This is a genomic window from Dactylosporangium thailandense, from assembly GCF_059739745.1.
This window is the reverse complement of the sequence record NZ_AP029195.1, coordinates 10,913,716-10,970,137: the sequence shown is the minus strand read 5'-3', so window position 1 is coordinate 10,970,137 and position 56,422 is coordinate 10,913,716. Positions and strand designations below refer to the sequence as shown.

55 protein-coding genes, 1 tRNA gene, 1 other RNA gene and 2 pseudogenes (2 of these 59 running past the window's edge) are annotated in these 56,422 nt (G+C 71.3%); 23 read left to right on the top strand and 36 right to left on the bottom strand.

Going from position 1 to position 56,422, the window contains the following annotated elements:
- The 5 genes from AC6JBM_RS49135 to AC6JBM_RS49115 all read left to right on the top strand — a co-directional run.
- Window positions 1–2,045: the 3' portion of a LuxR C-terminal-related transcriptional regulator gene (locus AC6JBM_RS49135; protein ID WP_497980438.1), read on the top strand. The gene continues 580 nt to the left of window position 1, outside the view; 2,045 of the gene's 2,625 nt are visible here — the last part of the coding sequence; the start codon falls outside the window, past its left edge; its stop codon occupies window positions 2,043–2,045.
- Window positions 2,046–2,149: 104 nt separating this feature from the next.
- Window positions 2,150–3,448 carry a nicotinate phosphoribosyltransferase gene (locus AC6JBM_RS49130; protein ID WP_497980437.1) on the top strand — a complete coding sequence of 433 codons (1,299 nt, stop codon included), beginning with the start codon at window positions 2,150–2,152 and terminating at the stop codon, window positions 3,446–3,448.
- A complete protein-coding gene (locus AC6JBM_RS49125) occupies window positions 3,445–4,017 on the top strand; it encodes a nicotinamidase (protein ID WP_497980436.1) in 573 nt (190 codons plus the stop codon). Before AC6JBM_RS49130 ends, AC6JBM_RS49125 begins: the two co-directional genes overlap by 4 nt.
- Before the next feature lie 132 nt (window positions 4,018–4,149).
- Window positions 4,150–4,608, top strand: coding sequence for an STAS domain-containing protein (locus AC6JBM_RS49120; protein WP_497980435.1), 459 nt, complete (start codon window positions 4,150–4,152; stop codon window positions 4,606–4,608).
- Window positions 4,609–5,977: 1,369 nt separating this feature from the next.
- A complete protein-coding gene (locus tag AC6JBM_RS49115; RefSeq protein ID WP_350615968.1) occupies window positions 5,978–6,184 on the top strand; it encodes an RNA-binding S4 domain-containing protein in 207 nt (68 codons plus the stop codon).
- Window positions 6,185–7,209: 1,025 nt separating this feature from the next.
- Here AC6JBM_RS49115 and AC6JBM_RS49110 read toward each other — a convergent pair.
- From AC6JBM_RS49110 to AC6JBM_RS49095, 4 genes are read right to left on the bottom strand one after another with little or no spacing between them, the layout of a single operon-like run.
- Entirely contained in the window at window positions 7,210–7,917 is a 708-nt protein-coding gene (locus tag AC6JBM_RS49110; protein ID WP_497980434.1) for a carbohydrate-binding protein, read from the bottom strand.
- A 33-nt stretch (window positions 7,918–7,950) separates the two neighbouring features.
- Window positions 7,951–8,808: an NADP-dependent oxidoreductase gene (locus tag AC6JBM_RS49105; RefSeq protein WP_497980433.1), complete on the bottom strand. Its 858-nt coding sequence runs from the start codon at window positions 8,806–8,808 to the stop codon at window positions 7,951–7,953.
- On the bottom strand, window positions 8,805–9,434 hold the full coding sequence (locus AC6JBM_RS49100) for a transcriptional regulator (protein ID WP_497980432.1): 630 nt from the start codon (window positions 9,432–9,434) through the stop codon (window positions 8,805–8,807). The genes AC6JBM_RS49105 and AC6JBM_RS49100 overlap by 4 nt, the downstream gene beginning before the upstream one ends.
- 49 nt (window positions 9,435–9,483) lie before the next feature.
- Entirely contained in the window at window positions 9,484–10,482 is a 999-nt protein-coding gene (locus tag AC6JBM_RS49095; protein WP_350616064.1) for a LacI family DNA-binding transcriptional regulator, read from the bottom strand.
- Between the two features lie 252 nt (window positions 10,483–10,734).
- Between AC6JBM_RS49095 and AC6JBM_RS49090 the strand changes: the two genes are divergently transcribed.
- From AC6JBM_RS49090 to AC6JBM_RS49055, 8 genes and pseudogenes are all read left to right on the top strand, one after another.
- Window positions 10,735–11,034, top strand: coding sequence for a hypothetical protein (locus AC6JBM_RS49090; RefSeq protein ID WP_497980431.1), 300 nt, complete (start codon window positions 10,735–10,737; stop codon window positions 11,032–11,034).
- 118 nt (window positions 11,035–11,152) lie between these two features.
- Complete coding sequence (gene ctaD / locus AC6JBM_RS49085; protein ID WP_433610474.1) at window positions 11,153–12,886, top strand: aa3-type cytochrome oxidase subunit I; 1,734 nt, start codon at window positions 11,153–11,155, stop codon at window positions 12,884–12,886.
- Window positions 12,887–13,328: 442 nt separating this feature from the next.
- Window positions 13,329–13,847 (top strand): hypothetical protein, encoded by a 519-nt coding sequence (locus tag AC6JBM_RS49080; RefSeq protein ID WP_497980430.1) that lies wholly within the window; start codon window positions 13,329–13,331, stop codon window positions 13,845–13,847.
- A gap of 636 nt (window positions 13,848–14,483) precedes the next feature.
- A complete protein-coding gene (locus AC6JBM_RS49075) occupies window positions 14,484–15,296 on the top strand; it encodes a M20/M25/M40 family metallo-hydrolase (protein WP_497980429.1) in 813 nt (270 codons plus the stop codon).
- Between the two features lie 486 nt (window positions 15,297–15,782).
- A pseudogene (locus AC6JBM_RS49070) lies at window positions 15,783–16,386 on the top strand (response regulator transcription factor).
- Window positions 16,387–16,922: 536 nt separating this feature from the next.
- Window positions 16,923–17,585, top strand: a complete 663-nt coding sequence (locus AC6JBM_RS49065; protein ID WP_497980428.1) for a phosphotransferase — start codon at window positions 16,923–16,925, stop codon at window positions 17,583–17,585.
- Window positions 17,586–17,791: 206 nt separating this feature from the next.
- Window positions 17,792–18,010, top strand: a complete 219-nt coding sequence (locus AC6JBM_RS49060) for a hypothetical protein (RefSeq protein WP_497980427.1) — start codon at window positions 17,792–17,794, stop codon at window positions 18,008–18,010.
- Between the two features lie 186 nt (window positions 18,011–18,196).
- Entirely contained in the window at window positions 18,197–19,060 is an 864-nt protein-coding gene (locus AC6JBM_RS49055; protein WP_497980426.1) for a dioxygenase family protein, read from the top strand.
- A gap of 16 nt (window positions 19,061–19,076) precedes the next feature.
- Here AC6JBM_RS49055 and AC6JBM_RS49050 read toward each other — a convergent pair whose 3' ends face one another.
- Entirely contained in the window at window positions 19,077–19,730 is a 654-nt protein-coding gene (locus AC6JBM_RS49050; RefSeq protein ID WP_497980425.1) for an MOSC domain-containing protein, read from the bottom strand.
- Between the two features lie 101 nt (window positions 19,731–19,831).
- Window positions 19,832–22,039, bottom strand: coding sequence for a pectate lyase-like domain-containing protein (locus AC6JBM_RS49045; protein ID WP_497980424.1), 2,208 nt, complete (start codon window positions 22,037–22,039; stop codon window positions 19,832–19,834).
- 272 nt (window positions 22,040–22,311) lie between these two features.
- Between AC6JBM_RS49045 and AC6JBM_RS49040 the strand changes: the two genes are divergently transcribed.
- Window positions 22,312–22,962 carry a hypothetical protein gene (locus AC6JBM_RS49040; RefSeq protein ID WP_497980423.1) on the top strand — a complete coding sequence of 217 codons (651 nt, stop codon included), beginning with the start codon at window positions 22,312–22,314 and terminating at the stop codon, window positions 22,960–22,962.
- On the opposite strand, the gene AC6JBM_RS49035 is transcribed toward AC6JBM_RS49040, so the two are convergent.
- The 6 genes from AC6JBM_RS49035 to AC6JBM_RS49010 are packed head-to-tail and all read right to left on the bottom strand — an operon-like array spanning window position 22,946 to window position 25,849.
- Window positions 22,946–23,341, bottom strand: coding sequence for a DUF1801 domain-containing protein (locus AC6JBM_RS49035; RefSeq protein ID WP_497980422.1), 396 nt, complete (start codon window positions 23,339–23,341; stop codon window positions 22,946–22,948). The genes AC6JBM_RS49040 and AC6JBM_RS49035 overlap by 17 nt on opposite strands.
- A 54-nt stretch (window positions 23,342–23,395) precedes the next feature.
- Entirely contained in the window at window positions 23,396–23,869 is a 474-nt protein-coding gene (locus AC6JBM_RS49030; protein ID WP_497980421.1) for a lipoprotein, read from the bottom strand.
- Between the two features lie 34 nt (window positions 23,870–23,903).
- Entirely contained in the window at window positions 23,904–24,380 is a 477-nt protein-coding gene (locus AC6JBM_RS49025; protein WP_497980420.1) for a macro domain-containing protein, read from the bottom strand.
- 38 nt (window positions 24,381–24,418) lie between these two features.
- Entirely contained in the window at window positions 24,419–24,919 is a 501-nt protein-coding gene (locus AC6JBM_RS49020; protein WP_497980419.1) for a hypothetical protein, read from the bottom strand.
- A 22-nt stretch (window positions 24,920–24,941) separates the two neighbouring features.
- Entirely contained in the window at window positions 24,942–25,235 is a 294-nt protein-coding gene (locus AC6JBM_RS49015) for a metal-sensitive transcriptional regulator (protein WP_350615938.1), read from the bottom strand.
- 41 nt (window positions 25,236–25,276) lie between these two features.
- A complete protein-coding gene (locus tag AC6JBM_RS49010; RefSeq protein WP_497980418.1) occupies window positions 25,277–25,849 on the bottom strand; it encodes a thymidine kinase in 573 nt (190 codons plus the stop codon).
- Window positions 25,850–25,968: 119 nt separating this feature from the next.
- Here AC6JBM_RS49010 and AC6JBM_RS49005 point away from each other — a divergent pair, with 119 nt between their 5' ends.
- From AC6JBM_RS49005 to AC6JBM_RS48995, 3 genes are all read left to right on the top strand, one after another.
- Entirely contained in the window at window positions 25,969–26,244 is a 276-nt protein-coding gene (locus AC6JBM_RS49005) for a hypothetical protein (protein ID WP_497980417.1), read from the top strand.
- A 47-nt stretch (window positions 26,245–26,291) separates the two neighbouring features.
- Window positions 26,292–27,050 (top strand): hypothetical protein, encoded by a 759-nt coding sequence (locus tag AC6JBM_RS49000; protein WP_497980416.1) that lies wholly within the window; start codon window positions 26,292–26,294, stop codon window positions 27,048–27,050.
- Window positions 27,051–27,143: 93 nt separating this feature from the next.
- Window positions 27,144–27,917 (top strand): hypothetical protein, encoded by a 774-nt coding sequence (locus AC6JBM_RS48995; protein WP_497980415.1) that lies wholly within the window; start codon window positions 27,144–27,146, stop codon window positions 27,915–27,917.
- 240 nt (window positions 27,918–28,157) lie between these two features.
- On the opposite strand, the gene AC6JBM_RS48990 is transcribed toward AC6JBM_RS48995, so the two are convergent.
- Window positions 28,158–28,811, bottom strand: coding sequence for a hypothetical protein (locus AC6JBM_RS48990; protein ID WP_497980414.1), 654 nt, complete (start codon window positions 28,809–28,811; stop codon window positions 28,158–28,160).
- A gap of 732 nt (window positions 28,812–29,543) precedes the next feature.
- Here AC6JBM_RS48990 and AC6JBM_RS48985 point away from each other — a divergent pair.
- Complete coding sequence (locus AC6JBM_RS48985; RefSeq protein WP_497980413.1) at window positions 29,544–29,921, top strand: hypothetical protein; 378 nt, start codon at window positions 29,544–29,546, stop codon at window positions 29,919–29,921.
- Window positions 29,922–30,085: 164 nt separating this feature from the next.
- Here the strand turns inward: AC6JBM_RS48985 and AC6JBM_RS48980 are convergent.
- Together AC6JBM_RS48980 and AC6JBM_RS48975 are read right to left on the bottom strand one after the other, a co-directional pair.
- A tRNA-Ala gene (locus AC6JBM_RS48980) sits at window positions 30,086–30,158 on the bottom strand.
- A gap of 76 nt (window positions 30,159–30,234) precedes the next feature.
- Entirely contained in the window at window positions 30,235–30,789 is a 555-nt protein-coding gene (locus tag AC6JBM_RS48975) for a YqgE/AlgH family protein (protein ID WP_344619484.1), read from the bottom strand.
- A 220-nt stretch (window positions 30,790–31,009) separates the two neighbouring features.
- Between AC6JBM_RS48975 and AC6JBM_RS48970 the strand changes: the two genes are divergently transcribed.
- Complete coding sequence (locus tag AC6JBM_RS48970) at window positions 31,010–31,768, top strand: S-methyl-5'-thioadenosine phosphorylase (RefSeq protein WP_497986707.1); 759 nt, start codon at window positions 31,010–31,012, stop codon at window positions 31,766–31,768.
- Here AC6JBM_RS48970 and AC6JBM_RS48965 read toward each other — a convergent pair.
- From AC6JBM_RS48965 to AC6JBM_RS48950, 4 genes are read right to left on the bottom strand one after another with little or no spacing between them, the layout of a single operon-like run.
- Window positions 31,704–32,747, bottom strand: a complete 1,044-nt coding sequence (locus AC6JBM_RS48965; protein ID WP_350612132.1) for a sensor histidine kinase — start codon at window positions 32,745–32,747, stop codon at window positions 31,704–31,706. The two genes, AC6JBM_RS48970 and AC6JBM_RS48965, sit on opposite strands and share 65 nt — an antisense overlap.
- Window positions 32,740–33,420 (bottom strand): response regulator transcription factor, encoded by a 681-nt coding sequence (locus tag AC6JBM_RS48960; RefSeq protein ID WP_350612131.1) that lies wholly within the window; start codon window positions 33,418–33,420, stop codon window positions 32,740–32,742. Before AC6JBM_RS48960 ends, AC6JBM_RS48965 begins: the two co-directional genes overlap by 8 nt.
- A gap of 18 nt (window positions 33,421–33,438) precedes the next feature.
- On the bottom strand, window positions 33,439–33,831 hold the full coding sequence (locus AC6JBM_RS48955; RefSeq protein ID WP_350612130.1) for a hypothetical protein: 393 nt from the start codon (window positions 33,829–33,831) through the stop codon (window positions 33,439–33,441).
- 53 nt (window positions 33,832–33,884) lie between these two features.
- Window positions 33,885–34,334: a MarR family winged helix-turn-helix transcriptional regulator gene (locus tag AC6JBM_RS48950; RefSeq protein WP_497980412.1), complete on the bottom strand. Its 450-nt coding sequence runs from the start codon at window positions 34,332–34,334 to the stop codon at window positions 33,885–33,887.
- An 82-nt stretch (window positions 34,335–34,416) separates the two neighbouring features.
- On the opposite strand from AC6JBM_RS48950, the gene AC6JBM_RS48945 reads away from it, so the two are divergent.
- Window positions 34,417–36,048 carry an MFS transporter gene (locus AC6JBM_RS48945; RefSeq protein WP_497980411.1) on the top strand — a complete coding sequence of 544 codons (1,632 nt, stop codon included), beginning with the start codon at window positions 34,417–34,419 and terminating at the stop codon, window positions 36,046–36,048.
- Between the two features lie 116 nt (window positions 36,049–36,164).
- Here AC6JBM_RS48945 and AC6JBM_RS48940 read toward each other — a convergent pair whose 3' ends face one another.
- Both AC6JBM_RS48940 and AC6JBM_RS48935 read right to left on the bottom strand, forming a co-directional pair.
- The gene (locus AC6JBM_RS48940) at window positions 36,165–37,343 is read right to left on the bottom strand and encodes an NAD(P)/FAD-dependent oxidoreductase (protein WP_497980410.1); all 1,179 of its coding nucleotides are present in this window, start codon (window positions 37,341–37,343) and stop codon (window positions 36,165–36,167) included.
- Between the two features lie 93 nt (window positions 37,344–37,436).
- The gene (locus AC6JBM_RS48935; RefSeq protein ID WP_497980409.1) at window positions 37,437–38,381 is read right to left on the bottom strand and encodes an RNA polymerase sigma-70 factor; all 945 of its coding nucleotides are present in this window, start codon (window positions 38,379–38,381) and stop codon (window positions 37,437–37,439) included.
- 105 nt (window positions 38,382–38,486) lie between these two features.
- Here AC6JBM_RS48935 and AC6JBM_RS48930 point away from each other — a divergent pair, with 105 nt between their 5' ends.
- Entirely contained in the window at window positions 38,487–39,470 is a 984-nt protein-coding gene (locus AC6JBM_RS48930) for an aldo/keto reductase (protein ID WP_497980408.1), read from the top strand.
- A 191-nt stretch (window positions 39,471–39,661) separates the two neighbouring features.
- Window positions 39,662–40,189, top strand: coding sequence for a Uma2 family endonuclease (locus AC6JBM_RS48925; protein ID WP_497980407.1), 528 nt, complete (start codon window positions 39,662–39,664; stop codon window positions 40,187–40,189).
- A gap of 100 nt (window positions 40,190–40,289) precedes the next feature.
- Here AC6JBM_RS48925 and AC6JBM_RS48920 read toward each other — a convergent pair whose 3' ends face one another.
- The 14 genes and pseudogenes from AC6JBM_RS48920 to AC6JBM_RS48855 form a co-directional block, all read right to left on the bottom strand.
- The gene (locus AC6JBM_RS48920) at window positions 40,290–40,520 is read right to left on the bottom strand and encodes a hypothetical protein (RefSeq protein ID WP_497980406.1); all 231 of its coding nucleotides are present in this window, start codon (window positions 40,518–40,520) and stop codon (window positions 40,290–40,292) included.
- Between the two features lie 87 nt (window positions 40,521–40,607).
- The gene (locus AC6JBM_RS48915; protein WP_497980405.1) at window positions 40,608–41,201 is read right to left on the bottom strand and encodes a Uma2 family endonuclease; all 594 of its coding nucleotides are present in this window, start codon (window positions 41,199–41,201) and stop codon (window positions 40,608–40,610) included.
- Window positions 41,202–41,769: 568 nt separating this feature from the next.
- Window positions 41,770–42,318 carry a hypothetical protein gene (locus tag AC6JBM_RS48910; RefSeq protein ID WP_497980404.1) on the bottom strand — a complete coding sequence of 183 codons (549 nt, stop codon included), beginning with the start codon at window positions 42,316–42,318 and terminating at the stop codon, window positions 41,770–41,772.
- 121 nt (window positions 42,319–42,439) lie between these two features.
- Window positions 42,440–42,813: a transfer-messenger RNA gene (ssrA, locus tag AC6JBM_RS48905) on the bottom strand.
- Between the two features lie 71 nt (window positions 42,814–42,884).
- Window positions 42,885–43,232 carry a cellulose binding domain-containing protein gene (locus AC6JBM_RS48900; protein WP_497986768.1) on the bottom strand — a complete coding sequence of 116 codons (348 nt, stop codon included), beginning with the start codon at window positions 43,230–43,232 and terminating at the stop codon, window positions 42,885–42,887.
- Between the two features lie 709 nt (window positions 43,233–43,941).
- A pseudogene (locus AC6JBM_RS48895) lies at window positions 43,942–44,196 on the bottom strand (SRPBCC family protein); the annotation flags it as partial.
- Window positions 44,197–44,310: 114 nt separating this feature from the next.
- A complete protein-coding gene (gene smpB, locus AC6JBM_RS48890) occupies window positions 44,311–44,790 on the bottom strand; it encodes an SsrA-binding protein SmpB (RefSeq protein ID WP_433080360.1) in 480 nt (159 codons plus the stop codon).
- A gap of 317 nt (window positions 44,791–45,107) precedes the next feature.
- Complete coding sequence (locus tag AC6JBM_RS48885) at window positions 45,108–46,394, bottom strand: peptidoglycan DD-metalloendopeptidase family protein (protein WP_497980403.1); 1,287 nt, start codon at window positions 46,392–46,394, stop codon at window positions 45,108–45,110.
- 669 nt (window positions 46,395–47,063) lie between these two features.
- Window positions 47,064–47,939 (bottom strand): permease-like cell division protein FtsX, encoded by an 876-nt coding sequence (gene ftsX / locus AC6JBM_RS48880; RefSeq protein ID WP_350612115.1) that lies wholly within the window; start codon window positions 47,937–47,939, stop codon window positions 47,064–47,066.
- A 66-nt stretch (window positions 47,940–48,005) separates the two neighbouring features.
- On the bottom strand, window positions 48,006–48,686 hold the full coding sequence (ftsE, locus tag AC6JBM_RS48875) for a cell division ATP-binding protein FtsE (protein ID WP_190251422.1): 681 nt from the start codon (window positions 48,684–48,686) through the stop codon (window positions 48,006–48,008).
- A gap of 220 nt (window positions 48,687–48,906) precedes the next feature.
- Window positions 48,907–50,025: a peptide chain release factor 2 gene (prfB, locus tag AC6JBM_RS48870; RefSeq protein WP_497980402.1), complete on the bottom strand. Its 1,119-nt coding sequence runs from the start codon at window positions 50,023–50,025 to the stop codon at window positions 48,907–48,909.
- Between the two features lie 29 nt (window positions 50,026–50,054).
- Complete coding sequence (locus tag AC6JBM_RS48865; protein ID WP_497980401.1) at window positions 50,055–50,570, bottom strand: PadR family transcriptional regulator; 516 nt, start codon at window positions 50,568–50,570, stop codon at window positions 50,055–50,057.
- A 104-nt stretch (window positions 50,571–50,674) separates the two neighbouring features.
- Window positions 50,675–52,522, bottom strand: a complete 1,848-nt coding sequence (locus tag AC6JBM_RS48860; RefSeq protein ID WP_497980400.1) for a serine/threonine-protein kinase — start codon at window positions 52,520–52,522, stop codon at window positions 50,675–50,677.
- Window positions 52,523–52,613: 91 nt separating this feature from the next.
- Window positions 52,614–53,435: a tryptophan 2,3-dioxygenase gene (locus tag AC6JBM_RS48855; protein WP_497980399.1), complete on the bottom strand. Its 822-nt coding sequence runs from the start codon at window positions 53,433–53,435 to the stop codon at window positions 52,614–52,616.
- Window positions 53,436–53,461: 26 nt separating this feature from the next.
- Here AC6JBM_RS48855 and AC6JBM_RS48850 point away from each other — a divergent pair, with 26 nt between their 5' ends.
- Window positions 53,462–55,357: a hypothetical protein gene (locus tag AC6JBM_RS48850; RefSeq protein WP_497980398.1), complete on the top strand. Its 1,896-nt coding sequence runs from the start codon at window positions 53,462–53,464 to the stop codon at window positions 55,355–55,357.
- A gap of 441 nt (window positions 55,358–55,798) precedes the next feature.
- Here AC6JBM_RS48850 and pruA read toward each other — a convergent pair whose 3' ends face one another.
- Window positions 55,799–56,422, bottom strand: partial view of an L-glutamate gamma-semialdehyde dehydrogenase gene (gene pruA, locus AC6JBM_RS48845; protein ID WP_497980397.1) — the 3' portion only. The gene runs 996 nt beyond the window's last position; only the last 624 of its 1,620 coding nucleotides appear in the window; its start codon lies beyond the right edge, outside the window; it ends in the stop codon at window positions 55,799–55,801.

Genomic DNA, 56,422 nt, shown 5'->3' with positions numbered 1-56,422 from the left:
AGCTGTCCCAGGGCAACGCCCTGCTGCTGCGGGAGCTCGTGATCGCCGCGCACGCGGCCGGCGAGATCATCGAGAGCTACGGCATGCAGCGCTGGACCGGCAAGGTCGACCTGGCCCCGACGCTCACCGAGGTCGTCGACGCCCGCATCGGCAAGCTGACCCCGCAGGAGCGGGCGGTGCTGGAGCTGGTCGCGTTCGGCGAGCCCATCGGCCTGCCGCTGCTGGTCGAGGCGACCGACCTGGCCACCGTGGAGACCGCCGAGGAGCGGCAGCTGGTCCGGGTGGTCGTGGAGGATCGGCGCACGACGGTCCGGCTCGCCCATCCGCTGTACGGCGAGGTCGTCCGCCGCCGCTGCCCGGTGACCCGGTTCCGGCGCCTGCTCGCCGACCTCGCCACCCTGGTCGAGAACTCCGGGGCCCGCCGCCGCGACGACCTGCTGCGCGTGGCCGTCTGGCGGCTCGACTCCGACACCGCGCGGGACCCGGTGCTGCTGCTCAACGCGTGCCGGCTGGCGTTCGCGACGTACGACATGGCGCTCGCGATGCGCCTGGGCAAGGCGGCCGTGGCCGCGGGCGGCGGCTTCGACGCCGCGGAGACCCTGGCCACGATCCTGATGTTCGCCAACTGCCCGGACGAGGGCGCCCAGATCCTCGACCAGAACGAGAACCAGATCACCGGCGAGGCCCAGCGCAGCCGGTGGCTGGCGATCCGGAACATCACCTCCCAGTGGGGCCAGGGCGACTCCTCCACCGCCGACGAGATGGACCGCCAGGCCCACAAGCTCACCGACCTGCGTGAACGCTCCCTCGCGCTGTCGGTCGAGTCGACGATGCGGCTGCACCGGGGCGACTACGGCCAGGCGCTCACCCTGGCCCGCACCGTGCTCGACGGCCCCGCCTCCGCGCCCGGGCCGCGCGCGCTCGCCCGCAGCAACATGGGCCACCTGCAGGCCATGCGCGGCACCCCGGTGCAGACCGTCAAGGCCATGGCGCTGCTCGACGCGGACGCCGCCCAGCGGCGGGCCGAGGTGCCGTACATCCAGCTCGGCATCGAGCTCGCCCGCGGCACGGCGATGATCCTCGCCGCGGACCTGGCGGCCGTCGACGCGATCGTGGCCACCGAGTTCGCGGGCATGGCCGACGCCGGCAACTTCCTGCTCGGCTCCGGCTACCTGCAGATCGTCCGCTCCCAGGCGGCCCGCCTGCGCGGGCACCTCCAGGAGGCCGGGCGCGCCGCGAGCCAGGCCAGCGCCATGCTCGCCACCGGCCGGATCTTCGTGGCCCTCGCCCACGCCGAGCGCGCGCACGTGGCCGCCCTGCAGGGCGACGCGTCCGGGGCCGCCGCGGCGTTCGCGCTGGCCGAGGAGGCGCACTACCGCTCGATGGAGGTCCTGTACCCGTGGCTCGAGGAGGCCCGCGCCTGGGTCGCCGTGGCCGCGGGCGACGTGAGCACGGCCGCCGAGGTGCTGCGGCTGCTCGCCGCGCGCAACCGCAGCGACGGGTTCGCCGCGCACGAGATGTTCGCGCTGTACGACCTGGGCCGCCTCGGCTTCGCGCAGGAGGTCAACGAGCGCATCGGCGCCCTGGCGCAGACGGTGGAGGGCCGCCTCGCGCCCGCCATGGCCTGGCACGTGCGCGCGATGGCCGAGGAGGACGGCGGCGCGCTGCTCGCGGTGGCGGAGGAGCTCGCGGAGATGGAGCTGTACCTCTTCGCCGCCGAGGCCGCCGCGGGGGCCGTCACGCTGCTGCGCGGCATCCGCTCACCGCAGACGCCCCGCGCCGCGCAACGCCTCGCCGAGCTGCGCGTCGAGTGCCCGCAGGCGGTGACGCCGGCCCTGGTCGTGCCGCAACCGATGCTGACGGGGCGGGAGCGCCAGATCGCGCGCCTGGCCGCGGCCGGCGTGCCGTCGAAGGAGATCGCGGATCAGCTTTACCTTTCCTCCCGTACCGTCGACAACCACCTCATGCGCGTGTACGCGAAGCTCGGCGTGACCGGGCGGGCGGAGCTGGCGGCGGCGCTGCGCTCGCTGCCGCCGGAGGACTAGCGGCTCCCTTTCGCACCGGAGCGCCCGGCGGATGACCCGGGCGCTCCCGGTTGCCAGGTCAAGGAGTGATCGCCGTCCTATCACCCTTGGAATATGTTGTTCACGTGACGAGTAGCGCGTTCCTGACCGACCACTACGAACTGACGATGCTGTCCGCCGCGCTGCGGGACGGCACCGCCGACCGGCGCTGCGTGTTCGAGGTGTTCGCACGCCGGCTGCCGACCGGGCGCCGGTACGGCGTGGTCGCGGGCACCGGCCGCCTGCTCGACCTGATCGCCGACTTCCGCTTCGGGGACGAGGAGATCGAGTTCCTCGAGAGCCGGGGCATCGTGGACGAGACGACGGCCGGCTGGCTGTCGAAGTACCGATTCAGCGGAGACGTCGACGGCTACGCCGAGGGCGAACTGTTCTTCCCCGGCTCCCCCATCCTGACCGTGAGCGGCACGTTCGCCGAGTGCGTGGTGCTGGAGACGCTGATCCTGTCGGTGCTCAACCACGACAGCGCGATCGCGGCCGCCGCGGCGCGGATGGTCACCGCCGCGCGCGGGCGGGCCGTGATCGAGATGGGCTCGCGGCGCACGCAGGAGGAGGCGGCGGTCGCGGCGGCCCGGGCGGCGTACCTGGCGGGCTTCGCGTTCACGTCCAACCTCGAGGCGGGGCGGCGCTACGGCATCCCGACGACGGGCACGGCCGCGCACGCGTTCACGCTGCTGCACGACTCCGAGCAGGCCGCGTTCGCGTCCCAGGTCGCGGCGCTGGGCAAGCAGACGACGCTGCTCGTGGACACGTACGACATCGCGCAGGGCATCCGCAACGCGATCGCCGTCGCCGGCCCCGAGCTGCGCGCCGTGCGCATCGACTCCGGCGACCTGTCCGTGCTCGCGTCCGAGTCGCGGGCCCTGCTCGACTCGCTGGGCGCCACGGACACGCAGATCGTCGTGTCGGGCGATCTGGACGAGTATGCGATCGCGGCCCTGGCCGCCGAGCCCGTCGACGTGTACGGCGCGGGCACCGCCGTCGTCGTCGGCTCGGGCGCGCCGACCGCCGGGCTGGTCTACAAGCTCGTCGAGGTCGAGGGGCGCCCGGTCGTCAAGCGCTCCGAGAACAAGGGCACGGTGGGCGGGCGCAAGACGGCGGTACGGCGGCACAAACCGACGGGAACGGCGACCGAGGAGGTCGTCGTCTCGCTCGGCGAGCCGGAGCCACAGCCGCACGACCGCCTGCTCCAGCGGCCCCTGCTGCGCGCCGGCGATCCGGTCGCGGACCTGCCGACCCTGGCCGCCTCGCGCGAGCACCTGCGCCAGTGCCTCATCTCGATCCCGTGGGAAGGGCTCAAGCTCTCGGCCGGCGACCCCGCGGTCCCGGTCATCATGTCCGGCGGAATCTCAGGAGGCACCGCATGACGCGGGCGTTGATCGTGGTGGACGTGCAGAACGACTTCTGCGAGGGCGGCTCCCTCGCCGTGACCGGCGGCGCCGGGGTGGCCGCGGAGATCTCGGCGGCGCTCGCCGACGGCCCGTGGGACCACGTGGTGGCCACCCAGGACCACCACATCGACCCCGGCGCGCACTTCGCCGAACACCCGGACTTCGTGAGCACCTGGCCGGTGCACTGCGTCGTCGGCACCGGCGGCGTCGACTTCCACCCCTCCCTCGACACCGCCAAGATCGAGGCGGTCTTCGAGAAGGGCTCGTACGCGGCCGCGTACTCGGGTTTCGAGGGCTCGGCGGCCGGCCGCGGCCTGGCCGACTGGCTGCGCGAGCGCGCCGTGACCGAGGTCGACGTGGTGGGCATCGCCACCGACCACTGCGTCCGCGCGACGGCTCTCGATGCGGTGCGTGAGGGTTTTGTTACGACGGTGCTCCTGAACCTCACGGCCGGGGTAGCCCCCACGACCACGGAGTCTGCCCTGGTAGAGCTGCGTGCGGCCGGAGTGAACCTGGTCGGTGAACCGGTCGTGGCCGGGAGCTGACCGACCGGCGGATGGCACATGGCTGGACTTGCCGTGTAACAACCGACGTGTACCGTCATCCGGGCAAGCGGATCCCGCAGCACCGATGTGAGGACTTCTCACGTCACTACGTAAGGAGCCCCTACACGGAGCGTGGCGAAAACGGCTGGACTTCGCTACGCTTGCGGGACCTCAAAGGGTCGTCCATGGTGGACGGCTCAGCACCAGGAGGGTCACGTGAAGTTGTCGATCGAGACTCGTCCCTCAGATCAGCGAGAGTCAGTGCTGACCCTGAGTGGCGAAATCGACTATGAGACCGCTCAGGAGCTCCGCACAGCGGTGAGCTCAGTGCTCGACGGAAGCATCGACCTCCTTGTCATCGATCTCGCGGGGGTCACCTTCCTCGACTCCACCGGCATCGGCACCCTCGTCGTTGCCAAGCGCATCTGTCACAGCATGGGCGTCAAGCTCGACATTCGCCGACCGAACCCGTTCATCGCGCGCCTGTTCGCGGTGGTGGGCGTGAGCGACATCCTCGGCGTACCGATCCCGCCCGGCACCGTGTCCGGCCGCCTGCCCGCCCCGCGTGGCGGGGTAACCCAGCTGGCCTGACCGTTACGGAACGCAGTCTCTCCCCGGCCTAGGCCGACCCCTCTAAACGACGCATGCGGAGCGCCGTGCCCACTCACCCCGGGCGCGGCGCTCTCGTCGATTTGGGGTCACGCTCGGCAACAGGTCGTGTCGGCGCTTCTACGTAGGGTGACTTTTCCTCCCCGATTCACCCTCGCGGGTGATCACGCTCGATTTTTCATAAAACTGTCATGCGCGGCGGGCGGGGCTTCCGAGGGCAGATACGGTGAGCTACCGCGATGTCCGCCGTGGTGCGGACCGTAACTCCCGTGGCCTCACCGCCCGCGGGTGGTGAGGCTTCTTGCTGGCGCCGGGTCCTCGTTCACGCAACTCGCCCCGTCTCGGCCGCACCGCAAAGGCCCTGTCACTCCCCCCGCAGCCGGCCGCTCCCAGCCGCACCGTGAAGGCCCGACCGCCCGCACCCTCCCAGCCGCACCGCGAAGGCCCAACCACCCACACCCTCCCAGCGGCACGCAAAGGCCCCACCGCCCCCGCGCATCCGCCACCCTCCCAGCCGCACCGCAAAGGCCCAACCACCCGCACCCTCCCAGCGGCACGCAAAGGCCCCACCGCCCCCGCGCATCCGCACCGCAAAGGCCCCACCGCCCCCACGCAACCGCCCCCACGCAGCCGGCCGCTCCCAGCCGCACGGCGAAGGCCCTCACTGCCCGGACACAACCGCACCCTCCCAGCCACACGCAGAGGCCCTCGTTCGGTCAACTCGGCACCGCTCAGCCTCGACTCGCCGCTCCACCGCACCGCCATACGCTTCTTCACCGCAATCGGGCCACTCCGCAGGCTGCACGGCGCCGTCAGATCCGCCTGCACGCCACGCGCACGACTCACCGCCAGCCCGCCCGACACGAACCCCCACGCCGGACTCGGAGCAAACTGCGCGCCCCGCTCATCCGGACTGCACGCCACGCGCAACGCGGGCCACGCGCAACACGGGCCGCGCGCAACACGGGCCGCGCGCAACACGGGCCGCGCGGGCCACGAGCAACGCGATCCGCGCGGGCCGCGTGCCTCGAACCGCGCGCCGCACGACACGCGCGACAAGAACGACGCGACGCGTGCGGCACGGATCGCGCAATCGAACCGCCCGCCATGCGCGCCGCGCGCACGACCCGCCGCCGGCGCGCCCGCCGAGACGCGAGGGGCGTGGCGCGCAATCAAACTGCACGCCACGCGCACGACTCACCGCGGGCACGCCCCGGGGGACTCGCTGAGCGTGGGCGCGCAATCGAACCGCACGCCGCGCGCAACACGCCGAAACCGCGCGTGTCGCCTGTCGCGGCCAGGGAGGCCGACCATCTCGGGCGCCGGCGGAGCGGCGGATACGCTGCGCGATGTGAGAGACATCGAGATTCGCGGCGACATGATCCGCCTGGGTCAGTTCCTGAAGCTCGCCGACATCATGGAGTCCGGCGGCGAAAGCAAGGAGCTGATCCTCGACGGCGAGGTCAGCGTCAACGGCGAAGTGGACACCCGCCGCGGCCGGCAGCTGCACAAGGGCGACGTCGTACGCGTCCTCGGCGAAACCCTCCGCGTCGCCTGACCCCAACCCGCCGCATCCGCCGTCGGGGCCGCCTCACCGCGCCTGGCTGACCGCCCCGCGCCCGCGCCACACCGCCCCACGGGCTCCGCTACCCGCGCCCGCCGTGCGCACCCCAGCTCGTGCGCACGGCCAGCCCGCGTCCCAGCAGCCCCGCACCTCCGCCACCCGCGCCCCCCCGAGCTCGGACCCGCCCCGCGCCGCCACCCGCGCCCGCCGTGCGCACCCGAGCTCGCGCCCACGGCCAGCCCGCGTCCCAGCAGCCCCGCACCTCCGCCACCCGCGCCCCCCGTGCGCACCGAGCTCGCGCCCACGGCCAGCCCGCGCCCACCGCCCCGCGCCGCCACCCGCGCCCGCCGTGCACACCCGAGCTCGCGCGCACGGCCAGCCCGCGCCCACCGCCCCGCGCCGCCACCCGCGCCCGCCGTGCACACCCGAGCTCGTGCCCACGGCCAGCCCGCGTCCCGGCAGCCCCGCAGGCCCCGAGGGCTCGCGCCGCCTGACGCCCCATCCGCACGTCCGCCCGCGCCCCGAACGTGCCCTCCACCCCGCGTCCCAAATGCTCCGCACGCCCAGCGCCCCGAAACGTGCCCGCGCCCCGCGCGCCCCAAATGCGCCCCACGCCCCGAACGTGCCCGCGCCCCAAATGCGCCTCGCCCCAGAACGTCCGCGAGTGCTCCACACATCCGCGCGCCCCGGCTCGGGAGGCGTTCGCGGCGGCTGTCGGGCCGCCGGTGACGAGCCCGCCGAAGCCTCGTCATCGAGATCGGCGCCGCGACGCCCACGGTCGTGGCCACGTACCCGGCCCCGCCGGGCTCCCACGGCGCACACCGCCGCAACGGCGCGGGTGCGGCGGCCGTCGGCGTGGAGGGCAAAGTCGCTGATCACCGGGGTACTCAGGAACTTCACAGCGCCGTTTGGGCCGGTCCTCAGGTCGGCCCCGCATAGTTACTCATGTGACCGGCGCCGGAAAAACCGGAAGCCTCCCTGGATGGTCCACCGGCGCACGGTCACGCCAAAAACGTTGCTCACGACGTCACCGAGCTGGGGTGGTCAGCAGGGGTGACGGTGATGCGGTCGAGGTCGGGGCACCACCTGCCGGGGGTGTTCCCGGCCTCGACTGTGTTGCGGCCCTGGTCGAACCGGACGGTCATGAAGATCGTCGCCACCTTGTTCGCGCCGCCGCTCGCGGGAAACGTCAGCTGCGTCCAGCGGCGGCCCAGGCCTAGGTAGCAGCGGCGGGACGAGTCGGACGCGTACGCGATCGTGAGCCGGTACTCGCCCTTCGCCGGCACCGTCACCGTCGGGAACACCAGCGCCCGGCCGTCGCCGATGCCGGTGACGACCCGGCCGCCCGAGGCGCCCGGCACGGAGCGGACCGTCATCTGGCCCGAGCGGGCGCCCGCCTCCGCCTCGAAGACCAGGGCCGGGGGCCGCGACGGCGACGGTGACCGCTTGACCGACGGCGACGTGCGCGAGCGGGACGGCGACGCGGACACCGAGGGCGACGCGGACGGCGGCGCCGCGGATGGCGAGGGCGGCGGCTCCAGCGACAGGACCGGAATCACCGGGTCCTCGGCTTGCGAGGGCAGGTCGCGCGGGGCCCTGTCCGGGAGCGCGACGACGAGGGCCAGCCCGGCGACCACGGCCACGATCAGTACCGCGATGAGCACCAAGGGTGCCGGTCGATGCGAAACACGCCGCCGGCCCAGGTAGTCGGCGGGAGCGTCGATCATGTCCGAGAAGGTACCGCCACCAGGCCGAAATCCCTACGGCGTGAGCACAAGCTTCCCGCGCACGCCTCCGGCGCTCAGGAGCCGATGCGCATCCGCAGCCTCGGCCAGGGGCAGCTCCCGGTGCAGGGCGACCCGCAGCCGCCCGCGGTCGGCGAGTTCGGCCAGCCAGCGGAGGTCCGCGGCCGAGGGGCTGGGGACCACGTACCGGCCGCCCGCCGCGGCGATCGCGGGATTCACCGTGGACACGGCGCGGGCGGGATCGCGGACCTCCCTCAGTACCGCTGCCGTGGTCTCGCCTCCGGAGAAGTCGACCGCGACGTCCGCCGGGGACCCGTCGACCGGCTCGGCGCCGAGCTCCTTCAGGAAGTCGCCGTCCCCGGTGCCCATGACCCGCTCGGCCCCCAGCGCCCGCGCGATCTGCACCGCGAAGTGCCCGACCCCGCCGGCCGCGTCGTGCACGAGCACCACGTCGCCTTCTCCGGTCCCGGCGGCGCGGAGGGCCTGCAGGGCCGTGACGGCCGCCCTCGGTACCGCTGCGGCTTCGACAAACGTGAGACCGGCCGGCTTGTGGGCGGCGAGCAGCGACGGGACCGCGACCCGCTCGGCGTAGGCGCCGTCGGCCCACGCGTAGACCTCGTCGCCGACCACGAAGTCGGTGACCTCGGGGCCCCGGGCGACGACGACGCCGGCGATCTCGTGGCCCGGCACGCCGCCGGCTTCGGAGCCCGGCACGCCGTCGGCCCCGGAGTCCGGCACGCCGGCGGCCTCGGGGAGATCGTCGTCGACGCCCGCGGCGCGGATCGCCAGCAGGACCTGGTCGGGAGCCGGGCGCGGGTCGGGCAGGTCCCGCAGGGCCAGCCTGTGGTCTGCGGTCAGCGTGATCGCCTTCACGCCTCCATGTCTAGCGGCTCCGGGACCCGCGCGCAGGCGGATATGGCCAGGTCGAGGGAGGTGAGATGGGCAAGTCCTGCCCGGGTGAGGCGTGGCGCCACCCCGGCCGCGAGCCATCCGGGGCCGGCGGCGGCGAAGGCGGTACCGGCGAAATCCGCGGCGACCGCGAACAGTCCGGCGGCGTCGGCCGTCTCCGCGGTCTGGGCCCAGATCACCGCGGTGCTCGGGGCGGTCCGCCCCGTCGCGGCGTGCAGGGCGGGCCACGGCAGCCCGGCCCCCAGCGAGAACGTGCCGACGCGCCGTTCGAACAGCGCGGCCGCGAGCGCCTTGAGGGGCAGCTCGTGCTGCTCGCCCGGTGCGCAGGCGAGCAGCACGTGGTTGCTGCGGATGTCGGCGTGCCGCGGAACGCTGGCCAGGTCGAGGCCGCGGGCGATGCCCTCGGTGAGGGCGTGCTCGACGGCGATGTCGGCCGGGCCGGCTCCCGCGGCCATCCGCCGCAGGGCCGGAACGCAGGCCCCGGTCCAGGTCGCGGCGACGCCGTGCCGCGCCGTCAGCGTGACGACGATGCCGGCGACGGCGCCGCTGTCCAGGTCCCGGGCCGCGTCCAACAGGTCCAAGAGCCGCATACCCAGTCATTCGGCCGGATAGCGGCGCTTGGATGCAGTGCCACGACGATCAGGCGCTCTGGCGCCGCACGAGGGTCGTGGGCAGCACCGGCGGCTCGTCCCACGGCTCGTTCGACATCTGCGCGAGCAGCTGCCGGGCGGCGGCCGCCCCGATCTCCTCGACCGGCTGCTTGATCGTGGTCAGCGGCGGCTGGGTGAACGCGGCCAAGGGCAGGTCGTCGAAGCCGACCAGGGCCACGTCCTCCGGCACCCGCCGGCCCGACTGCCGCAGCGCGTGCAGCGCCCCGACCGCCATCAGGTCCGACGCGCAGAAGACCGCGTCGAGGTTGGGCCGGTGATCGAGCAGGCGGGTCATCGCGTGCACCCCGGCGGGGCGCGTGAAGTCGCCGTACGCGATCGGGCCCGGGTCCAGCCCCGCCCGTTCGAGCCCCTCGCGGAACCCGGCGAGGCGGTCCACCCCGGCCGAGACGTCCGGCGGCCCGGCGATCGTGACGATGCGCCGGCGGCCGGTGCGGGCCAGGTACTCCACCGCCTGCCGGGCGCCGCCGCGGTTGTCCGCGTCGACGTACGACAGGGCACTGCCCTGCAGCGGGCGGCCGATCAGGGTGACCGGCACCCCGAGGGCGGGGAGCGTGACGACGAGGGGGTGGCTGCTGCGGCAGTAGATCAGCAGTACGCCGTCGATGTGCCCGCTGCTGAGGTAGCGCTGCAGCGAGGCGGGGCGCTCGCCCGCGGCGAGGAGCATGGGCATGTCGCGCTCGGCGAACGCGGCACTGGCTCCGGCCAGCACACGGGAGTAGAACGGGTCGGCGAAGAGGCGTGCGTTCGGCTCGCACACCACGGCGGCGACGGAACGGGGGCGGCGGTCGACAGCGCGGGCGGCACGCTGGCGGACATAGCCGAGGCGGTCAACGGCGTCGCGGACCTGCTGGCGGGCGGCCGGCGAGACGCGGGCGGAACCGTTGAGCACGCGTGAGGCGGTGGCGGAAGAGACTCCGGCAAGGGCGGCTACATGGGCAAGGGTGGGGTGTTCGGAGCTGTCACGCATGGGGTCGTGCGTGGGATCGAGCGCTTCTGGAGCGGCGGTAATCGACATCGCGACCTCCTTAGATAGCAAGTCGTCGATTTTGGGAGCGCTTCCATATCGGAGCGTCGTACACCGTTTCTGCGGTGTCAACACGAGATTGCCGCAAGGTTTCGCTACCGGGGTTCTGACTGTAAATTTCAGCGCCGGAGCGTGAGCCGGGTCTCGACTCGCACCCGCCGGGTTCTCTAGCCTGCTGGAGCGAAGGAGGCAATCATGCGTGACTGGATCGCCGTGATCGTCGCGGTGCTGGGCGTCCTCTTGGTCCTCGCCGGCGCCGTCCTGATCGTCCTGCAGGCCCTCGGCGAGCGCCGCCCGGTGGCGGCCGTGCCGGACAACGCCGACACCGCCGTGCTAGAGGCGCCGGCCGCGCCCATCACCAGCCGACTCTTCGGTGCGGTGAAAAGCCCGACTCCCGCCGATCGGCTGATCTTCTGGGGGATCATCTTGTTGGTACTGGCCGCGATCGCGGCGGGCGCCATCAGCTTCGACTTCGGGGCCAAGGGCGGTAGCTGAACCCCAGCGATTCCGCGTCGGGTGGGAGGACTATCCTGCCTGCGGGGTGACGTGTTGATCGCTCGACACCTCGCGGAGCTGGCTTGCCAGCTGGTTCAACAGCCTCAGGAGGCCTTTCGTGACCACCGTCGCACCTAAGCCGATCGTCACCAGGCCATGGCCGGTGCACAAGCCGGTCAAGGGCTCGGCGTTCGCTCGGCTGCTGCGCACCACGGACGCGAAGCAGATCGGCCTGATGTACCTCATCACGTCGTTCGTGTTCTTCATGATCGGCGGCTTCATGGCGCTGCTGATGCGCGCCGAGCTCGCCCGCCCGGGTCTGCAGTTCCTCTCGCCTGAGCAGTACAACCAGCTGTTCACCATGCACGGCACGATCATGCTGCTGTTCTTCGCGACGCCGATCGTCTTCGCGTTCGCGAACTACATCACGCCGCTGCAGATCGGCGCGCCCGACGTCTCCTTCCCCCGGCTCAACGCGTTCGCCTACTGGCTCTACGCGTTCGGTGGCTCGATCACGCTGATCGGGTTCATCACGCCGGGCGGCGCGGCGGACTTCGGCTGGTTCGCCTACGCGCCACTGAACAGCATCATCAACTCCCCCGGCGTCGGCGCCGACCTGTGGATCGTCGGCCTGGTGCTCTCCGGCCTCGGCACGATCCTCGGCGCGGTCAACATGATCACCACGGTGCTGACCCTGCGCGCGCCCGGCATGACGATGTTCCGGATGCCGATGTTCACCTGGAACATCCTGGTGACGAGCGTCCTGGTGATCATGGTCTTCCCGATCCTGGCCGCCGCGCTGCTGGCCCTGGAGGCCGACCGCCGCCTGGGCGCGCACGTCTACGACGCCGAGACCGGCGGTGCGATGCTCTGGCAGCACCTCTTCTGGTTCTTCGGCCACCCCGAGGTCTACATCGTGGCGCTGCCGTTCTTCGGCATCATCACCGAGGTCATCCCGGTCTTCAGCCGCAAGCCGGTCTTCGGCTACAAGGGCCTCGTCGGCGCGACGATCGCGATCGGCGCCCTGTCGATGAGCGTGTGGGCGCACCACATGTTCGCCACGGGCCAGGTCCTGATGCCGTTCTTCTCGTTCCTGAGCTTCGTCATCGCCGTGCCGACCGGCATGAAGTTCTTCAACTGGATCGGCACCATGTGGCGAGGCCAGATCACCTTCGAGACGCCGATGCTCTTCGCGATCGGCTTCCTGGTGACCTTCCTCTTCGGTGGCCTGTCGGGCGTGCTGCTGGCCAGCCCGCCGATCGACTTCCACGTGTCGGACACCTACTTCGTGGTCGCCCACTTCCACTACGTGCTCTTCGGCACGATCGTCTTCGCGGTGTACTCCGGCATCTACTTCTGGTTCCCGAAGATGACCGGCCGCATGCTGGACGACCGCCTGGGCAAGATCCACTTCTGGCTGACCACGATCGGCTTCCACACCACGTTCCTGGTCCAGCACTGGCTCGGCACGCAGGGCATGCCCCGCCGCTACGCCGACTACCTGGCCACGGACGGCTTCACGACGCTGAACACGATCTCCACGATCGGCTCGTTCATCACCGGCCTGTCGACGCTGCCGTTCATCTGGAACGTGTGGAAGTCGTACAAGACCGGCCGCGTCGTCGAGGTCAACGACCCGTGGGGCCACGGCATGTCCCTGGAGTGGGCGACGTCCTGCCCGCCGCCGCTGCGCAACTTCGACAGCATGCCGCGCATCCGCTCGGAGCGGCCGGCGTTCGACGCCCGCTTCCCGGCCCACGCGCCCGGCCACTCCCTGGAGGCCCCGCCGCCCGGCGGCGCCCGCCCCCTCAGCCACGAGGCCGACGGCGGCGCCAGCTACCAGGACTCCTGACCCGTCTGCGCCTTCCGCGACGCCCTCGGCACTGTTGCCGGGGGCGTCGCGGCGTTTCCGGGCGGCAGCGGCGCGCTGAGGGCGGTTTCAAGAGCATCCAGAAGCAGAGAGCTACCGCGATGTCCGCCGGGGTACGGACCGTTACTCCCGTGGCCTCACCCTCCGCGGCTGGTAGCGCTTCCTACTGGCGTCGGCTTCCCCGATCTCATCCCAGCCCCCGCCACGCCTCCCATTGGCGCCGGCTCCCCGGACCTCGCCCGCCCCGCCACGCCTCCTACTGGCGCCAGTTCCCCGGACCTCGCCCCCGACCTGCCGCGCCTCCCACTGGCGCCGGCTCCCCGGACCTCGCCCCCGCCCACCGGCGCCGGCTCCCCGGACGGATGTTGTGCAGATCTCGTGACGGCCCCCGCCAGACCGTCATGCCCGCCCCTACGCTGCGGGCATGACGAAAATCCGGGTCTGGCTGATCATCTTCATCGTCGGCCTGGTCGCCAGCGGCGTGACCGCGTTCCCCCTGGAGCACGAGGTCCGCTGGCTGCACAATCTGCTGGACGGCTCCCCCGCCCCGCAGGCCCTGGTGGACTGGATCGCCCGGGTCGACCGCGGCATCACGGAGACCAACGACCGCTACCCCTTCATCATGTACGGCACGGACTGGCTGGCCTTCGCCCACCTCGTCATCGCCGTAGCCTTCTGGGGCCCCTTCCGAGGCCCGGTGCGCAACATCTGGATCATCGACTGGGGCATGATCGCCTGCGTCGGCATCGTGCCGCTGGCCCTGTTCGCCGGCCCCGTGCGCGGCATCCCGATCTGGTGGTCGGTCATCGACATCTCGTTCGGCGTCTTCGGCATCATCCCCCTGCTCGTGGTGCGCCGTTTGATCAAGCGCCTGGGCAGCGTGGAGGCCGCTAACCAAGATGCTCCCGAAAAACCGTTGCAGGTGATCCATGGGGCTGGCTAGGTTGGGCGTACACGGGAAAGGAGGTGGTCCAAAGTTGTGTAGCAATGGGACTCGTGAGGTGACTGTCCGCTAGTCGCCGTCCTCTGGACTCGCACTTCGTGTGTCCGCCCGGATGGCGGCAGGCGAATACGAGACAGCCACCCAGCCCCCGAGGCTTTCCGGTGTAGTCCGACCGGCCCACGCGCAGAGCGCGGGAACCTCGGGGGCTGTTCCATGTCCAGGCTCAGCCTCGGCCCACTGGTCGCCGCTTCTCTCCTCCACCTCTTCCGCCACCCTCGCTCCCCCACCGCGACGCTCGACCACCCCGCGCAGACGTCTCCGCCTCCGGCCACCCCTCGCTCCCCCACCACGGGCGTCTCCGCCTGCGGCCACCTCTCGCTCCCCCCACCGCCACGCTCGACCACCCCGCGCAGGCGTCTCCGCCTCCGGCCACCCTGGCTCCCCACCTCTCGCGGGCGTCTCCCCCTCGCTTCCCAGCCGCCGCATTCGCCCACCTCGCGCGACCTACCCGCGCTCCCGCCTCCCGGGACCAGCCACTGCTAGCGGCGAGCGATCCCCCGCACGGATGGGCGGATTCCCAAACGCGCGACGGTTCCGGCGTTCCCGGGCATGGCTCGGATTCCTTATCCTGTGGCCATGATCTCCGCGAAACGGCTGCGCGCACATGTCGAAGCGCTCACCGCGCACGGACCGCGGTTCGAGGACCTGCCGGGAGTCGCCGCGTGCCTGCGGTACTCGACGGATCAGCTCAGCGCCATGGGCCTCAAGGTGCGCGTCGAGCGCTACGGCAGCGAGTTGCACCAGGTCAACCTCGTCGCCGAGATCGAGGGCGGCACCTCCGACGATGCCGTCGAGCTCTGCGCGCACTGGGACACGGTCGAGGCCAGCCCCGGCGCCGACGACAACGCGAGCGGCGTGGCCGGCGTGCTCGAGGCCGCCCGCGTCCTGCGCGACGCGGACCTGCCCGCCCGCACCATTCGTTTCTGTCTGTTCGGCGGCGAAGAGTCAGGATTCGACGGCAGCGCCGCGCACCAGGCGTTCATCACCGCGCAGACCGAGTCGATCGTTTTCGAGATGATCGGGCACACCGCCGCGCACCAGCGCATCCCGGAGGAGCTCGGCGACTTCCTGGACGTCCCGGAACGCGGCGACTTCATCGCGCTCGTCGCCGACGAGCGCTCCCAGGACCTGCAGACGCGCTTCGCGCGGCACCTGGAGATACCGTCGCTGCCGCTGGTTCTGCCAGCCTTCGCCGAGCATGTCGCAATGCGCAGCGACCACGTACCGTACTGGGACGCCGGCCGCCGCTCCCTGCTCGTAACGGACACGGCCGACTATCGCAACGCGCACTACCACCGCGCCGACGACACCGCGGACACGCTGGACTACGACTTCGCAGCCAACGTCGCGACCGCCGCCGTGCGAACGATCACGGAGCTGGCCCAGTAAGCCGGCCCCGCACCCGAAATCCACAGCGCCACACGGCCGTTTCCCGACTTCAACGCCACCCGGACGCCTTCAGCCTCAGCACCGCGCGATCCCAGCCTCAGCCCCGCGCGATCCCAGCCTCAGCCCCGCGCGAACTCAGCCTCAGGACCGTGCGAATTCAGCCTCAGCCCCGCGCGAACTCAGCCTCAGCCCCGCGCGAACTCAGCCTCAGGACCGTGCGAATTCAGCCTCAGCACCGCGCGAACGATCACCGAACTCGCGCACCAACCCAGACGCCGCGCGCCGGCGACCATCAGCGCCGCGCCAACGACCACCCACGCTCGCGAAGTAATCCAGATCACTACATAGCCGGTGTCGCCAATGCCACACCCCGACGAGCACCGCGTTCGGCCAAGTGGAGCCTCGTGCATCTCTGAGCGCTCGACCTCGTGCGCAGTGACGCGTGACGGGCTCGCGTTCATGGCGTGACACGATGCTCGGGTGTCCATCCGACTCTTGATCGCCGACGACCAGGCCCTCGTGCGGGGCGCGCTCGCGGCGCTGCTCGATCTCGAGGCCGATCTGTCCGTCGTCGCGGAGGTCGGGCGCGGGGGACGAGGTCGTCGCGGCCGCGCGGGAGCACCGGCCGGACGTCGCCCTGCTCGACGTGGAGATGCCCGGCCTCGACGGTATCGCCGCCGCCGCGGCGCTGCGCAAGGCGCTGCCCTCGTGCAAGGTGCTGATGGTGACGACGTTCGGCCGCCCCGGGTACCTCCGGCGCGCGATGGCCGCCGGCGCATCCGGGTTCGTCGTGAAGGACACGCCCGCGAAGCAGCTCGCCGACGCCGTGCGCCGCATCGCCCAGGGTCTCCGCGTGGTCGACCCGACCCTGGCCGCCGAGACGCTGGCCAGCGGCGACAGTCCTTTGACGCCACGCGAGGCCGACGTACTACGCGCAGCCCGAGAAGGCGGCACCGTAGCCGACGTCGCCGCCCAGCTCGGCCTGTCCGAGGGCACCGTGCGCAACCACCTGTCCGCGGCCATCGGCAAGACCGGCGCCCGCACCCGAGCTGAAGCAGTGCGCCTGGCCGACGAAAACGGCTGGCTCTAGCCACACCCCCTTCCTCGACCTGGCGATTCCCACGGCGGCAAGCCACGCGCGCCCCGCACGGCGCAACGTGAGCGAACGTGCACGCGCAAGCCCCGCAGCGCGATATGAGCGAACGCGCACGGGATTCGCACCAGCGCGGGGATTCGCGCGGCGGAAGCCGAGCAAACGAGCACACGCGACCCGGACAGCGGACATGAGCGAACGCGCACAGAGCACGGGGACTTGCACGACGGAGAGCCGGGCGAACGTGCATGCGCGAGCCGCGCGATGGAGATGAGCGAACGTGCATGCGCGAGCCGCGCGATGGAGATGAGCGAATGTGCATGCGTGACTTGCACGCGCGAATGTGAGCGAACGTGCGGTGCGCTCCGTTCCGGGGATCGGTTGACGTTGCTCGCTGTCGTGGTGGGCATCGAGCGTGCTGGAAGGCGTTCGTCACGCGGTGTTTGGCTCAAGCGCCCGCATGTCGCTCATGAGAGTGGATGGCCCCGCGCCCAAGGGCTGAATGATTCCGGCCGGGGACGTAGAGTCGCGGCATGACCGCACTTCTCGCCAGCGGCCGCGACGCGGATATCTATGCGCTCGACGAGCGGCGAGTGCTCCGGCGGTACCGCCGCGGCGGGGATGTCGCGGCGGAGGCGGCAATCATGCGATACGTCTCCGACCATGGATATCCCGTTCCGCGCATCTACCAGGCCGAGGGCGCCGACCTGGTCATGGAGCGCCTCGACGGGCCCACGATGCTGCAGGCCCTCGGCGACGGCACCCTCGACCTCAAGGCGGGCGCCACCGTGCTGGCCGATCTGCTCGAACGGCTACACAAAGTGCGCGTTCGCTCAGCCACCGACCCCGGTACGCGCATACTCCACCTCGATCTGCACCCCGAGAACGTGGTCATGACCGAGGGCGGCCCGGTCGTCATCGACTGGCGCAACAGCTGCGAGGGGCCACCGGAACTGGACGTGGCGATGACGGCGCTCATCATCGCCACGGTCGCGGTGCTGCCCGGGCACGAGTTCGCCGAGCGGGCCGAGGCATTCCTGGACACGCTCCTGAGCTGTACTCGCGACAACCCCCTCTCCCAGCTCGAAGCGGCCGTGCACCGGCGCTCCGCCGACGCCAACGTCACCGCTGACGAGAAGGTCCACCTGCACGAGGCCAAGCTCCTGGTCACCACCGCCGCGCGCGCCCACTTCTGAGCCGGCCGAACGGCGCACGGCGACTCTGCGCATCGCGGGTGTCGATCGGAACTGTTCCACCGCACACAGCCGCGGACAGGGCGCGACCCCGCCGCGGCGGCCAGGGCGGCCGCACGAGGGCCGGGGGTCGAGGCGGTGCGGAGGCGAGGGCGAATAACCCGATCAGGGCGGCGTACCGGGTTCGGGGTGGCGCCACGCTTTCCCTCATGGAAGAACTCTTCGTCCGGCAGGTGGACATCGGCGTGGCCGACATGGACATCTGCGTCGATGACCGGCTCACCACCACCCGGGTCGTCGTTGAGCGCGCCACGGCTACCGACCGCCGTGGTGGACGTGAGCGCGAACTCCTCCTCGTGTACGGGGCCGCCGAGACGCGGGCCGTGGCCGATGCCCTGCACCGAGCCTCCGAGATGGCGGCTGGTTGAGTCGGTCGGCCGCGTCGCAGGGGGGAGGCGGCGCGCCGGCGAACGGACGAAGGCCAACGGCGGATCACCAGCTCGCAACGCCGGAGAGCAGCACACACCCGGTCCCGACCAGCGAGCCGCGCCCGGCCGCCACCCGCGAGCGCCGTCACACTGTTGAGCGCTCAACTAACGCGCTACTCTTCAAACATGAACGAGCTTCCCCTTCTCGAACGGCACCTCGCGGTGGCCGTGCCGGCCAGTCGCGAGCAGCGGATGTGGGCGCCCGAGGATGGGGCGCTGCCCAGCCTGTACATCAGCCATGGCGCGCCGCCGCTGCTCGAGGACGCCGAGTGGATGCGCCAGCTGCACGAATGGGCGCTCGCGCTGCCCAAGCCGACGGCGATTCTCATCGTGAGCGCGCACTGGGAGCAGGCGCCGCTGAGCGTTTCGGCCACGGCCGCCCACACGCCGCTGGTGTACGACTTCGGCGGCTTCAAGCCCGTGTTCTGGACGCTGCAGTACAACACGCCGGACGCCACCGAGCTCGCGAGCAAGGTCGCGGCGCTCATGCCCGACTCGGAGCCACTGCACGAGCACCGCAGCCGCGGGCTCGATCACGGGGCCTGGGTACCGCTCATGACGATGTACCCGCTCGGCGACGTCCCGGTGCTGCAGCTCAGCCTGCCCACCCACGACCCCGACCGGCTGCTCGAGCTCGGGCGCCGGCTCCGGCCGCTGCGCCAGGAGGGCGTGCTCGTCATCGGCTCCGGGTTCATGACCCACGGGCTGCCGTTCCTCACGCGGGAGCACTGGACCGGCCACGGTACCCCGCCGGGCTGGTCGGCCGACTTCGACGCCTGGGCCGCCGACGCGCTCGCCCGCGGGGATGTCGACACGCTGAGCCGGTACGCCAGCCAGGCCCCGGGCATGCCCTTCGCGCACCCGACGGCCGAGCACTACACGCCGTTGTTCGTCACGCTCGGGGCCGCGGACCAGCCCGACGCCCCGGTGCGGTCGGTGATCGACGGCTACTTCATGGGCCTGTCGAAGCGTTCGCTCCAGACGGCGTAGCGCCAGGGAGCGGGCGCTATGCGGCCAGGCGGTTGCCGATCTTCTCGCGGGTCCGCACCGGCAACGCGTCGGCCGGGAGGAGCCGGGGCAGCAGCTCCGGCTCGGCGGTCAGCGCGCGGAAGGCGAGGCCGATCGTGACGTCGTGGGGCGGGGTGTGCACCACGCGCACCTCGTCGCCGGCCCGGACCGAGCCGGGGTGGATGACGCGGAGGTAGGCGCCGGGGATGGCGCGCCGGGTGAAGGTCTTGATCCAGCCCCGCTCCCCCAGCCAGCCGGCGAACGTGCGGCACGGGATGCGCGGGGCGGACACCTCGAGCACGGCCGTGTCGCCCACGAGCCAGCGCTCGCCGATCCGCGCGCCGGTCACGTCCAGGCCGGACGTGGTCAGGTTCTCGCCGAAGACGCCGCCGGGCAGGTCGCGGCCCAGTTCCCCGGCCCAGGTGTCGAGGTCCTCGCGGGCGTAGGCGTAGACGGCCTGGTCCGGGCCGCCGTGGTGGCGGGTGTCGCAGACGCGGTCGCCCGCCACGCCCGTCTCCTGCGTCCCGCGCGGGCCGGGCACGAAGATCGCCACCGGGCCGTCGACGGGTCGCTTGTCGATGCCCGTGTGCGACACGTCGGAGTGCTCGGTGCGCACGGGCGTGCCGACGTTGACGGAGAGCAGGTAGGCCACCCGGTCAACCTAGCGGGTGACGCGCCGCGGCCGCGCCGTCATTTCGGGCACACAACGACGGCCGGCCCGATGTCCGGGACCGGCCGTCGTCGATGTGCGAGTTAGGGGAAGTTGACCAGGTACACGTTGTTGGTGGTCGAGTTCGCCGCCGCCCCCGTGTTGTTGATGACGTGGCTGATGGTGCCGACCCCGCCGAGCGAGACGACCGCCATGTTGTGGAACTTCACGCCCGCCGCCGCCGGGACCTCGAACGCGCGGGCCGAGACCACGGAGTTGTTGACGTTGAAGAAGCAGTAGCTGCCCAGGCCCCAGGCCTCGAAGGTGGTGACCCCCGACGCCACCTTGATGGCCGGGTACCCCTGCGTCGAGCCGTTCATCCAGGCCGCCTGGTTCGGCGGGTCGTAGGGCATCTCGTTCTGGAAGAAGATGATCCGGCCGTTGGCGCCGTTCCAGACCACCTCGTTCTTCTGGTAGTGCTCCACGAACAGGCCGGTCGCCAGGACGTTGTCGCCGTTGACGGTGAGGCCGTTGTCGGCGGTGTTCACCGTCCAGCCGATGCCGCTGCCGTGGTCGGCGCGCCAGGCCCAGGTGTGGTCGATGATCGTGTTGTTGGTGTTGACCACCAGGCTGTTCGTGGCCTTGCCGGCGACCATGCCGCCGATGCGGAAGAACACGTCCTGGACCGTGGTCGGGTTGCCCGCGTGGGACACGGCCGACTTGGCCGGGCCGACCTTGAGCAGGGTGTCGCTGTTGGTGGTGCCGGCGTCGAAGAGCAGGCCCTTGAGCCGCACGCCGTCGACGTCGGCGACGTCCATCGCGTTGACGCCGCCGTCGGGGATGATCGTCGGGTAGCCGATGCCGAGGACGACCGTGTTGGCCTTGGTCACGTGCAGCGTCTGGTTGACGTGGTAGACGCCGGGCGTGAAGAAGACGTTGCAGCCGTTGGCGAGGGCCGTGTTGATCGTCGCGGCGGAGTCGCTCGGCTTGGCGACGAAGAAGGTGCTCATCGGCACCGAGGTGCCGGGGGTCGAGCCGCCGGCCCAGCTCGCGCCGGACGCGTTGGTGCGCAGCGAGGGCAGGAACACGCGGTACTTGCCGCTGCCGTCGATGTAGAGGTAGGGCACGTCCCGCGAGATCGGGGTCGTGGCCAGGGTCGTGTAGCGGGGACCGGCGGACGGGTTGGTGTTGAAGTTGTTCGCCGGGGCGCCGTTGACGCCGGAGAAGACCATGTTCCAGTTGGAACCGCTCCAGCTGCCCAGAGTGCTGTCCTTGGTGTACCACTGCTGCTGCGACGCCGACTCGACGTTGCCGTCCACTTTGGAGTCGGAGATGTAGCCGCCGCTGGCCCAGCCGTAGCTGGCCGGGAACAGGTTGAGCCCGCCGATGACGTGCATGCGGCGATACGGCGCGGCCTGCGCGACGGCCCAGCGGTTGGTCCCGCCGAGGGTGTTGACCGAGAGGTTCTCCGCCGAGCGCCAGAAGTTCTGGGTGGCGTTGCCCGCGTCGCTCGCGTTGAAGGCGTCGACGGTGACGGCGCCGTTGATGCGCGTGTCGTCGGGGTTCTGGCCCAGGCCGAGGATCGAGGTGTTGAAGCCGATGTTCGCGCCGACCGCGTACGGGGTGGTGCTCGGCTTGAACACCAGGGCGTCGCGGCGGGTCCCGAACTGCGCGGACTGGGTGTCCTTCTGCGCGTTGAAGACCGAGTCCAGCGACGCCTGGATGGCCGCGTCGCTCATCGAGTGGTCGTAGATGTGCACGTTCGGGCCGAAGTCCGGCGTGTCGGAGTACGTGGGGCAGGTGCCCGTCGGCGGCGTCGTCGTGGTGATGGAGAACTTCTGGGCGCCGGTGCCGTTGCAGTCCCAGATCTGCAGGCGGGTGCCGTTGGCGGTGGCCCCGCTCGGCGAGTCCATGCACCGGCCGGACTGCGGGTTCTTCATCGAGCCGTCGGCCTGCGCGACCCACTGCTGGGCGCCCGTGCCGTTGCAGTCCCACAGCTGCAGCTTCGTGCCGTTGGCGGTGCCGCCGCTGACCACGTCGAGGCACCGGCCGATCGCGGTCAGCGCGGTGCCGCTCCAGGTCCAGTGCTGGTCGGCGGCCGCGGCCTGGCAGTCCCACAGCTGGGCCGCGGTGCCGTTCACGCCGGTGTCGTCGCCGGAGATGTCCACGCACTTGCCGCCGGGACCGATGATCGGGTTGCCGGTGACGGCGGCGGAGGCCGACCCGATGACGCCGGCGAGGCCGAACGCGACAACGGTCAATGTCGTCCCGGCCAGCAGAACATTGCGTAGGGCGCGAGATCTGGAACTCATGGGCTGCCTGCTTTCGAGGTTGCCGGCCGGGCGCGATCCATGGCGGTGAGAGCGCTCTCAGCGAGTAGATGAAGTGTTACGTCGATGTGACCCCGCAGTCAAGAGCCCGGAAAATCGCCGTCCGGAGAGCGCTCTCTCAAGCCCATGGCTCGGGTCCGCGGTGGTGGCGGACCGTCGCTCCCGCCAGACACCGCTCGGCGCTGGCGCGCCGTCGCTGCCAGGTCCGCGGGTGGTCGCGCCGCCCTGATATCAGCCTTGGTAGCGTGCGCCGCATGCGGACGCGGTACGTGTCATGGGACGAGGCGGTCGAGCTCTTCGAGCGGCGCGGGCTGCCCGAGTCCTCGTACGAGAACCTTTACAACGAGGAGTACATCCTCGTGACCGGCCCCGACCTGGTCATCGACGGCGACCTGCGCCTGACCGGCCACGCCGGGGACCACCCCTTCGCCGCGGACACGCCCGAGGCGGCAACGGGATACATCGTCGACGGCGACCTGACCGTACGCGGCAACCTCTTCGACGAGGACGACGGCGCCGCGGCCCTCGTGGTCCTGGGCAGCCTGAAGGCCCGCGACATCTTCCTGTGGTGCGACCCCAAGCTCATCGTCCTCGGCGACGTGCACGCGGACCTGTTCGCCGGCGAGATGACCGACAAGCTCGTCATGCTGCACGGCGACCTGCGCACCCGGGCGGTGGTCCTCGACGACGAGTTCGAGCCCGACCTGGTGCGGGGCGCGGTCCACGGTCGCCTGGTGGCCCCGTCCTACGTCGAGCTCACCGCCGAGGACCCGGACCCCGACGCCCCACTGAGCGACATCCTGGTGGCGGAGGTGCTGAAGAAGAACGGCCGGAAGCCGGACGTCGAAGCCCTGCGCGACCACGTCCACAGCGGCCGCCCGGTCCTCGTCACCCGGAGCGCTTGAGCCTGCGCCACCCTCCGGCGCGGTTGTTCGCGATGATCTGGCGGAACATCACGAGCAGGGGGCCGGCGGGCACCTCCCCGCCCTCGCGCACGGCGACGGTCCGGGCGGTCGAGTTCCCGTGGCCCGCCGTGATGATGCCGTCGGGGTCCGGGACAATCGCCCCGTCGTAGAGGAACACGTTGACGTGCGTCTTCGCGGCCAGCAGCGCGCAGACGTTGCCGTCGAGCACGAAGTACGGCTGGACCGTGCGCTTGATCGTCTCCGTCACCTGCGGATCGGCCTCGTGGACGAGGTCCCGGACCCGGCAGCAGATCACCCGCTGCCACTCGGGCAGCGCGTCGATGTACGCGTCCACGCGCGGGTCCCGCTCGTAGGTCACAGCGGCTCGTCCGACGACTCGTACGTCAACGCGGTTCGTCCGACGACTCGTAGGTCACAGCGGCTCGTCCGACGAATAGCACGCGGTCGCGATGTTGATGCGCAGCGTGTCGGCGCCCTCCGGGGCGATCGAGATCTTGACCCGGTCGGGCGTGATCGCGTTCAGGGAGGCGTCGGCCCCGGGCGGCGCGACCGTGTACTGCGCGCCGCTGTAGTGCTCGCGCAGCTTCTGCAGGGCGGCGGCCTGCTGGTCGGCGGGGACGGGCACGTCCCCGTACGTGATCGCGGTGAACGTGTGCGGGCCCTCGCACGGCGCCAGGCTGCTCGTCGGCGGGCCGGCCAGCGCCGCGCCCAGGGCCGTGACGGCCTCGGTGCGGTACTTGTCCGCGAGCGCCTGCGCATCCGCGTGCGCCATGGCGACCACGGTCCCGGCCGACGGCTCGCCGGCGGGCGCGGGAGTGCTCTTGTCGTCGTTCGAGCAGCCGGCCAGCACGGCGGCGGCCAGGACCAGGCTCAGGATGCGCCTCACTGCACACTCCCAGAGAACGTCGGCGGCAACGTGATCAAGCTAGGTCGTACACGGTCGTCGGAATGTCGCGGTCACACAGCCGGGCGATGATCAGCGGCTCGATGCGCTCCCACCGGCCGCCGGCCAGGCCGGCTCCGATGCGCGGCATGTGCACCGACGCGCCGAGGCGGCCGGCGTGGCCGGCGAGCGCGTCGAGGCAGCGGTCGACGGCGTCGTACCGGATCGGCGGTCCCTTGGAGCCGGTGCGCATCCCGTGCTGTCCGATCATGTTCGCGACCCAGGTGTCGGGCCGCACCTGGACGACACGGACCGCCCCGAGCCCGAAGTCGTTCCGGGCCCGCTCGCGGTGCCAGGCGCGATAGTCCCGCTCCGGCTCGGGCCAGCGGCGCGACACGGCCACGACGAAACCCTTGCCCCAGCCGCCGAGGTCGTTGCACACATGCGCAATGATCTTGGGCCCAGCGGCCTGCGGGCTGGTCGCGTCGCCCTGGACGTAGCTCAGCGGTACCACGCCAGCAACGTACCCGTGATCATCCCGTCGCGCTGGTTTCAGGATGTGACGTGTCGCGGCAGAACCAGAGCGAACGCGCGCGGGAAGCCCAGCGGCTCCAGCCGCCGCGCCGCCACGTCCGCGACCGGAATCGAGGCCACCACGCCCCGGGCCGGGTTGAAGCACTCCAGCACCCCGTCGCGGTGCCCCACGATCAGCACCCAGTGGCGCGGGATCGCGGCGCCGATGAGCATCGCCACCGGCCAGTCGCACTCCACCGCCGCGATCGCCGCCGCCAGGTCGCCGCGGAAGAGCCGCCACCCGTAGCGCACGCCCAGCGCCGCCGTGTGCGCGGAGATGATCCCGGCCACACCCCACGGGGTGGTGCCGAGCTTGCGGGGCCACAGGCGGTTGGCGGCGGCGTGGATGCGGTGCTGCTCCTCGCCCGCGTCCGTGACGGTCGCGCCGTAGGAGGGGTCCAGGGCCGCGGAGGCCACCATCGCGACCGTGGGGCCACAGGTGAAGCCGTCGGTCTGCCGTACGAACGCGTAATCGGGCACGGCAGTAGACAATAGGGAACCGTCAGCCCCGGCGGAGGAGCCGTCCCACGGCCGCCATCATCTCCGTGGCCATCTCCTCGCCCTTGCCGTCCTGGGCGCCGTTGTGCATACAGTGCCGGGCGTGGTCGTCGAGCAGCCCGAGCGCCACCTTGTCCAGGGCGGCCTGGATGGCGCTGATCTGGGTGAGCACGTCGATGCAGTACCGATCCTCGTCGACCATCTTCTCCACGCCGCGCACCTGGCCCTCGATGCGGCGCAGGCGGCTCTGGAGCTGGTCCTTGGTGGCGGTGTACCCACGCGGCGTCGGGCTGGTCATGCCCACCAGCATACCCGCGCGCGGTAACCCCCCAGGGGTATCTAGACCGCGAGGGTCAGCTTGTCCGGGAGCACCACGCAGATGCGGCAGCGGGCCTCGTACGCGTACGTGCCGTCGTCCGGCAGCGCCGTCGACGGCGCGAGCTCCCGGATCATCGGCTCGCCGCGCTCGAGCACCTGCGTGTACACGGCCGAGAACGAGCGGCAGCGATCGCACACCGCGCGCCGGTAGGTGACGCTCGCGGGCCCGAGCTCCAGCAGCGCCCGCACCGGCGCGAACAGCTCACCGCGGTGGTCGAGGTCGATGCCGGCCGCCACCACGCGCGTGCCGCGCTCGAGCAGCCGGCGCACGACGAGCATGTCGGCGAGCGTGAACATGTGCACCTCGTCGATGCCGACGACGTCGAGCTCCTCGTCCAGCGCCGAGGCCAGCGAGGTCGCCTTGACGGTCGCGAGCGCGGCGCCGCTGCGCGAGACGACACCGGCGTCGCGCACGTGGCGCGCGCTCTGGAACACGCGGTGGCGCGCGTCCGTGTACTGCAGCGGCGAGAGCAGGCTCACCAACTCCAGCGACTTGCCGCTCTTCATCGGGCCGAGGATGACGGTCAGATCCACGGCGACACGGTACGCCTCTCCGACTGTAGGAATTTTCACCCTAGGTTGCGACCTTCGCCGGGAAGGGGCATGTTTGAGTGATGCAGGTCGTCCCGCCGCCCAGCCGTTTGCGGCGACGCGTGCGACGACTCGCGCTGGCTGTCTGCGCGCTGATCATCGGCGCCGGCTTCACCCCCGCCCTACCGTCCACAGTGGAGCCCGCCCGCCCCGCGCCGGTGTCGCTGAACGCCACCGCGCCCGCGGCGCCCGAGCCGGAGTCCACAGTGGACGAGGCGCGGCCGGCCGTCCCTCTCGCCCACGCCGAGCCCGTCCTCGCCGACGGCTCGAGCCCGCTGCTCACCGGCCGCCACGTGGGTGTCGTGGCGGGCCGGGCACCACCAGCGCACCCGGTATGAGACGAACCCCTCCCTGACCGGTCTCGCCATCCGAGGTGCCCCCCACCATGCAGAACTTCTCGCACGGCATGCAGGAAGCCCTGGCCATCTGGCTGGCCCTGCTCGCCGCCGTCATCATCACGTTCCTGATCATGACGCTGATCTCCCGCCGCGGCTCCGGCGGACCGTCCTGGTGGAGCCGCCTGCGCAAGGCGATCCGCGACCCCGAGGCCGCGCGCGAGAAGCAGGCCAAGCTCGAACGCAGCGCCAAGGAGATCGAAGAGCTGCAGCGGTACTGCGCCGAGATCGCCATCGCCGCCGAGCGCGCCAACGCCATGGCCGAGCGCCGGCGGGGCGAGTGGGAGGCGGCCCAGCGGACCCAGGACGCCGCGTGGCGTGCGTTCGAGGAGTCGGAGGGGGCCGTGCACCGCCTCCGCCGCGCGAACGCGTTCCCGGTGACCGAGGACGACCCGGAGAACCGCCGCCGCGACCTCGTCCGCATGGTCAACGCCGCGCACGACCGCGGCGAGATCACGGCCTCGGACCTGGCCGACGCGCTCATGCACCGCAACGGGTGGGACCCGCAGGCGCACCCGTTCGCGCAGCAGCTCATGCTGCGCAAGGTCATTCGGGACCGGAAGTTCAACGCGTACCAGGAGGCGTCCGAGATCGAGCGCCAGACCGCGAAGGCCGCGGACATGGCCGCGGCCGCGAAGCGGAGCCTGGACGACGAGGCCTTCGACGCCGAGCTGCGCCTGCGCAAGGCGACCGCGGTCGCGCCCGAGCAGTCGGCGCCGGCCTTCCACGCGGCGCCCGCCCGCCCCTGAATCGCGCCTCGACCCCGGTTTCGCTTTTCAAGGTCAAGTTCGCTCGACCAGGCGTAACGTATGCGTAACATTGCGTGATCTCGGGGGCCGGTCATGGGCATTGAGCTGTCGATCGTTGCGGGCCAGTGTTATGCGTCATCCAGCGTCAACGCCCACGGGCAGGACCGCCATCCGACGAGCGCGTCGGAGGTGGAGCTGTTCGGCCTCGGCGACGAGGGCCTGACCGAGGCCGTGGCCGCATGCCTGGGCCGCGCGCCGGATCGGGTCCAGATCGACGGCCTGCTGCACGGCACGCACGGCTGGACGCCGGTCACCACGACGCTGCGCGTGGCGAGCGCCTCGATCACCGGGGTCGGCTCCGAGCCGGTGGAGCTGCCGATCGAGGACGCGCCGCGGCTGGTCGCCACCGCGGCCCACCTGTGGTCCCCGAACGGCGGGGTGGTGGCGGCGGAGCACCTGCGGTACGACATCGAAGTCCCGAACGCCCAGCGCCTCACCTATGAGCACGCGTGGGGCGCCGACACCATCGAGTCGGCGAGCACGGCCCTGGCGGACGGCGCCCGGGGCGACACCCTGCTGGCCCTGCGGCTGGACCTGGGCGTGCGCATCGTCTACGACGCCTACTTGAGCGGCGACGTGGCGGTACTGTTCCGCGACGGCCACGAGGGCCACCGCGTCTGGGGCGTGGACATCGGCACCGTCATGGCCGCCGGCGCCCTGCCGAACGGCAGGAACTTCGCCGAGAACGTGAGCATCCGCTACTTGGCCGGCGCCCGGGTGGTCCACGCTGGCCCGGGCGGCACCCGGTCGACCTTCAGCGGCCCCGGCATCCGAGCCGGCGAGGACCTGGCCCTCATCCACGCCTAGGTTGACGCCCTGCGGTGCGGGTTCGCCGGGCTTGGAGCAAGACGCCGCTGGTGTTGATGCGGAAGCGGGCCATGGGGATGCCCACGTGGGCTGCCCCGGCGCCGGCTTCGGCTTTACATCCTCGTCGCATGGCGCTACCCGTTCGCGGAGTCGAGGCTATCGGCGTCGGCGCGATCCTGTACAACGCCACGCTCGAATGCCGGTGGTTGTCCTCTGACTGCCGCCGGCATTCGGTTTCCGTTAACCCAGGTCGTGTTGGGCGACGACCTGGCCGTCACGCGTGATCGTCACCCGGGTTCGGGGCCCGCTGATGATCCGCTGGACGAATTCGCCTACGGGGTCGTTGACGCCGTAGGGGAGATCGGGGCCGGGGACCGACGGGACCAAGACGGTCCAGCCGGGCGCCGCCAGGTCGAAGGCCACCCAAGCGTCGGACAGGTTGACAACCACGCCGAGGTCGTAGACGCCGGTCTCCTCCGGCTCAGCCGTCTCTGCCCGCCGGATTAGCGGCGTCGTGGCGTTGAATGCGGTGCCGGAGGCGGTGAACCAGCCGATTCGCTTCTGGCCGTGCGAATCCTGGGCGGCGGCGACCACGACGACCGGTTCAGAGCCCTTTCCGGCGAAGTTTCGGCCGGCGTACAGGACACGGATTTGCTGATAGCCGACGTTCCAAGTCCGGATTACCGCTGGCAGCACGTTCGTGTCCGCGGCTAAGTCGCCGCGCGGCGGCCAAGCTGCCGGCGGCGCGGCCACCGGGCGGTCAATCGCCGGCTTTGACGCGAAGGGCCGGACAGCCAAGGTTGCCGCACCAGCGCCGATGGCGAGGGCGGCCGCCGCCACGAGGAAGATACGCCGCCGTTGCCGTGCGCGGCCCTCGCCGATCGCCGACGCCACCGGATCGTGAGGCGGTGGGCAGCTGTCCGCCGGTCCCCGCAGGAGTTCATTGAGTCGCAAATCTTTGCTCCGCTATGAGTCCGGCCGGACGCGCACCTTATCGTCGGTGATTGCTACCACCGAACTGAATCACTGACTGTTGGCGAGAGGTCCATTGACCTCCAACCTTCGCAGACTGGAGGCCCCTGAATCCGTGCCCGGCGTCTGCAGCAAACACAAGCCTAGGTGATCGCTGGTGGTAGACGCGTTCCGCTGGCCGACGATGGTGAGCCCGATGACCTTTTTGCGGCCACCCGCACACGCCCCGGCGGACGACCGGGCCAGCTGTGACCCGCTCACTGGATGGCGGGCGGTGTCGCTGGCGTTCCAGTGAAACACGGCATCGGAGCGTCTTCCGGTGGCTGGGCGAACGAGGACTACCGCCCGATGCCGGCTCACGTGATCAGGAACCCGATCTAAGCCGCGTCATGCCGGATCAAGCACAAGAGGGATACGTCAAGAAGGCGGATCTTGATCCGCCCAATTTCGCCCGACCGCAAGACGCCGTTGAATGGTGTCTCGGCAAACCGTTGAGCCAATTCGACGGCAAGCATTGTCGGGCTCAAGTAGGGGCGCCCTTCACATCCCCCCGCTCTTCGGCGATGCGACGCTGAGCCAGATCACCCCGCCGAAGGTCCGAAGACCTACCGATCCGGCGCACCCCCTGCCGTATCGATTGCGACCCGCGACCAGGTGTTCGCCATCGTCGCCAGCATCCAGCCGCGCTACCGGATGCTCGTGCTGCTGGCGACCTTCGCGCAACTGCGCTTCGGCGAGCTGGTCGCGCAGCGGCGGCGCAGCATCGACCTGGAGGCGATGGAGCCGCGGGCGACCGTGGAGATGGAGGACGGCACGCAGGTCGACGACGACCCGAAAGTCCGAAGCGGGCAAGCGCCCCATCAGCCTGCCGCGCGGGCTGCGGGCCGACATCGAGCAGCACCTGACCGACTGGGCCGAGCCCGGCCCGATGGGCGGCGTCCCCCGCCGCCGCACCTTCCACCGCATCTGGCGGACGGCGCTCAAGAAGGCGGGCACCCGGACGGCCAGGATCTACTAGCACGCGACCCGTGACCGCGATCACGCCATCGCCGCCGCCCTGGACGCCCTTTTGGAGGACGCCACCGACCGGCTCACGGCGTGATCCGGCACGACGACCGATTAGGCCCTGAAACGAGCGACGCCCTGGTTCCCCGCGTAATGCGGTGACCAGGGCGTTAGCCGCACTTCCCGATGGGTGGAGCCGAGGGGACTCGAACCCCTGACCCCCACACTGCCAGTGTGGTGCGCTACCAGCTGCGCCACGGCCCCATCATGCTGTGCTTCGCTCTCGCGGGCACTCACGGAATAGTACACATACCCGGGGTGGGGGTCACATCGGGTATCCCTAGTTCTGCGTCGGGTCCGCCGGATAGTGGGCCACCGCGGCCATCAGCCCGCCCTGCCGGCGCAGGACCATCTGCCACAGGTCGTCGGGGCGCGGCGCGAAGGCGTCGCTGGGCAGGGCGTCGAAGACGAACCAGGAGCCGCCCTCGATCTCGCGCTCCAGCTGGCCCGGGGACCAGCCCGCGTAGCCGGCGAAGACGCGGACGCCGAGGACGCCGGCCACCAGGAGGTCCGGGTCGCCCGAGAGGTCGACGGTGCCGACCGCGCCCGAGACGCGGTTGAAGCCGGCTAAGTCCTCTACGCCGGGGCGGGTGCGGGCCAGGCAGATCGCGGCCTCGGGCTGGACCGGGCCGCCCTCGAAGACGACCGGGGGCTCACCCGCGAGGGCGCCCCATCCGCCGAGCACGTCGGCCACTTGGACCTCGGTGGCGCGATTGAGCACGACGCCGAGCGCGCCGCCCTCCTCGTGCGCGACGACCAGCACGACGGTGCGCTCGAAGTTCGGGTCGCGGAGCGCGGGGGTCGCCACCAGCAGCCGCCCGGTCAACGACTCCATCGCCCTCCCTCGACGCTGCCTGGACGTGCCCCGGCCGGTGCCGGAATTTCTCGGTCTCGGTGACCCGCGTCCCGTGGGGGGCTCACCCAGTTCGCCCGGCATCGACATCAGTCCCACCAGCAGACAAGGAAGCGGGGTGCGAGGGTCATGTCTCGCACCATAGCCTGACCCGCGCGTCCCGGTTAGGGTCTGTTCCGTGACCTCACTCGCGGACGTCGCCGTGATCGGCGGATCGGGGCTCTACGCACTCCTCGACGACGCCGAGGAACACGTGGTCGACACGCCGTATGGCCCACCGTCCGACCCGATCACGGTCGCCACGGTGGGTGGGCGGCGCGCCGCTTTTCTTCCCCGGCACGGAAAGGATCACCGGTTTCCGCCGCATCGGATTCCCTATCGGGCGAACCTGTGGGCGCTCAAGGAGATCGGCGTGTCGCAGGTGCTGGCGCCGTGCGCGGTGGGCGGGCTGCGGCCGGAGCTGGGGCCGGGCACGTTCGTGGTGCCGGACCAGCTCATCGACCGGACCTCGGGGCGGGTGCAGACGTTCTACGACGAGGGCGCGGTGCACGTGAACTTCGCCGACCCGTACTGCGCGACCGGGCGTGACGTCGTGAAGAAGGTCGCGGGCGAGCACGGGATCGCGGCCGGGGACGGCACGATGGTGGTCGTGGAGGGGCCGCGGTTCTCCACGCGGGCCGAGTCGCGGTGGTTCACGGCGATCGGCGGCGCCGTGGTGAACATGACCGGGCACCCCGAGGCGGTGCTGGCCCGGGAGCTGGCGCTCTGCTACACCTCGATCGCCCTGGTCACCGACCTCGACGCCGGGGTGGAGGGCGAGCACGGGGTCACCCAGGAGGAGGTCTTCCGGGTCTTCGGGGAGAACACCGAGCGGCTCCGGCGGGTCCTGCTCGACGTCATCCCGCGACTGCCGGAGCGGCCGGACGATCCGTGCCGGCACGCCCTGGACGGTCTGCGCTAGGCAGCCGCACGACGAACCGGCAGCCGTCGCCCACGTTGGCCGCGGCGACGGTGCCCTGATGGGCCTCGACCAGGCCGCGCACGATGGCCAGGCCCAGTCCTCCGCCCGCGCTTTTCTCCGGTGTACGCGCCGGAGCCCCCCGGAACGCCACGTCGAACACCCTGGGCAGGTCGGCCTCGGGAATGCCGCCGCAGGTGTCGCTGACCGCGAGCCAGCCCCCGGCGTCGTCCTGCCCGCCGGTGACGGTCACGGTGCCGTCGGGCGGCGTGTACCGGATCGCGTTGCGGATGAGGTTGTTCACGACCCGCGAGAGCTCCGGCATCGAGCCGCGCACCACCGGCCAGCCCGTCGAGGGCTCGGCGACGATGCTGATGTGCCCGGCGGTGGCCAGGGGCTCGGCGGAGGCGATGGCGTCGGAGACCACGTCGCCGAGCGGCACGTCGGCCACGGCCAGCCGCAGGGCGCCGGCGTTGATTCGGGACAGCTCGAACAGGTCGTCGACGAGCGCGGCCATGCGGTCGGTCTCGGCGCTGATGCGGCGGTGGTACTCGGCGACCGTCTCGGGATCGGACACGACCCCGTCGTCGAGCGCCTCGGCCATCGCGCGCAGCCCGGCCAGGGGCGTGCGCAGGTCGTGCGACACCCAGGCGACGAGCTCGCGGCGGCGCGCCTCGGCCTCCCGCTCCCAGGTGCTGGCCCGGGCCAGGCGGCGGCCGGACCAGAGTCCGACGGCGAGCGAGACGGTGGCCGCGGTGCCGACGACGATGAGCAGCACGTGCAGGTCGTGGTCGGAGATGAACATGCGCATGGCGGCGCTGAGGATGCCGGCGAGCACGCTGAGCACCGAGACGAGCAGGATGACCACGAAGTGCGCGGTCACCGAGCGGTGGCGCAGCGCCCGCAGCGCGGCCAGGCCCGCGAGGGCGACGAGCAGCGAGCCGCTCAGCGCCATCAGGAAGGTGTTGAGGACGTCACGCATATTCGTACCGGTACCCGACGCCCCACACCGTGAGGATCCGCTTCGGCTCGGCCGGATCGTCCTCGACCTTCTCCCGCAGGCGTCGCATGTGGACGGTGACGGTGGACTGGTCGCCGAAGGTCCAGCCCCACACCTGCTCCAGCAGCTCCGCCCGGCGCAGCACCCGGCCCGGGTTGCGCATGAGGAACACCAGCAGGTCGAACTCGCGCACGGTCAGCGCGAGCTCCTTGCCCCGCCGGGTCGCGATCCGCCGCGCGACGTCGACGCGCAGGTCGCCGTCGGCCAGCTCGCCGGCCGCCGGGGCGGGGGCCGCGCGGCGCAGCACCGACTGCACGCGCAGGACCAGCTCGCGCGGGGAGAACGGCTTGGTGACGTAGTCGTCGGCGCCGACCTCGAGCCCGAGCACCCGGTCGGACTCCTCGCCGAGCGCGGTCAGCATGATGATGGGCAGGCCCGGGTCCTGTGCCCGCAGCCGCCGGCACACCTCGAGCCCGTCGAGGCCGGGCAGCATGAGGTCGAGCACCACGAGGTCGGGGCGCTCGCGGCGGTACTCCTCCAGAGCCCCCGGCCCGTCCCCGGCCAGCGTGACGCCGTAGTCGGCCCGCTCCAGGTATCGCCTGACGACATCGCTGACGGTCGGGTCGTCATCGACGACCAGCACACGCTGCCCCATCGCTCGACTGTAGAGCGGTCAGGTCTCGCCGCCGAGGTCTGTCTCGTACGCCTCGTGGAGCAGGTCCGCGCCCCGCTGCCGGTGCTGCCACACCTCGCGGATGAGCCGGTCGGCGTCGCGCCGCACGGCCTCCGCCGGGTGCCGGCCGGACAGCCGCCCCTCGAGCTCGTCCAGGGCGTTCCACACCGAACGGTGGTCGCCGACGAGGGTGCTGAGGTACGGCGCCAGCCGCGGCGCGTCGTCCAGCACCTCCGCGTAGAGCCCGCTGGGCCCCTCCGTCTCCTCCACGTGGACCGCGAACGCCTCCTTGAGCTGCGCCACCGCGTGACTCACCCGGGTCCCGAACGCCGGGTCGCCGACCGGGGTCTGGATGGCGTGTTGCATGCCCTGAATGCCGCCGAGCAGTTCCATGCCGCACCTCCCGCCCACTCCATAATGTGACGCGGGACACACTGCTGTCCAGCTCAGAGGGTGGGGATCTCCTCGCTCGCAGCGGTCTCGGCCTCGGTCATGCGCGTGAGCCAGGCGTTGACGACGGCCAGCTCATCCGCGGTGAACCCGCCGGACAGGCGGGCCTCGACGGCCCGGACGGACGGCAGCGCCTCGCCGAGCCGCGCCCGCCCGGCCTCGGTCAGGAAGATCTGCTGCGACCGCCGGTCGGACGGGTGCTGGCGGCGCTCGACCAGCCCGGCCCGCTCCAGGCCGGCGAGCATCTCGTTGGCCGACTGGCGGGCGGTGGAGACCTTGCGGGCCACGTCGGCCACGGACATCCCCGGCGCCTCGTCGAGCAGCATCAGCGACGCGAACTGCGCCACCGACAGCTCATGCGGGACCAGCGCCTCGGCGACGACCCCGCGCAGGGCGAGCCAGGCGTGGCGGACGAGGAAGGTCGAGCAGGCGTCGCTGGGGTTCACCCACTCATTGTGCGCCCGGGCGCTATTGACAGGAACCTGTCATTCCGGGAGTGTGGCCGTTATGACCGTCAGGGACCTGTCAATGAATCTACCGCGGCAGCGCCGAGTGCTGTCCGTGCTCGTCTTCGCCGCGGTCCTCATCTGGATCGACACGACCATCCTCGGCATCGCCCTGGAGCGCATCGCGGACCCGCGCACCGGCCTCGGGGCCACGCCGGGCCAGCTCCAGTGGGCGGTCGGCTCCTACGCCCTGCTCTTCGCCACAGCGCTCTTCGCCGCCGGCGCGCTCGGCGACCGGTACGGCCACCGCACGATCCTGATCCTCGGCCTCGCCTGCTTCGGCGCCGCCTCGATCTGGGCCGCCTGGGCGGGCGACGCGACCGGCCTGATCCTGGCCCGCGGCCTGATGGGCCTCGGCGGCGCGATGATGATGCCGACGTCCATGGCGATCATCGGCGCCACGTTCCCGCCCGAGCGCCGGGCCGGGGCGATCGCCGCGTGGTCGGCCTCCAGTGGCGTCGGCGTCGCGCTCGGCCCGCTGCTCGGCGGCGTGCTCGTGGACCACTTCTGGTGGGGCTCGGTCTTCCTGGTCAACCTGCCCGTCGTGGGGCTCGCGCTGGCGGGGATCGCGTGGGCGGTACCGAATCCGAAGCTCGCACAGCGGCGCCGCCCGGACCCGATCGGCCTGCTGCTGTCCACGGCCGGCCTGGCGTCCCTCGCCTACGGCCTCATCGAGGCCGGCCAGGACACCGACTGGACCAGGGGCCGGGTGTGGGGCCCGGTCGTGCTCGGCCTGGCCCTGCTCGCGCTGTTCACCGTCTTCGAGTGGCGCGCGCCGGAGCCGTCGTTCGACCCGCGCCTGTTCCGCAACGGCCGCTTCAGCGCCGGCAACATCGCCCTCGCCGCGCTGTTCTTCGCCATCACCGGCCAGATGTTCTACGGCAACTTCTATCTCCAGGGCGCCCGCGGCATGAGCGCCCTCGCCACCGGCCTGGCCTTCCTGCCCGGCGCCCTGGGCGTGGCGGTCGGCTCCGGCCTGGGCGCGAGGCTCGCGAAGCGGCACGGGGTGGCCCTGGTCAGCGGCGGCGGCCTGCTCGTCGTGGCCGCCGCGTTCCTGGCCAACCTGGCCTTCGACGTGGACACCCCGCTGGTCTGGTTCTGCGTCGTCGGCCTGGTCAGCGGCACCGCCATGGGCATGACGATCGCCCCGACCGTGGCCGCCGTCATCGCCGTGCTGCCCCTGGACCGCATGGGCGCCGGCTCGGCCGTGAACAACACCGTCCGGCAGGTCGGCAGCGTGCTGGGCATCGCGCTGCTGGGCACGGTGCTCACCACGACCTACCGCGACCGCATCGCCCCGGCCCTGGCCGGCCTCCCGCCCGCGGCCCGCACCGCGGCGGCCCCGTCGGCCGAGCACACCCGCGCGGTGGCCGACGCCCTGCACCGCCCGGACCTGGCCACGCGGGCGAACGACGCCTTCATCGCCGCGATGCACACCACGGCGGCGACCGCCGCGCTGGTCGCCTTCCTGGGCGCGGTCCTGCTGCTGCTCGCCTTTCGCGCCCGTCGCGACAACGGCGCGCGCCCCCGCCGCGAGCAGCAGCCCCAGGCCGGCGGCGAGCAGCGGCAGCCCGATGCCGATCGGGAACGCCGTGACGTCGTCGAGGCTGTCCCGCTCGGGAATCGTGGCGAAGCCGGCGGCGACGAGCGCTAGCGCGGTCGTGCGTCATGACTCGGGTCCGCGGTGGTGCGGACCGTCGCTCCCGCCAGACACCGCTGGGCGCTGGCGCGCCGACGCTGCCAGGCCCGCGTGTGGTCGCGCTTCTTTTATCAGGCGTTGACCTTGGTTTGGTGCGGGGTCGGGATCGGGGTCGTGGGGCGTTGGCGGGTTGGGAGGCCCAGGGTCGGGTTGGCTACGCCCCAGGCCGCGCCCTTGCAGACCAGCTCCTTGTAGAGCGCGGCCAGGCGGCCGGTCAGGACGGCGGGCTTGGCCTGGTCGTCGGCGGTCACGTACTGGATCAGGCCGTCCTTGCGGCCCAGGGAGACGCACTGGTTGAAGTAGCGGATCGGGGCGTTCGGGAGCTTGCCGCCGGTCAGTCGCGCGGCGATGGCGTCGGCGGCCTGCCAGGCGGAGGGGGTGCCCGAGGCGCAGGACATGCGCAGGGGCTTGTCGCCGGGGCCCATGGCCATGGCGGCGTCGCCGATGGCGTACACGTCCGGGTGCGAGACCGAGCGCAGGTAGCCGTCCACGACGATCTGGCCGGCCTCGGTCACCTCCAGCGTCGTGTTCGCCGCGATCGGGTGGACCGCGAAGCCGCCCGTCCAGATCGTCACGGCGGCCGGGATGGTGCGGTCCTCGGCGGTGCGCACGGCGTCGGGCTCGACGGCGGTCACCGTGGCGTGCTCGTGGGCCGTGATGCGCAGCTTCTGGAACACCCGGCGCAGGTGGGCGCGGCCCTTCGGGGACAGCCAGTCGCCCAGGGCGCTGCTCGTCACCAGGGCCACGTCCAGGTCCGGGCGGGACTCGGCGATCTCGGTGGCGGCCTCGATGCCCGTCAGGCCGCCGCCGACGATCACGACCGGGCGGCGGGGCTCGAGGCCCGCCAGGCGTTCGCGCAGGCGGAGAGCGCCGGGGCGGCCGGCGATCTCGTACGCGTGCTCGGCGGTTCCGGGCACACCCCGCGCGTTCCAGGCGCTGCCGAGGGCGTAGACCAGCGTGTCGTAGCCGAGCTCGCCGTCGGTCAGGCTGACCGTCCTGCGCTCGACGTCCACGGCGGTGACCCTGGCGATGCGCAGGTCGACCCCGGTGCCGGCGAACATCTCGGCCAGCGGGCGGGGCTTGAGGGTCTGGCCGGTCGCGAGCTGGTGGTTGCGGACCCGCTCCACGAAGTCGGGCTCGGCGTTGACGAGGGTGACGGTGGCGTCCTCGCGGCGGAGGCGGCGGGCCAGGCGGCCGGCGGCGATGGCTCCGGCGTATCCGGCGCCCAGGACGACGATGCGGTGCGACATGGTGGGTGCTCCCGTCCAGCGTGGTTTTGCCCTTTGAGCCGGGCGGCCCGCCGTTTCCTGACACCCACGCGCTGTGAAGCACCTCACAGGCGGTCAGAAGACCGTGTACAGCGGCTTTTCGTGGTCCCCGGCCGCCCAGGTCGCGGTCGCGCGCTCGAGCTTGTCCGGGTTCACCTGGTTGCGCACCGCGGCGATGCCGTCCTCGGTCACCTGGAGGCACATGATCCCGACCACGCGGCCGTTCAGGACTGCGACGACCGCCGGATCGCCGTTGGCCGTCGTGGCGTACACCTCGGGCGACCCGCCGACAGCGGCGCGCTTGCCGGCCCCGGGCCGGAACAGCCCCCACAGGAACTTGGCCACCGCCACGGCGCCCTCGAACGCCTTGGCCCGGGCCGGCACCTTCCCGCCCCCGTCGCCGATGCTCACGGCGTCGGCCGTGAGCAGCTTCACGAGCGGCTCGGTCCGGCCGTTGGCCGCCGCGGCCAGGAACTCCTCGACGATCCGCCGCGCCGCGGCCGCGTCGACCTCGGTGCGGGCCCGGCCGTCGGCGACGTGCTGCTTGGCGCGGTGGAAGATCTGCTGGCTCGCGGCCTCGCTGATGTCGAGGACCCCGGCGATCTCGCGGTGCGGGTAGTCGAACGCCTCGCGCAGCACGTAGACGGCGCGCTCGTTGGGCGAGAGCCGCTCCATGAGCGTGAGCACCGCGAAGGAGACGGACTCGCGCTGCTCGGCGGTGTCGGCCGGCCCGAGCATGGGATCGCCGGCGAGCAGGGGCTCGGGCAACCACTGCCCGACGTAGGTCTCACGCCGCGCCCGCGCGGAGGTGAGCTGGTTGAGGCAGAGGTTCGTGAGCACCTTGGTGAGCCAGGCCTCGGGCACCTCGATGCGCTCGGGATCGGCCGCCTGCCAGCGCAGGTAGGTCTCCTGCACCACGTCCTCGGCCTCGGCCGCCGAGCCGAGCATCCGGTAGGCGATGGCCTCCAGCCGCCGGCGCGCGGCCTCGAACCGCTCCACGTCCTCGGCGGCCAGGCTCATGGCCCGATGCTAACCCGCCCCCGCCGAACCGCCCGGCGCGGCGGTGGTACCGCAACGCGGGTTTCGGTTGACCTGGAGCGCACTCCAGGTGACACGCTCACAGCCATGGATACGCGATTCCTGGGACGCAGTGGTATCGAGGTCAGTGCGCTCGGCATGGGCTGCTGGGCGATCGGCGGCCCGTTCTGGGCCGGTGCGCAGCCGCTCGGCTGGGGGGAGGTCGACGACGACGAGTCGATCCGGGCGGTTCGCCGCGCGATCGAGCTCGGGGTGACGTTCTTCGACACCGCGAACGTGTACGGCGCCGGGCACAGCGAGAAGATCCTGGCCCGCGCGCTGGAGGGGCGGCGCGACGAGGTCGTGATCGCCACCAAGTTCGGCGGCACCTTCGACGAGCAGACGCGCCAGACCGGCCCGGACGACGGTACGCCCGCGAACGTCGAGCGCTCCGTGCGAGCGTCGCTGCGGCGGCTCGGCACCGACTACATCGACCTGTACCAGCTGCACATCAACAGCCTCCCGATCCCCGAGGCGCTCGACCTCGTGCCAGTGCTCGAGGGGCTCATCGACCAGGGGCTGATCCGAGCGTACGGCTGGAGCACCGACTTCCCCGAGCGCGCCGACGCCTTCGCGACCGAGGGACGGCGCTGCGCCACGATCCAGGCCGACCTCTCGGTGCTGCGCGGCTCGTTCGAGGTGCTGCCCGTGGCCGCCAAGCACGATCTCGGCGTCATCATCCGCGGCCCGCTCGCGATGGGGCTCCTCGGCGGGCGCTACTCGGCAACCTCGGAACTCCCGCGCGACGACGTGCGCGGGCTGAGCCCCGAGTGGATGACGTACTTCCACGACGGCCGCCCCACCCCCGAGTTCCTCACCCGCATCGACGCCATCCGCGACATCCTGACCTCGAACGGCCGAACCCTGGCCCAGGGCGCGCTGGCGTGGCTGTGGGCGTTCGACGCGCGCACGATCCCGATCCCGGGCTGCCGCACGGTCGCCCAGGTCGAGGAGAACGCCGGCGCCCTGCGGCACGGCCCGCTGACGGAGCCGGAGCTGGCCGAGATCGAGCGGCTCATGGGCCGCGCCTAGCACCGAGTCGTTCGTGCGGCGGGGCGAGACACCACTCGGCCCCTGGCGCACCCACGTGTCGCTGGGTACTAGTGGCCATGTGGCTATATGCTCCACTCGCGCAGACCCCGTGGACCAGAGCTCAACAGGCCGACGATGACCTGGCGGCCGGTAACATGAGGCGATCGAGACTGCAGAAGGGCAGGCATGACATGACAGTCGCATCGAACCTGCCCGACCGGCCACTCACCCTGGACGACGTCACCCGCCTCGCCGAAGCCGACAGCAACCACCGCTTCGAGTTGAGCGAAGGGAACCTCATCGTCATGCCGCCAGGCACGTGGCGCCACCAGGAGATCAGCCTGCTCATCAGCGCGTGGCTCCTGCAGCACGGCTTCAGGGGGCGTGTGAACGTCGCACCCGGGATCCGGACAGCGGCCGACAACCTCAACGGTCGCATCCCTGACCTGGTGGTCACGAACGGCCCGGTGCCCGACGAGACCGTCTGGCTGGATTCGGCCGCTGTCGCGCTCGCTGTCGAGATCGTCTCCAAGGGCTCCGAGCGCATGGACCGCTGGCTCAAGCCGATCGAATACGCCGAAGCCGGCATCCCGCTCTTCTGGCGCGTCGAACCGGACGACACCGTCGTGCAGTTCCGCCTCGACGGCAACCGCTACACGGAGTACGGCTCGGTCTCGCTCGAAAATCTCCTTGCCGGCGACGTTCCCGAACTCAGCTGACCTCGCCGCAGAGGCGGGGTCACCGACATCGTTGACCCCGCCTCTGACGGCGATCTCCCCCGCACCGCGCGACCTCCATGGCGGAGCTGACGATGCCCCGTCAGCCCAACGCCTCCATCCAGCCTGCGATGGCCCGCCCGATCTCGTCCGGCGAATCCTCCTGGACGAAGTGGATCCCCGCGACCGTCACCTCGACCTGCGCCGGCCATCCACGGACGATGTCGAGCAGCCAATCGCTGGCGAGGACCGCACCGGGCTCGGCCTTCACAAACAGCTTGGGAACATCGCTCGTCGCGAGCCAGCCCGCATAGGCGGCCGCGATCGCAGTCACATCGGCAGGCTCGCCCTCGATGGGGATTTCCCGGGGCCACGTCAATGTCGGCCGTCGCCCCTCACCGATCCGGTAGGGCGCCGTTGATCATCTCCAGTGGAGGCAACGCTCGCCTACTTGAACCCGCTCAGGTGAGCTTTCGAGGCACCCGGCGCAGCAGGACGTTCGTGTCGAGATCGAATGCGAACGGTTCCTGGACGCGGAGCACGTCTCCAGGTACTGGCCGATTCCCGCAGCGGCATACAGGTGCATCTTCACCAGCCGATCGGCGCCGGCGTTGCCGGGCGACACGACCTCGACGACCAACAGCACATCGGGTGCGTCGATCACGACGCCGTCCTCATCCGTGTCGGCCACGACGAGGTCGGGAATCATGATCCGGCCCATATGCAGCCGGACATTGACCGCCTCCAACGCAAGGAGGCCCGCCGCAGAAGCCGCGTTGTCGAGCTCGACAAACAACAGCGACGAGAGGCGTTGGTGCCGCTTGCTCGGCGCCGGGCTCACCAGCAAGCTCCCGTCCAGCAACTCAATCCGATCCACCGTCTCGCCGAGCGCAAGGTATTCGTCCTCACCCCAGGGCCCTTCGTGCTCAAGCACCGCGACGCTCATCAGCTGTTTCACCTCCCGACGGCTGCTGCCACAAGCCTGCCATGCCGACCGGCCACTGGCGATGCGCACGCCCTCAAGACACACGCCAGCGCCTTACAGCAGATGGCCACACGGCCATATATAGCCTCGATCGTCGTACCGAGCCGCTTGGTGACGTTCTCATGGCCATCGACCTTGCTCGCGCTCCAGGCCGAACAGCTGACCCGCCCTGCCATCCGGTCGGTCGGCCCCACCCGGACCGACACCAGATCCACTCCTCCGCCAATCCGTCGCGGCCGCACTCAGGTCGACCGGTCAACGAAAGCGGCCCCACCATGAGGTGGGCCGCCGCTGGCCATCTCCAGTGAGGTAGCGCTCGACTACTTGAACGCGCCCTACAAGTCAAGCTAATGCGAACCCAGTAGGCGCCGCGTCGGGCCTACGACGCTCCGGGAGCTGGACGCATGTTCCGAAGCGAGGTCCGAAGAGTTCGCCGCACCATACCTGCGGACCTCCTCGGCACGGCCGCGTGCGATCAGCTCGCCACAGTCCCCATCGCCATACACAGGCTCAAAATTCAGGCTCGAGACGTCGCCCGTCCAGCCCAACTCAACCCATTTCCACTGCGGCTTCAACCCGCCGGACACAAGGGCGAGGTCTAGATAAATGGCATGCCTGTACTTGAACTGATGCTGGATATCCAGGATGGACTCGATGGTCCCGCGGCCGACGGAGTGGTCCTCGTAGGTCCTGTCGGATTGTCATCGAGAACTACGCGACCGTGATGCTTCCGCCTGAGCTGCGCCAGCGCATCGGGCGGCGCGTTCGAGACGTCCTCGGCCACTCGGTCTCGACGCGATCCGAGATCCAGCAGCGGGTGAAGGCACAGCTCGCGAAGCTCGGCGCCCAGGAGGACCGGTTCCTCGACTTGGTCGGCGACCCCGACTGGCCGCAGGACAAGATCGCCCAGCGGCTCCGTGCCATCCGCGACGAGCGCAGCCGACTCGCGCGACAGCTCGACGAAGCACCGGATACCGCCGGCGCGCAGGAGCGGATCGAAGAACTCCTCGAACTGCTGAGCGATCCGCAGGAGCTGTACCGCCAGGCGACGACCAAGGCCCGCCAGTCGCTCAACCGGACGTTCTTCCACCGGCTCTACCTCGACGCCGACGACCAGGGGCCGTTCGTGGCGGCCGACGACCTCCAAGCGCAGGTCAAGCCACTGGCCGAGATAGCAAGAGGCGGGGCCACCGATGTCGGTGACCCCGCCTCTGATGGCGATCTCCTCCGCGCCGCTCTTGCTGGCGCGGGTTCGATTACGCCCTCCATGGTGGAGGTGCCGGGAATCGAACCCGGGTCCTTCGTCGCTTTGTTAGGGCTTCTCCGAGCGCAGCTCGCTATGCCTCTACTCGGCCCCACCAATCACGCGAGCGAGTTGGTGTGACGGGCCCAGCCACAATTAATCTCACCGCACGAGCCCCGTGACCGGGCTCGGTTGGCCAGCCTTCTAGCTGATGCCGGTTACTGGGCCGAAGGCAATCCCAGACCGACAGATCTCGGACCTGGCTTAGGCAGCGAGGGCGAGATCGGAGCGCTTGTAATTGGCGCTTATAACTTTCCGACGACTGATTCACGAGACAACGTCGGCTTCCTCGGCTCGCTTCCCCTATCGCTACAAACAAAGTCGAAACCAGTCACCCCCGCGCGGGTGGTGTTGGCTGCCGCGCCACCAACGGCGCGACGGATCAAGAGTAGCGCCTTCCCGCCACAACTTCATCCCGGTATGCCGGAGCACGCCTGGTGGTCGATCGTGCAGGTGAAGGGCTCGTTGCGTACGCCGAGGCCGTTGACGTCGAAGCGGACCGTGGCCGTGGTGCCGGGCTTCAGTGTGCGGGTCGCGTCGACCGGGGTGAAGGAGAGGCGGCCCTGGGAGCGGGCCATCACGGCGCCGGAGACGTTGCTCACGTTCAGGTCCAGCAGCGGGAGCTGGATGGTCAGCTCCCAGCCGTCGGCGGTGGCCGTGGTCGTGAAGGGGTTGGCGATGATGACCGTCACCCGGTACGAGGTCAGGGTCAGGTTCTCGGTCTTGTACCCCGCTGTGAGCTGGGCCGCTGCCGCCAACGCCGACGGGGTGGGCGACGGGGTCGGGGACGGGGCGCGCGAGGCGGCCGGGACGATCGGGTCCGAGGTCGTGCGGGTCGGGGGGGACCACCGCGGCCGGCATCGAGGCCTGGACCGGGCCCTCGCTCGCGCCGCCGGTCTGCGGAGGGCCGGCCGGGTGCAGGGCGGTCGCCTTGCCGATGAGGATGGCGGCCAGGGCCAGCAGGAGCAGTACCGCCGCACTCGTCGCGACCGCCTGGCTGCGGCGGTCGGCGGACCAGTCGCGGGCGCCCGCGAGCCGGTGCCACGCCGCGCGGACGGCCGGGCCGATGCGGCCGGCAAACGTCGTCGGGGCCGGATCGGCGATCGTGGGGGCCGCGGCCGTGGTGGCGGCGGTCACCTGGGCGATGCCGGTGGCCCGCGCGGTCAGCACGGCCGCGGCGAAACCCGGCACGGACGTGGTCGGGCGCGGGCCGGCCGTCGAGCGCATGCGCGAGCTCAGGCCGGGCGCGGAACGGCTGGGGGCGTTGCGCTGGCCGGGGAGGCGGTTGAACGGGCCGCCGTCGTTGCGCCGCGGTGTCGTCGGCGGGTCGGGCGCCGGGGTCGCGGGCTCGGGGGCCGCGGCGAGCCGGGCCAGGGTGGCGATCAGCGGGCCGTTGAAGAGGGTGCTGTACGTCGTGAGCAGTACCCGCCGCCGCATCGTCCCCTGCGGCCCCAGGAACCCACTCTGGGTCATCGTGAGCCGGGTGCCGTCCTCGCGCTCGTGGAGGGTCACCGCGACCACGGTGTGCAGGTTGCTGCCCTCCCAGCGCATCACGAGCCGGTGCGGCGCCTCGATTTTGACGATCTGGCCCTCGATCGGGTCCTCGAGGCCGGCGAGATCGGGCGCCTGGAACGTGAAGGTGCCGTCGTCGCGGACCATGAACCGAGTAGTCGGGAGCCAGTCGGTGACGAGCTGGGCCTCGGTGAACGCGCGCCACACCACGGCAGGTGGGTGCTCGAGGTCAGCATCGACCCGAATCTCGGTCACGCAGGGACTATATGGCCTTGACGCATTGCTTGCATTACCACGGCGTAGTACTCACGCGCGGGAGGTGCCTTACTCTGCGTTGCCCTTGCCCCGGCGGCCCATAACGCGAGCGATCTCGCGGTCGGCGTCGCGTTTGGCCAGCGTCTGACGCTTGTCGTAGGCCTTCTTACCGCGCGCGAGGGCCAGCTCGACCTTCGCCCATCCGTCGGCGAAGTAGACCGACAGCGGCACCAGAGTCAGGCCGCTTTCCCGGACCTTGACCCCGATCCGGTCGATTTCCTGCCGCTTCAGCAGCAGTTTCCGGATCCGGCGGGGTGGATGGTTGGTCCAGGTGCCCATCGTGTACTCCGGCACGTGCATCGCGTGCAGGAAGATCTCGCGATCGGAGATCTGGCCGAAGGCGTCCACGAGCGAGCAACGCCCGGCGCGCAGCGACTTGACCTCGGTGCCCGTCAACGCGATCCCGGCCTCGAACGTCTCGAGGATCTCGTAGTCGTGACGCGCCTTCCGGTTGGACGCGACGAGCTTGCGCCCCTTTTCGCGCGGCATCGACCCCTCCTGAGTTGCTCGATCGAAGAGAAGCGTAGCGCGCCCGGCAAGACCATTTCGCCGACGCGGCCACAAACGCCATAGAGCCATGACTCGGGTCCGCCGTGGTACGGACCGTTCCTCCCGCGAGACACCGCTCGGCGCTGGCGCGCCGACGCTGCCACCTCCGCGGCTGGTAGCGCCTTCCAATGTCACTGCGACGCGCTCACGAGCGCAGCGGCCCCAAAGGGATAGGTAACCCCTATCCCCCGTCGGGCGAAAAAAGCGAAATGTCCGGCGCGCCAGCGCCGGACATTTCGAGCGAATCGCCCCCCGGATCAGCAGAGGCACCCCGGCAGCCAGGTCAGCGGCTGGACCGGGCTCCCGTTGAGGCGCACCTCGAAGTGCAGGTGGTACCCGGTCGACGCCCCCGTGGTGCCGACGCGGCCGATCAGCTCGCCGCGGCTCACCCGCTCGCCGACGTGCACCAGGATCGCGGACTGGTGCGCGTAGCAGGTCGCGAGCCCCTTGCCCTGGTAGAGCCCGTGCGAGATGCAGGTGTAGTTGCCGTTGCCGCCCGACGGGCCCGCGCGCACCACGACGCCGTCCGCCGCGGCGACGATGGGCTGTCCCCCGCCCGCCGCGATGTCGACGCCCGCGTGCAGCTGGTAGACCTTGTACACCGGGTCGAACCGCATCCCGAAGTTGCTCGACTTCCAGCCGTGCACCGGCATCAGGAAGAAGGCCCCGGTCTTCGGGCCGATGGCCGTGTTCGGTGGAGCATTGTTTCCCTTGGCCCCGCCCGAGCCCTGCTTCGCCTTCCGAGCCTCCGCCTGCGCCTCGGCCCGCAACTGCTCGGCGACCTTGTCGCTCTCGACCTTGAGCGCCTCGTAGCGGGCGAGCACCGCGGTGCGCTCCGCGTTCGCGGTCGCCTCGGCCGCCGCGCTGGTGTCGAGCAACTGCTGCACGTCCGCCGCCGCCCGCTCGGCGCCGGCCTGGGCCGCCTGCGACTCGTTGAGGCTGCGCTGGGCGGCATCGGCGGCGTCCTGCGCGCGGCGCAGCGCGAGCAACGCGGTGTCGCTGCGCTTCTTCGCGTCCATCCGGGCCGCGGTGAGCTCGTCGACGGCCGCCTGGTTCTCCTCGGCGACGTGGTTGAGGTACTCGATGCGCAACGCCAGATCCGTCGGCCCCCCGGAGTCGAGCACCGAGTTGACCATGGCGAAGCCCCCGCCCTTGTACGCGGCCGACACGAAGACGGACACGTCCTGGCGGGCCTTGTCGACCTGCCGCCTCGCCTCGGCGTACCCGGCATCGGCCACCTGCGCGGCGGCGTCGGCGTCGGTGCGGTCGCGCTCGGCCTGCCGTACCGCCGCATCGGCCGCGATCACGCGCCCCTTGGCGTCGGCCAGGCTCTGCTGTGCTCCCGGCAGCGCCGCCTGCGCGCGATCGTGGTCGGCCGCGGCCTGCTGGGCCTTGTCGGTGGCCGCCTCGAGCGTGGCCTGAGTCTCCTGCAACTGCTTGTCGAGCCGAGCCTTGTCATCGCCGGCGTCCGCGTGGGCGACGGAGCCCGGGCCGAGCAGCATGAGCACGACGCCGAACGCGGCGACGATCCGGATTCGGTTCACAGAAGCAACCCTCCAGTACCACTTGAGGGTTACCGTACGCAGGAAAAAGCCCAGAAGTCCGGAATTTCGGTTAAATGCACCTATCGTGGCGGCCCAACGCGAATGCCCTATCGCAACCGCGCTCCCCTTCAGCCCGATCCCACGATGACCGCAGCCGCACCCCCCGCCCAGACCACGACTGCCGCACCTCCCAGCCGAGCCACGACTGCAGCCGCACCTCCCAGCCACACCTCCAAGCCGCACCAAGCAGCCGGCACCACGTGGCCCGACGACGTGGCTCGCACCTCCCAGCCACATCACGCGGCCGGCACCAAGTGGCCCACACCGTCGGCCTGAGAGCAGGCGTAGGCGAGCGCGCACGAGCGAGGCACCACACGGCGCGGCGCAAGCACGGCGCGGCACGGCACGGCACGACGCGGCACGACGCGGCACGACGCGGCACGACGCGGCACGACGCGGCACGACGCAAGCGCGGCGCAAGCACCGCACGACGCGGATGAGCGAGACAAGACGCGGCACGATCGAGACACGGCCGAGCAAGCCGAACCAGCACGGCACCGAGCCCACCAAGCCCGAGCACCACCGCCCGCCTCGAACGCCCGGGAACGCGGCGAGGGCGGACCCCCGCAGTGGGGATCCGCCCTCGAAGGAGCCGCTGGGCCGGTCGGGTCAGACGCGCACGTAGAAGCGCAGCGTGACCCAGGCCGTGATGGCGCTCACCAGGCCGCCGGCCCCACACAGGACCGGAAGCATGATCCACACGTTGCCCCAGTCCACCGGTAGCAGGACCGTTGTCAGGGCTTTCAGCGAGCCGTCGATGAAGAAGACCTTGGCCGCGACCAGCCCGCCGAAGGCGAGGATCGCGCCGATCAGGCCGGCGAAGACCGCCTCCAGGACGAAGGGCATCTGGATGAACCAGTTCGAGGCGCCCACCAGCTTCATGACGGCTACCTCGCGGCGCTTGCTGTAGGCGGCCACCTGGATGGTGTTGGCCACCAGGAGCAGGGCCGCGGCGCCCTGGACGATGGCGACGGTCAACGCCAGGGTCTGCAGCGCGCCCAAGAGGTCGAAGACCCGTTTCAGCAGCTGCTTCTGGTCGATGATGTCGCTGACGCCCTCCTGGGTCCGGAACTGGTCGCTGAAGTCCTGGACCTTGTTCGGGTCCTTCAGCTTGATCCGGAACGACTCGGGCAGCGAGTCCTGCTTGGTCGCGGCGACGAGGTCGGGCGCGTCCTTGAACTGCTCCTGGAATCGCTTCCAGGCGGCTTCCTTGGTCTCGTGCTCGTAGGACTTGACCAGGCCGTTGGACTTCAGTGCGCTCTCGATGCTGGCGCGCTGGTCGTCACTGACGTCGGCCTTGAGGAAGACGGACACCTCCACCCGCTGGTAGAAGAAGTCTTCCATCTTGCCGACCTGGAAGAAGAGCAGCAGGCTCGCGCCGAGCATGGTCAGCGACACGGTCATCGTGATGATCATCGCGATGGTCATCGTGACGTTGCGCCAAAGCCCGGTCAGGACTTCGGTCAGGATGTATCTCACGCGCATCGGGTGGGGGTTCCTTCCCAGCGGGCCCAGCAGGAGGACGGGGGGCGGTGCGGACTAAGGCTGGGGTCAGCCGTAGACACCGCGCGGCTGGTCCCGCACAATCCGGCCACTTTCGATCTCTACGACCCGGCGGCGCATCTGGTTCACGATGTTGGAGTCGTGGGTGACCATGACGACCGTGGTCCCGGTCCGGTTGATCCGGTCGAGCAGTCGCATGATCTCGATCGACGTGTCCGGGTCCAGGTTTCCGGTCGGCTCGTCCGCCAGCAGGATCAGCGGCCGGTTGACGAACGCCCGCGCGACGGCGACACGCTGCTGCTCACCGCCGGAGAGTTCGTGGGGGTAGCGGTGCTCCTTGCCGCCGAGGCCGACGAGCTCGAGCACCTCGGGGACGACGCGGCGGGCGACGCCCTTGGACTTGCCGATCACCTCGAGGGCGAACGCCACGTTCTCGTAGGCCGTGCGGTTCGGCAGGAGGCGGAAGTCCTGGAACACGCAGCCGATCTGGCGCCGGAAGGCCGGAATCCGCCACGAGCGCATCGACGTCACGTCGCGCTCGTTCACGACGACCTTGCCCCGGTTCGGGGTGACCTCGTGCAGCAGCAGCTTGATGATCGTGGATTTGCCTGAGCCGGAGGGACCGATGAAGAAGACGAACTCGCCCTTCTCGATGTTCACGGAGACATCGTCAAGGGAGGGGCGAGACGCCTTCGGATACGTCTTCGTCACGTGGTCAAGCCGAATCACGGGAGGTGAGTCTACGCGGTGTGACAAGTGCGCCAAGTACACGCGGTGCGTCATGCGCGTTTTGCCAGGAATGCGAACCCGAACCGGGGACGCGAACAGCAGGACAGCGCTTGATTCCCGTGTGCGAATGTGACGTACACCACGTTTTGCTGCGGGCAAAGGGAGTCACCGTCAGTGATTGACGGACTCCGAAGGGATGATCAAGCGCGAAATGGTGCCGCTATGCGGCCGGGTCGAGCTCCCGCTGCTTGCGCCAGCGGATGCCCGCGTCGATGAACCCGTCGAGGTCGCCGTCGAAGACCGCGGTCGGGTTGCCGGTCTCGTGCTCCGTGCGCAGGTCCTTGACCATCTGGTAGGGGTGCAGGACATAGGAGCGCATCTGGTCGCCCCAGGAGCCGGCCACGTCGCCGCGCAGGGCGTCCATCTTCGCCGCCTCCTCGGCCCGTTTGACCGCCAGCAGCTTGGCCTTGAGCACGCCCATGGCGGTCGCCTTGTTCTGGATCTGCGAGCGCTCGTTCTGGCAGGAGACCACGATGCCGGTCGGGATGTGGGTCAGGCGCACCGCCGAGTCGGTCGTGTTGACGCCCTGGCCACCGGGGCCGCTGGAGCGGTACACGTCGACGCGCAGCTCGTCGTCGGGGATCTCGACATCGTCGGTCTGCTCGACGACCGGCACGACCTCCAGCGCCGCGAACGAGGTCTGGCGGCGGCCCTGGTTGTCGAAGGGGCTGATCCGCACGAGCCGGTGGGTGCCCGACTCGACGGACAGTGTGCCGTACGCGAACGGGGCCTTGACCGCGAACGTGGCCGACTTGATGCCGGCCTCCTCGGCGTAGGAGGTGTCATAGACGTCGGTCTCGTAGCCGTGCCGTTCCGCCCAGCGCAGATACATCCGCAGGAGCATGTCGGCGAAATCGGCCGCGTCCACCCCGCCGGCGCCGGCGCGAATGGTCACGAGCGCCTCACGGGCGTCATATTCGCCGGAGAGCAGGGTGCGCACCTCGAGGTCCGAGATCGACCTCGTCAGCCCGGCGATCTCGTCGGCGACCTCGCCGAGCGACGAGGAGTCGCCCTCGGCCTCGGCCAGCTCGAGCAGGACCTGGGCGTCGTCCAGCCGCGACCGCAGCGACTCCAGCCGGTTGATCTCGCCCTGGACGTAGGACAGGCGAGACGTCACCTTCTGCGCGGCGACCTGGTCGTCCCACAGGTTGGGAGCCGACGCCTGCTCCTCGAGCGCGGCCTTCTCCTTGTGCAGGCGATCGAGGTCGAGGACCGCCTCGATGTTGCGCAGGGTGCCGTCGAGGTTCTTGAGGGATTCGGCGTGGTCCAGAGCAGTCACACATCAAGGGTACGCCGAGGCGCCCCCGACTATTTGCCGGGCGCGCTCTTGAGCCAGGTGAGTGCCGCCTTGTGATATCCGACCGCGAACTCCAGCGAGGCCGCGAAGAAGTCGTCGCCGGACTTCTTGGCCTCCTTGACCATTTCGCGCGCCTCGGTCAGCGCGGCATTGTGGTATTCGGCCGCGTGCGCATAGACGTCCTGCAGTTGCGTGGCGGACTGCTGCGCCCCGAATGCGACGCGCAGTGCCACCGGATTGCGCAGCGCCTCGCGGCCGGCCGGCTCGGAGAGCCACCGGGCGAAGGCGCGCTTGCCCGCCGGCGTGATCGCATAGGGCTGGCTGGAGCGGGCGCCGGGCTTGCCGAGCTTGACGTATCCGGAGTCGGCGAGGGCCGGCAGCTCCCGGTAGACCTGGCTGCGCGTCATGGACCAGTAGGGCCCGAGCCGGCGCTGCGCGGCCGCCATCAACTGGCCGCCCGTCATCGGTCCCTCGTGCAGGAGGCCGAGCAGCGCAGCCGCGGTCGCGTTGACTCCAGAATCCGCCATAGCCCCACGCTGTCATCTTTCGCCAGCACAGTCCAGCATTTCGGCAAATCCACTGTGAACTGTCGCGCTGCGACTGTCGAGTTAGGACAGCCGTACGGGGCTGCTCATTGCTTGAAGGTCGGGAATGCGGGCATCGACGGCATCGCGGGGAACGACGGCATCGGGTCGCCGAGGCCGGGCAGTCCGGTCTTCGTCGGCGCCGGCGTGCCGGGCTTCTTCGTCGGCTTCTGCTCGCCCGAACCCGGGTCGGCGGTCTGTCCGGGGTCGGCCGCCGTCTGGGTCTCCTCCGGCGTGGCGCTGACCGCGGGCGCGGCGCCGGCCGAGCTCGGCGCGGCGGGTGCCGGCGTGGTGGCGTTGACCCGCTTATCGCCCGTATTGTCGGTTTTCGGAGCATTGCCGGTCAAGAGCAGCGCGCCGACCGCCAGGATGACGACGAGCAGCAGGCCGCCGCCGATCGCGGCGAGGACCCGGCGCTGCTTCTTCTGCGTGTCGGGGCGGCCGGGCGTGTCGGACTCGCCGAACTCCTCGAACAGACGGTCGGCGGTCTCCTCCGGGGTCGCCGGGGCCGGCTGCGCGAACGGGACAAAAGGTGCAATCGGAGCAACCTGCGCAACCGGAGCGGTCGGCGGCTCGGGAGCCGCGACGATCTCCGTCGGCGGCTCGTCGGCGACCGGCGCGGACTCGAAGCGCAGCTCCGTCGGCGGCTCGCCGGTGGACGCGGCCCGCTGCGGCGGGATCATCATCTCGGCCGCGTCCGGACCGGCCCACAGGGGCGTCCCGGCCGCGACGGCCTCGATCGCCGGGTCGGCGGCCGAAGGACCCTCCTCGGCGGCCGAGGAACTCTCCTCGACTTGCGAAGGGCCCTCCCCGGCTTCCGCGGCAGGAGCCTGCTCGGACGGTACCGCTGCCGAAATGACCTGCGTGGGAACCTCGGCGACGCCGTGGGGCTCGGTGGGCTGCTCCCCGATCGGCACCGCCATCATCAGCGCGGCGGACGCGGCCGCCGGCGAGGTCGGGGCGGTCGGCAGCGGCACCCAGTCGACGCGCCGGACCGGCGCCTGCATGGGCGCGGTCAGCTCGGCCGAGCGCTGCCAGAACGTGACGGCCTCGGCGGGCAGCCGCGGCAGCGGCTCGAACCCGTCGAGGGCGCCCTCGGCCGCGCGGAGGCGCCCGACGATCGACGCCGCCGTCGGCCGCATGCGCGGGTCGATCTCCATGCACGCCTCGATCACCGGCCAGAGCGCGGCCGGCATCCCGGGCGGGGGCACCGGCACGCAGTCGGCGTGGCGGCGCAGGACGTCGTTGGGCGAGCCGCCACGGTACGGGCTGCGGCCGCAGATCAGCTCGAAGAGCACGACGCCGAGCGCGTACACGTCGGCGGCCGGGCTCGGCGAGCCCCCGGCCACGACCTCCGGCGCCACGTACTCGGGCGTGGCGTGCGTCGGCCCCGCCGGACGGTCCAGGCGCCGTGCGACGCCGAAGTCGGCGAGGCGCACCGGCCCGCCGTCGGTGGGCACGAGCAGGTTCCCCGGCTTCACGTCGCCGTGGACGATGTTGTTCGCGTGCACGTACGCGAGCGCGTCGGCGACCTGCGCGACCACCTCGGCCGCGACCGCGGGCGGCAGCGGGCCCTCGGCGCGCAGCCGGCGGCGCAGGTCCGGCCCGGCGACGAGCTCCATGGCGATCGCGAGCACGTGCTTGTCGCTGACCAGGTTCTTGACCCGGATGACGGAGGGGTGCTCCAGCCCGGCGAGCAGCTCGGCCTCGCCGAGGAAGCCGTCCTTGAGCTCGGCCACCTCGGCGGCCTCGGCCCGCAGCACCTTGACCGCGACCCACTCGCCGGCCTGCGTGTCGTACGCGCGCCAGACCGCGCCGATCGCGCCCCGGGCCACCTCCGACTCGAGCCGGTAGCGGTTGCCCAGGATCGTCTTCGCGCCCGTGACCGTCTTCATGACCGTCCCTCCCCTTACCCCGAGACGGTAGGCGAGGGCCGCCACGCCGCGGCTCCCCCGCCGGGCCGGATGGCACAAACCGGGGAGTCGGCTACATCCGGCTGCGCAGCTCCCACAGCTCGGGGTAGAACCGCAGCTCGACGCGGGAGCGCAGGTACGCCCCGCCGACGCTGCCGCCCGTGCCCGCCTTGGTGCCGATCTGGCGCTCGGCCATGAGCACGTGCCGGGCCCGCCACATCGACCAGGCCTGATCGTGGGCGAGCATCGCCTCGGCGAGATCCCACAGGGGGCCGTAGCGCTCCCGGTCCCGCGAGATCGCCAGCAGCGACTCGACGCGCTGCTCGGCGTCGCCGACCGCGAAGCCGTGCTGGCCGAGCATGGCCAGGAACGCCTCCCACAGGCTCGGCTCGGCCAGCCGCCGCTCCAGCCGGGCCCGCTCGAGCTCCGACAGACCGCGGAAGCGCTGCAGGAACGTGTAATCCTTCAGCCCGGACAGGAACTCGATCTCGCGGAACTGCGCGGACTGGAACCCCGAGGCCGGGGACAGCTTGCTGCGGAAGCGCAAAAAGTCCTGCGGGGTCATGGTGTCGATGATGTCGACCTGACCCACGAGCACCCGCTGGATCGACAGGCACCGCTCGAGCCGGACCCGGGGCAGATACGTCTCACCGCCCAGCAGGCGATCCCGCGCGTCCTCGAGCTCGTGCAGCACCAGCTTGAACCACAGCTCGTACACCTGATGAATCGTGATGAAGAGCAGCTCGTCGTGCGCGGGCGGGCTGGACTCGGGAACCTGGGCCTCGAGCAACGCCGACAGACGAAGATAGTCACCGTACGTGAGGCGGCCGCCCTGCTCCCCGAAATGCGCATCGGTCCAGTTGCCGGCGGCGCTGCCGGCAGATTCGTTGGTCACCAACCCACGCTATAAGGTCACCAGTCGTGGCGAGAGGCGCACTGGTCCGGTGGCTGCAGGGTCTCGATGCTTCGGAGCTGGGCGAGCTGCTGCGCCGCCGCCCCGATGCCCTCACCGCCCCGTCCCCCGGCGACCTCACGGCGCTGGCCGCCCGCCTGTCCACGCGCACCGCGGTCACCGACGTCGTGGCCACGCTCCCGCTGCCGGCCCTGCAGGTCCTCGAGACCCTGGCCGCGCTGGGCGAGCCGCCGATCCCGCGCGCCCGGCTGGCCGACGAGCTGAACCTGGCCCCCGACGACTCCTCCCTGGACGCGACCCTGCGCGTGCTGAGCCAGCGCGCGCTCGTCTGGCCCGAGGGCGACGACCTGTGGGTCTCGACGGGCCTGGCGCTCGAGCCCACGCCGGAACGCGAGTTCGATCCGATTCCCCCCGCGCCCGCGCTGGGCCCCGCCGACCGGGGCGCCATCCGAACCGCCGCCGGAGAGTCCGCGGCGGCCCTGCTCGACCACGCGGCCGCCCTGCTCACGGAGGCCTCCGAACATCCCCTGGCCCGCCAGCGCAACGGCGGCGTGGCGGCGCGCGAACTCGCCCGGCTGGCCGCGGAACTCGGCCTCGATGAGCCCCTCGTGGCGCATTTCGCGGATGTCGTACTACAAGCAGGCCTCCTGGCCCCCGACGGCGCCCACCTGGTGCCGACCACCACAGCGCTCACCGACGAACCGGCGCCCGATCGCCTGGCCCGGCTGCTGTCGGGCTGGTGGTCGGGCCCGCCCCTGCGCCGCGTCGTGATCCGCGTGCTGCACGACCTGCCGCCGGACACCGCCGTACACGGCGCCGAGTCCCTGGCGCCGCTGGTGCGCTGGACCGCTCCCCTGCCCGCACGCGCCGTGTCCGCTCCCCCTCCCCTCCGCGTGGTCCCGCCGCCCTCCTCGCCTTCGTCGCCCGCACGCACGGGGTCGCTCTCCTCTTCCGCTCCCCCACCCCTCCGCGTAGTGCCGCCGCCCTCGTCGCCTTCTTCGCCCGAGCGCCCGGGGTCGCTCTCCTCTTCCGAGCGCCCGGGGTCCCCCTCGTCGCCCACGCGCACTGGGTCGTCCTCCTCGCCCACGCGCACTGGGTTGTCCTCCTCGCCCCCGCGCACTGGGTCCCCCTCGTCGCCCGCGCGCACTGGGTCGTCCTCGTCGCCCGATCGCGCGACGTCTGGGCGCGCGGGGTCGACGCTTGAGGATGCGGTGAGCGGGATCGTGGCCGAGGCGACGCTCCTCGGCGTGTGCGTGATGATCGAGCCGGACGCGTTCGCGATCAGCCCGCTGGGCCGCGCCCTGGCCGACGGCCGCCCGCTCGCCGAGGTGGCCGAGCGCCTCCTGCCCGCACCATCCCTGCGGGTGACACCCGCGGCGAGCGTGATCGTCTGCGAGGACATCCCCCTCCTGGACGGGGTGGTAGCGGCTCTAGAGCTCGAACGCCTGGCCCCCACCATCGCCGCCTCGTCCTTGCCCGTCCCGTCGCTGCTGGCCGCACTCCGGGACTTGGGCCACCGAGCCAAACAGTCGGGCCCGAAGGTCACCGTGCGCCGCTCCGCTCCCGCAGCGCTGGGCACACGCCGCCCCAAGCCGACCGTGGACCCGGGCGAGCTGGCGCGCCGCCTGGCCGTACCGATGCAGCGAGGCGCCTCACCCCTCGAACAGATCCGCCATCGAGCCCCACAGCTACGCCCGGAGCAGGCACAACTGCTGGCAGACGCGGTCGAGCACGGCACCCCGATCTGGATCCGCTACGTGGACGCGAACGGCCGCGCCTCGGAGCGCGTGATCGAGAACGCCGAACTGTCAGGCACGGTGATCGAGGCCTGGTGCCGCCTACGCCGCGACGATCGAGCCTTCACCCTGGACAAGATCGTCGCCGTAGCCCGCCCCCGCCACTAGCACGCACGCCTCCCACAGCCCCGGCGCACCCAACATCCAGCCGCATCGAACACCACCTCGGGCTTCGCGGATGCGCCGGAAGCATCTGTCCGCAGACGGACCTCACACAGCCGCACGCCCACACACAGGAATGCCGCACACGAGCCCAGCCGATAGCGCGCCACAGGGCTGCGAGTAGCGGGCCACAGGGCTGCGAGTAGCGGGCCACAGGGCTGCGAGCGGGGCGCACGCGCACGGGTCGGACGTGGGTGCGTGGCGCGCGGGCCGAACGCCAGCGCTCCGCATGGCCGGACGCGGCCGAACGCGGGTGCGCCGTGCGCGGGCCAGACGCGGGTGCGCCGTGCGCGGGCCAGACGCGGGTGCGCCGTGCGCGGGCCAGACGCGGGTGCGCCGTGCGCGGGCCGGACGTGAGACCGGCCCGCGGTGGCCTGGGGCACGAGGTCAGCCCATGTGCGGGTAGCGGTGGTCGGTCGGCGGGACGAAGGTCTCCTTGATCGTGCGCGGGGAAGTCCAGCGCAGCAGGTTGTACCAGGACCCGGCCTTGTCGTTGGTCCCCGAGGCCCGCCCGCCGCCGAAGGGCTGCTGCCCCACCACGGCCCCGGTCGGCTTGTCGTTGATGTAGAAGTTGCCGGCCGCGAAGCGCAGGGCGTGCGTGGCCCGGTCGACGGCGGCCCGGTCGGTGGCGAAGATCGAACCCGTCAGCGCGTAGGGCGCCGCGGACTCCGCCTGGGTCACGACCGCCTCGAAGTCCGCGTCGGCGAAGACGTGCACCGCGAGGATCGGGCCGAAGTATTCGGTCGTGAACACCTCGTGCTCCGGATCGGTGCACTCGACGATCGTCGGGCGCACGAAGAAGCCCTCGGAGTCATCGGCAGTGCCACCGGCGACCACCGTGCACGAGGACGAGTTCTTGATCCGGTCCAGCGCCGCGGCGTGCCGGTCGAAGGCGCGCTGGTCGATTACCGCGCCGCCGAAGTTCGTGAAGTCGGTGACGTCGCCGTAGGCGAGGGAGTCCGCGGTCGCCACGAGCTCGTCCTTGATCCGCGACCACAGGCTGGCCGGCAC

Bases quoted from the DNA above. Each gene is read 5' to 3' on its own strand.
- ftsX (WP_350612115.1), bottom strand. From the start codon at position 47,939: ATGCGCGTGAGATACATCCTGACCGAAGTCCTGACCGGGCTTTGGCGC.
- AC6JBM_RS49125 (WP_497980436.1), top strand. From the start codon at position 3,445: ATGACGCGGGCGTTGATCGTGGTGGACGTGCAGAACGACTTCTGCGAG.
- AC6JBM_RS49060 (WP_497980427.1), top strand. From the start codon at position 17,792: ATGGAAGAACTCTTCGTCCGGCAGGTGGACATCGGCGTGGCCGACATG.
- AC6JBM_RS49000 (WP_497980416.1), top strand. From the start codon at position 26,292: ATGCAGAACTTCTCGCACGGCATGCAGGAAGCCCTGGCCATCTGGCTG.
- AC6JBM_RS48925 (WP_497980407.1), top strand. From the start codon at position 39,662: ATGACAGTCGCATCGAACCTGCCCGACCGGCCACTCACCCTGGACGAC.
- smpB (WP_433080360.1), bottom strand. From the start codon at position 44,790: ATGCCGCGCGAAAAGGGGCGCAAGCTCGTCGCGTCCAACCGGAAGGCG.
- AC6JBM_RS48995 (WP_497980415.1), top strand. From the start codon at position 27,144: ATGGGCATTGAGCTGTCGATCGTTGCGGGCCAGTGTTATGCGTCATCC.
- AC6JBM_RS49055 (WP_497980426.1), top strand. From the start codon at position 18,197: ATGAACGAGCTTCCCCTTCTCGAACGGCACCTCGCGGTGGCCGTGCCG.
- AC6JBM_RS49040 (WP_497980423.1), top strand. From the start codon at position 22,312: ATGCGGACGCGGTACGTGTCATGGGACGAGGCGGTCGAGCTCTTCGAG.
- AC6JBM_RS48960 (WP_350612131.1), bottom strand. From the start codon at position 33,420: ATGGGGCAGCGTGTGCTGGTCGTCGATGACGACCCGACCGTCAGCGAT.
- AC6JBM_RS48965 (WP_350612132.1), bottom strand. From the start codon at position 32,747: ATGCGTGACGTCCTCAACACCTTCCTGATGGCGCTGAGCGGCTCGCTG.
- AC6JBM_RS49095 (WP_350616064.1), bottom strand. From the start codon at position 10,482: ATGCGTGACAGCTCCGAACACCCCACCCTTGCCCATGTAGCCGCCCTT.
- AC6JBM_RS48940 (WP_497980410.1), bottom strand. From the start codon at position 37,343: ATGTCGCACCGCATCGTCGTCCTGGGCGCCGGATACGCCGGAGCCATC.
- AC6JBM_RS49045 (WP_497980424.1), bottom strand. From the start codon at position 22,039: ATGAGTTCCAGATCTCGCGCCCTACGCAATGTTCTGCTGGCCGGGACG.
- AC6JBM_RS48930 (WP_497980408.1), top strand. From the start codon at position 38,487: ATGGATACGCGATTCCTGGGACGCAGTGGTATCGAGGTCAGTGCGCTC.
- AC6JBM_RS49075 (WP_497980429.1), top strand. From the start codon at position 14,484: ATGATCTCCGCGAAACGGCTGCGCGCACATGTCGAAGCGCTCACCGCG.
- AC6JBM_RS48975 (WP_344619484.1), bottom strand. From the start codon at position 30,789: ATGGAGTCGTTGACCGGGCGGCTGCTGGTGGCGACCCCCGCGCTCCGC.
- AC6JBM_RS49015 (WP_350615938.1), bottom strand. From the start codon at position 25,235: ATGACCAGCCCGACGCCGCGTGGGTACACCGCCACCAAGGACCAGCTC.
- AC6JBM_RS49090 (WP_497980431.1), top strand. From the start codon at position 10,735: ATGCGTGACTGGATCGCCGTGATCGTCGCGGTGCTGGGCGTCCTCTTG.
- AC6JBM_RS49080 (WP_497980430.1), top strand. From the start codon at position 13,329: ATGACGAAAATCCGGGTCTGGCTGATCATCTTCATCGTCGGCCTGGTC.
- AC6JBM_RS48955 (WP_350612130.1), bottom strand. From the start codon at position 33,831: ATGGAACTGCTCGGCGGCATTCAGGGCATGCAACACGCCATCCAGACC.
- AC6JBM_RS49065 (WP_497980428.1), top strand. From the start codon at position 16,923: ATGACCGCACTTCTCGCCAGCGGCCGCGACGCGGATATCTATGCGCTC.
- AC6JBM_RS49100 (WP_497980432.1), bottom strand. From the start codon at position 9,434: ATGCGGCTCTTGGACCTGTTGGACGCGGCCCGGGACCTGGACAGCGGC.
- AC6JBM_RS48860 (WP_497980400.1), bottom strand. From the start codon at position 52,522: ATGAAGACGGTCACGGGCGCGAAGACGATCCTGGGCAACCGCTACCGG.
- AC6JBM_RS48935 (WP_497980409.1), bottom strand. From the start codon at position 38,381: ATGAGCCTGGCCGCCGAGGACGTGGAGCGGTTCGAGGCCGCGCGCCGG.
- AC6JBM_RS49110 (WP_497980434.1), bottom strand. From the start codon at position 7,917: ATGATCGACGCTCCCGCCGACTACCTGGGCCGGCGGCGTGTTTCGCAT.
- AC6JBM_RS48945 (WP_497980411.1), top strand. From the start codon at position 34,417: ATGAATCTACCGCGGCAGCGCCGAGTGCTGTCCGTGCTCGTCTTCGCC.
- AC6JBM_RS48865 (WP_497980401.1), bottom strand. From the start codon at position 50,570: ATGGCGGATTCTGGAGTCAACGCGACCGCGGCTGCGCTGCTCGGCCTC.